General features: G+C 61.8%; 48 protein-coding genes and 1 other RNA gene. 17 read left to right on the top strand and 32 right to left on the bottom strand.

Features of this window, described 5'->3' with window-relative positions; translation table 11 throughout:
* Positions 1-264 precede the first annotated feature (264 nt).
* The 3 genes from H559_RS0102980 to H559_RS18585 are packed head-to-tail and all read left to right on the top strand — an operon-like array spanning position 265 to position 7,830.
* On the top strand, positions 265-1,383 hold the full coding sequence (locus tag H559_RS0102980; RefSeq protein ID WP_051278861.1) for an HD-GYP domain-containing protein: 1,119 nt from the start codon (positions 265-267) through the stop codon (positions 1,381-1,383).
* A 1-nt stretch (position 1,384) separates the two neighbouring features.
* A complete protein-coding gene (locus tag H559_RS21290; protein WP_028451465.1) occupies positions 1,385-3,292 on the top strand; it encodes a PAS domain S-box protein in 1,908 nt (635 codons plus the stop codon).
* Complete coding sequence (locus H559_RS18585; protein WP_051278860.1) at positions 3,289-7,830, top strand: PAS domain S-box protein; 4,542 nt, start codon at positions 3,289-3,291, stop codon at positions 7,828-7,830. Before H559_RS21290 ends, H559_RS18585 begins: the two co-directional genes overlap by 4 nt.
* A gap of 100 nt (positions 7,831-7,930) precedes the next feature.
* Here H559_RS18585 and argH read toward each other — a convergent pair whose 3' ends face one another.
* From argH to H559_RS0102940, 6 genes are all read right to left on the bottom strand, one after another.
* Positions 7,931-9,319, bottom strand: a complete 1,389-nt coding sequence (gene argH / locus H559_RS0102965) for an argininosuccinate lyase (protein ID WP_028451464.1) — start codon at positions 9,317-9,319, stop codon at positions 7,931-7,933.
* 29 nt (positions 9,320-9,348) lie between these two features.
* Entirely contained in the window at positions 9,349-9,672 is a 324-nt protein-coding gene (locus H559_RS18580) for a DUF2218 domain-containing protein (protein WP_051278859.1), read from the bottom strand.
* Between the two features lie 642 nt (positions 9,673-10,314).
* Positions 10,315-11,079 (bottom strand): ABC transporter ATP-binding protein, encoded by a 765-nt coding sequence (locus H559_RS0102955; protein WP_028451463.1) that lies wholly within the window; start codon positions 11,077-11,079, stop codon positions 10,315-10,317.
* A complete protein-coding gene (locus H559_RS0102950) occupies positions 11,076-12,131 on the bottom strand; it encodes a FecCD family ABC transporter permease (protein ID WP_051278858.1) in 1,056 nt (351 codons plus the stop codon). Before H559_RS0102950 ends, H559_RS0102955 begins: the two co-directional genes overlap by 4 nt.
* Positions 12,131-13,234, bottom strand: coding sequence for an ABC transporter substrate-binding protein (locus H559_RS0102945; RefSeq protein ID WP_028451461.1), 1,104 nt, complete (start codon positions 13,232-13,234; stop codon positions 12,131-12,133). The genes H559_RS0102950 and H559_RS0102945 overlap by 1 nt, the downstream gene beginning before the upstream one ends.
* A 116-nt stretch (positions 13,235-13,350) precedes the next feature.
* The gene (locus tag H559_RS0102940; RefSeq protein ID WP_028451460.1) at positions 13,351-15,330 is read right to left on the bottom strand and encodes a TonB-dependent receptor domain-containing protein; all 1,980 of its coding nucleotides are present in this window, start codon (positions 15,328-15,330) and stop codon (positions 13,351-13,353) included.
* 164 nt (positions 15,331-15,494) lie between these two features.
* On the opposite strand from H559_RS0102940, the gene H559_RS21285 reads away from it, so the two are divergent.
* A complete protein-coding gene (locus tag H559_RS21285) occupies positions 15,495-16,433 on the top strand; it encodes a helix-turn-helix transcriptional regulator (RefSeq protein WP_211230885.1) in 939 nt (312 codons plus the stop codon).
* A 229-nt stretch (positions 16,434-16,662) separates the two neighbouring features.
* Here the strand turns inward: H559_RS21285 and H559_RS18570 are convergent, their stop codons facing one another.
* From H559_RS18570 to H559_RS0102915, 4 genes are all read right to left on the bottom strand, one after another.
* Positions 16,663-17,718 (bottom strand): DUF1513 domain-containing protein, encoded by a 1,056-nt coding sequence (locus tag H559_RS18570; RefSeq protein WP_051278857.1) that lies wholly within the window; start codon positions 17,716-17,718, stop codon positions 16,663-16,665.
* 2 nt (positions 17,719-17,720) lie between these two features.
* Positions 17,721-18,719 carry an imelysin family protein gene (locus H559_RS0102925; RefSeq protein WP_028451458.1) on the bottom strand — a complete coding sequence of 333 codons (999 nt, stop codon included), beginning with the start codon at positions 18,717-18,719 and terminating at the stop codon, positions 17,721-17,723.
* A gap of 28 nt (positions 18,720-18,747) precedes the next feature.
* Entirely contained in the window at positions 18,748-20,154 is a 1,407-nt protein-coding gene (locus tag H559_RS0102920; protein WP_028451457.1) for a di-heme oxidoreductase family protein, read from the bottom strand.
* A 71-nt stretch (positions 20,155-20,225) separates the two neighbouring features.
* Positions 20,226-21,383 (bottom strand): imelysin family protein, encoded by a 1,158-nt coding sequence (locus tag H559_RS0102915; protein WP_028451456.1) that lies wholly within the window; start codon positions 21,381-21,383, stop codon positions 20,226-20,228.
* A gap of 196 nt (positions 21,384-21,579) precedes the next feature.
* Here H559_RS0102915 and H559_RS0102910 point away from each other — a divergent pair, with 196 nt between their 5' ends.
* Both H559_RS0102910 and H559_RS0102905 read left to right on the top strand, forming a co-directional pair.
* Positions 21,580-22,230, top strand: a complete 651-nt coding sequence (locus H559_RS0102910) for an SPOR domain-containing protein (RefSeq protein WP_028451455.1) — start codon at positions 21,580-21,582, stop codon at positions 22,228-22,230.
* A gap of 53 nt (positions 22,231-22,283) precedes the next feature.
* Positions 22,284-22,922, top strand: a complete 639-nt coding sequence (locus H559_RS0102905) for a thiol:disulfide interchange protein DsbA/DsbL (RefSeq protein WP_028451454.1) — start codon at positions 22,284-22,286, stop codon at positions 22,920-22,922.
* Positions 22,923-22,951: 29 nt separating this feature from the next.
* Here the strand turns inward: H559_RS0102905 and H559_RS0102900 are convergent, their stop codons facing one another.
* The gene (locus tag H559_RS0102900) at positions 22,952-23,389 is read right to left on the bottom strand and encodes a DciA family protein (protein ID WP_028451453.1); all 438 of its coding nucleotides are present in this window, start codon (positions 23,387-23,389) and stop codon (positions 22,952-22,954) included.
* Between the two features lie 26 nt (positions 23,390-23,415).
* On the opposite strand from H559_RS0102900, the gene H559_RS0102895 reads away from it, so the two are divergent.
* On the top strand, positions 23,416-24,282 hold the full coding sequence (locus tag H559_RS0102895; protein WP_028451452.1) for a M23 family metallopeptidase: 867 nt from the start codon (positions 23,416-23,418) through the stop codon (positions 24,280-24,282).
* 116 nt (positions 24,283-24,398) lie between these two features.
* The gene (secA, locus tag H559_RS0102890) at positions 24,399-27,128 is read left to right on the top strand and encodes a preprotein translocase subunit SecA (protein ID WP_028451451.1); all 2,730 of its coding nucleotides are present in this window, start codon (positions 24,399-24,401) and stop codon (positions 27,126-27,128) included.
* A 66-nt stretch (positions 27,129-27,194) separates the two neighbouring features.
* Here the strand turns inward: secA and H559_RS21280 are convergent, their stop codons facing one another.
* A complete protein-coding gene (locus H559_RS21280) occupies positions 27,195-29,606 on the bottom strand; it encodes an ATP-binding protein (protein ID WP_051278855.1) in 2,412 nt (803 codons plus the stop codon).
* 148 nt (positions 29,607-29,754) lie between these two features.
* On the opposite strand from H559_RS21280, the gene H559_RS0102880 reads away from it, so the two are divergent.
* Positions 29,755-30,921: a benzoate/H(+) symporter BenE family transporter gene (locus tag H559_RS0102880; protein WP_028451450.1), complete on the top strand. Its 1,167-nt coding sequence runs from the start codon at positions 29,755-29,757 to the stop codon at positions 30,919-30,921.
* A 66-nt stretch (positions 30,922-30,987) separates the two neighbouring features.
* Here H559_RS0102880 and thpR read toward each other — a convergent pair whose 3' ends face one another.
* From thpR to H559_RS0102865, 3 genes are all read right to left on the bottom strand, one after another.
* On the bottom strand, positions 30,988-31,512 hold the full coding sequence (gene thpR, locus H559_RS18560; RefSeq protein ID WP_051278854.1) for an RNA 2',3'-cyclic phosphodiesterase: 525 nt from the start codon (positions 31,510-31,512) through the stop codon (positions 30,988-30,990).
* Entirely contained in the window at positions 31,499-32,305 is an 807-nt protein-coding gene (locus H559_RS18555) for an NUDIX hydrolase (RefSeq protein WP_051278853.1), read from the bottom strand. The genes thpR and H559_RS18555 overlap by 14 nt, the downstream gene beginning before the upstream one ends.
* A 93-nt stretch (positions 32,306-32,398) precedes the next feature.
* Positions 32,399-32,869: a hypothetical protein gene (locus H559_RS0102865; RefSeq protein ID WP_028451449.1), complete on the bottom strand. Its 471-nt coding sequence runs from the start codon at positions 32,867-32,869 to the stop codon at positions 32,399-32,401.
* 96 nt (positions 32,870-32,965) lie between these two features.
* On the opposite strand from H559_RS0102865, the gene H559_RS0102860 reads away from it, so the two are divergent.
* Positions 32,966-33,598 (top strand): nucleotide-binding protein, encoded by a 633-nt coding sequence (locus H559_RS0102860; RefSeq protein ID WP_028451448.1) that lies wholly within the window; start codon positions 32,966-32,968, stop codon positions 33,596-33,598.
* Here H559_RS0102860 and H559_RS0102855 read toward each other — a convergent pair.
* From H559_RS0102855 to H559_RS18550, 3 genes are read right to left on the bottom strand one after another with little or no spacing between them, the layout of a single operon-like run.
* Positions 33,588-33,920, bottom strand: a complete 333-nt coding sequence (locus H559_RS0102855) for a hypothetical protein (RefSeq protein ID WP_028451447.1) — start codon at positions 33,918-33,920, stop codon at positions 33,588-33,590. The two genes, H559_RS0102860 and H559_RS0102855, sit on opposite strands and share 11 nt — an antisense overlap.
* Before the next feature lie 8 nt (positions 33,921-33,928).
* Positions 33,929-34,903 (bottom strand): hypothetical protein, encoded by a 975-nt coding sequence (locus H559_RS0102850; protein ID WP_028451446.1) that lies wholly within the window; start codon positions 34,901-34,903, stop codon positions 33,929-33,931.
* Positions 34,904-34,926: 23 nt separating this feature from the next.
* On the bottom strand, positions 34,927-35,508 hold the full coding sequence (locus tag H559_RS18550; RefSeq protein ID WP_051278852.1) for a sugar O-acetyltransferase: 582 nt from the start codon (positions 35,506-35,508) through the stop codon (positions 34,927-34,929).
* A 217-nt stretch (positions 35,509-35,725) separates the two neighbouring features.
* Between H559_RS18550 and H559_RS18545 the strand changes: the two genes are divergently transcribed.
* Positions 35,726-37,351 carry a methyl-accepting chemotaxis protein gene (locus tag H559_RS18545; RefSeq protein WP_051278851.1) on the top strand — a complete coding sequence of 542 codons (1,626 nt, stop codon included), beginning with the start codon at positions 35,726-35,728 and terminating at the stop codon, positions 37,349-37,351.
* Between the two features lie 94 nt (positions 37,352-37,445).
* Here H559_RS18545 and H559_RS0102835 read toward each other — a convergent pair whose 3' ends face one another.
* The 3 genes from H559_RS0102835 to H559_RS0102825 form a co-directional block, all read right to left on the bottom strand.
* Positions 37,446-38,351 (bottom strand): DMT family transporter, encoded by a 906-nt coding sequence (locus tag H559_RS0102835; protein ID WP_028451445.1) that lies wholly within the window; start codon positions 38,349-38,351, stop codon positions 37,446-37,448.
* A 220-nt stretch (positions 38,352-38,571) separates the two neighbouring features.
* Positions 38,572-39,396, bottom strand: coding sequence for an NAD(+) diphosphatase (gene nudC, locus H559_RS0102830; RefSeq protein WP_028451444.1), 825 nt, complete (start codon positions 39,394-39,396; stop codon positions 38,572-38,574).
* 41 nt (positions 39,397-39,437) lie between these two features.
* Entirely contained in the window at positions 39,438-40,196 is a 759-nt protein-coding gene (locus H559_RS0102825) for a sulfite exporter TauE/SafE family protein (protein WP_028451443.1), read from the bottom strand.
* Between the two features lie 192 nt (positions 40,197-40,388).
* On the opposite strand from H559_RS0102825, the gene H559_RS0102820 reads away from it, so the two are divergent.
* Positions 40,389-41,108, top strand: coding sequence for a pseudouridine synthase (locus H559_RS0102820; protein ID WP_028451442.1), 720 nt, complete (start codon positions 40,389-40,391; stop codon positions 41,106-41,108).
* A 63-nt stretch (positions 41,109-41,171) separates the two neighbouring features.
* Here the strand turns inward: H559_RS0102820 and H559_RS0102815 are convergent, their stop codons facing one another.
* From H559_RS0102815 to H559_RS0102785, 7 genes are all read right to left on the bottom strand, one after another.
* On the bottom strand, positions 41,172-41,759 hold the full coding sequence (locus tag H559_RS0102815; protein ID WP_028451441.1) for a CNP1-like family protein: 588 nt from the start codon (positions 41,757-41,759) through the stop codon (positions 41,172-41,174).
* Between the two features lie 98 nt (positions 41,760-41,857).
* Positions 41,858-42,835, bottom strand: a complete 978-nt coding sequence (locus H559_RS0102810) for a cation diffusion facilitator family transporter (protein ID WP_028451440.1) — start codon at positions 42,833-42,835, stop codon at positions 41,858-41,860.
* Complete coding sequence (locus tag H559_RS18540; RefSeq protein WP_051278850.1) at positions 42,810-44,147, bottom strand: ATP-binding protein; 1,338 nt, start codon at positions 44,145-44,147, stop codon at positions 42,810-42,812. The genes H559_RS0102810 and H559_RS18540 overlap by 26 nt, the downstream gene beginning before the upstream one ends.
* Complete coding sequence (locus tag H559_RS0102800; RefSeq protein ID WP_028451439.1) at positions 44,144-44,806, bottom strand: response regulator transcription factor; 663 nt, start codon at positions 44,804-44,806, stop codon at positions 44,144-44,146. The genes H559_RS18540 and H559_RS0102800 overlap by 4 nt, the downstream gene beginning before the upstream one ends.
* A 6-nt stretch (positions 44,807-44,812) precedes the next feature.
* On the bottom strand, positions 44,813-45,352 hold the full coding sequence (locus H559_RS18535; protein WP_034639552.1) for a cytochrome b/b6 domain-containing protein: 540 nt from the start codon (positions 45,350-45,352) through the stop codon (positions 44,813-44,815).
* The gene (locus tag H559_RS18530) at positions 45,270-46,067 is read right to left on the bottom strand and encodes a phosphatase PAP2 family protein (RefSeq protein ID WP_051278849.1); all 798 of its coding nucleotides are present in this window, start codon (positions 46,065-46,067) and stop codon (positions 45,270-45,272) included. Before H559_RS18530 ends, H559_RS18535 begins: the two co-directional genes overlap by 83 nt.
* 17 nt (positions 46,068-46,084) lie before the next feature.
* Positions 46,085-46,351: a PepSY domain-containing protein gene (locus H559_RS0102785; RefSeq protein WP_028451438.1), complete on the bottom strand. Its 267-nt coding sequence runs from the start codon at positions 46,349-46,351 to the stop codon at positions 46,085-46,087.
* 184 nt (positions 46,352-46,535) lie between these two features.
* Between H559_RS0102785 and H559_RS0102780 the strand changes: the two genes are divergently transcribed.
* From H559_RS0102780 to H559_RS0102770, 3 genes are read left to right on the top strand one after another with little or no spacing between them, the layout of a single operon-like run.
* The gene (locus H559_RS0102780; RefSeq protein ID WP_051278948.1) at positions 46,536-46,790 is read left to right on the top strand and encodes a sulfurtransferase TusA family protein; all 255 of its coding nucleotides are present in this window, start codon (positions 46,536-46,538) and stop codon (positions 46,788-46,790) included.
* Positions 46,791-46,809: 19 nt separating this feature from the next.
* Positions 46,810-47,841 carry a dihydroorotase gene (gene pyrC / locus H559_RS0102775; protein ID WP_028451436.1) on the top strand — a complete coding sequence of 344 codons (1,032 nt, stop codon included), beginning with the start codon at positions 46,810-46,812 and terminating at the stop codon, positions 47,839-47,841.
* 19 nt (positions 47,842-47,860) lie between these two features.
* A complete protein-coding gene (locus H559_RS0102770; protein WP_028451435.1) occupies positions 47,861-48,343 on the top strand; it encodes a hypothetical protein in 483 nt (160 codons plus the stop codon).
* Positions 48,344-48,348: 5 nt separating this feature from the next.
* Here the strand turns inward: H559_RS0102770 and H559_RS22515 are convergent, their stop codons facing one another.
* Together H559_RS22515 and H559_RS0102760 are read right to left on the bottom strand one after the other, a co-directional pair.
* Positions 48,349-48,501, bottom strand: coding sequence for a hypothetical protein (locus tag H559_RS22515; RefSeq protein WP_155845269.1), 153 nt, complete (start codon positions 48,499-48,501; stop codon positions 48,349-48,351).
* A 113-nt stretch (positions 48,502-48,614) separates the two neighbouring features.
* Entirely contained in the window at positions 48,615-48,794 is a 180-nt protein-coding gene (locus H559_RS0102760) for a hypothetical protein (protein WP_034639550.1), read from the bottom strand.
* 139 nt (positions 48,795-48,933) lie between these two features.
* On the opposite strand from H559_RS0102760, the gene rnpB reads away from it, so the two are divergent.
* Positions 48,934-49,356: RNase P RNA component class A (rnpB, locus tag H559_RS21470), an RNA gene on the top strand.
* Positions 49,357-49,418: 62 nt separating this feature from the next.
* Here the strand turns inward: rnpB and H559_RS21275 are convergent.
* Positions 49,419-53,036: an EAL domain-containing protein gene (locus H559_RS21275; RefSeq protein WP_051278848.1), complete on the bottom strand. Its 3,618-nt coding sequence runs from the start codon at positions 53,034-53,036 to the stop codon at positions 49,419-49,421.
* 149 nt (positions 53,037-53,185) lie between these two features.
* Positions 53,186-54,457 (bottom strand): O-acetylhomoserine aminocarboxypropyltransferase/cysteine synthase family protein, encoded by a 1,272-nt coding sequence (locus H559_RS0102750; protein WP_028451433.1) that lies wholly within the window; start codon positions 54,455-54,457, stop codon positions 53,186-53,188.
* 210 nt (positions 54,458-54,667) lie between these two features.
* On the opposite strand from H559_RS0102750, the gene H559_RS0102745 reads away from it, so the two are divergent.
* Positions 54,668-56,766: retention module-containing protein (locus tag H559_RS0102745; RefSeq protein WP_028451432.1), on the top strand; the 2,099-nt coding region annotated here is incomplete at its 3' end.

Here is a 56,766-nt window from a genome sequence, read left to right as displayed (position 1 = left end):
TGTGAAATGGCCATCTGCACGGCATGCATGAAGAATGGGCTTTGCGCAGCGGGCAAAGTGCAGGGAAGCCCTGAAACCGGCTGCTTCTTATACACCGATGGGTAATGCCCCCCATCCCAATGGAATTATCGGTCTTGGCACCATACCCTTTCGGTGGTTTTGGCATTGCTGAAATTGCCTATATAGCTGGTTACATTAGCATTTCCTACTGCCGCGTTGGTTGAACTATGCTGAACGGGTATTTGGCTGACGGGTACCTGAATGATGAATGATCCGATTTGCAATACAGCAAATGGCAGTGGTACAGCCACGATCCTGCTGGTGGACGATACGCCCGAAAACCTCATCATTCTTGGCACTTTGCTGCAGGAAGAAGGCTTCCAGGTCAGGGCGGCCACATCCGGTGTACTTGCGCTCGAATATGCACACCAGCCTCCGCTTCCCGATCTGGTTTTGCTGGATGTGATGATGCCGGAAATGGATGGTTACGCCGTCCTCCAGAAGCTGCGCAGTAATCCTGCTACCTGCGATATTCCCGTGATTCTGGTGACTGCACTGAGCGAATTGTCCGCCGAGCTGCGTGGCCTGGCCGAAGGTGCGGTGGATTATGTCCTCAAGCCCGTCATTCCGCCGCTGGTTCTTGCACGGGTGCGTACGCAGCTGGAGTTGAAACAGGCACGCGATCTGCTGAAAGACCAGAATGCCTGGCTGGAAGCCGAAGTTCGTCGCCGCATGCACGACAACGATCTGACCCAGTTGGTGGCGATTCGCGCGCTGGCGCATCTGGCCGAAACGCGTGATCCGGAAACGGGTTACCACATTCTGCGTACCCAGAGCTATGTGCAGCTGCTGGCCAGGCTTTTGCAGGAGCATCCTCGCTTTGCTGCACAGCTGAACGACGGCTATATCGATTTGCTGACCCGTTCGGCACCCTTGCACGATATCGGCAAGGTCGGCATCCCCGATGCGATTCTGCGCAAACCCGGATCGCATACGGCGGAAGAATGGAAAATCATGCAGACGCATGCGCAACTGGGCGAGGAGGCCATTATCATGGCCGAACGCGATGTCGAATTACCCGTTCCCTTTCTCGGGCTGGCCAAGGAAATTGCACGCAGCCATCACGAGAAATGGAATGGTAGCGGCTATCCCGACAAGCTGGCTGGTGACGCGATTCCACTGTCCGCACGCCTCATGGCTCTGGCCGACGTATTTGATGCTCTGATTTCACGACGCGTCTACAAACCGGCGCTGTCTTATGACGAAGCCCGCAGCATCATCACCGCAGGGCGCGGCAGTCACTTCGATCCCGATATTGCGGATGCATTTCTGGCGAATTTTGCCGATTTTGTCGCCATTGCGGAGCAATACCGGGAGGAATGACATGGAAATTCGCTGGTCGGTACACCGGACGATCATCTACATCGTGGCGGCCTATGTCGCTCTGGGCATCAACTGGATATTGTTCTCCGATCTGGCCGTACGCTTTCTGTTCTCCACGCCGGAGGCTCTGACCGTAGCCAGCATTCTCAAAGGCTGGTTTTTCATCGGCGTTACGGCGCTGGTTTTGTATCTGCTGATGAAGCGTTTCGTCTTGCGCAATGCCGAGGCGCTCCTTGCCCAGCTACACGCCAGGCAATTGCTTGAAGCAATCGCAAACAGTTCGGAAGACGCGATTTTTGCCAAGGATCTGGATGGCCGCTACATACTGTTCAACCTGGCAGCCAGCCAGTTTGTCGGTAAACCGCTGAATGAGGTTCTGGGGCTGACGGATGAAGACCTGTTTCCGCCAGAGCAGGCGGCCATGCTGCGCGAGTATGACCGCAAGGCAATCCGGGAAGGGCGAGTATGTTCGTTTGAAGAAACACTGCAGACCAGTTCTGGCACCCTCGTATTCCAGGCCACCAAAGGGCCGCTGCGCGATGGTGACGGACAATTACTGGGCACATTCGGTATTTCGCGCAATGTGACGCAGCAGAAGACTGCAGAAGCACAAAGCCGCTTATGGGTCGAATCATTTGAACGGGCTGAAATAGGCATCGCCATCAGCGATGCATCGCGCAATGTTTTTCTGGCCGTGAACCCCTGTTTTGCCAAGGCGCGGGGTTATTCCCCGGAAGAGCTGGTCGGGCAATATGTAAACATCGTTTTTTCACCGGAGCACCGCGCAGATCTGGGCCGGCTTGCGGATACCCTCGAACGGTCGGGCCATGTTTCCCTCGAATCCGAACACATTCGGCGGGATGGTCGCCGTTTCCCGGTGTTGCTCGACGCAACGCTAGTCCGTGCAGAGGATGGCAGCGGGTCACGACGCATCGTTTACGCTCAGGACATCAGTGAGCGCAAGCGGGCGGATGCCGAATTGCGAGCCAGTGAAAAACGCTTCCATGACATTGTGGAAGCCTCGGCAGACTGGATCTGGGAGGTTGATACCCTTGGCAGGTATATCTTTGCATCCACTGGCGTGAAAGAGGTTCTCGGCTATACGGCAGATGATGTGCTTGGGCGTACCGTATTCGACCTGATGTCGCAGGATGAATCCCATGAAGGCAGGCTTCGCCAGTTGGCGCTGTTCAGGCGCTGCCTGCCATTTCGGGATATCGAGCTCAGTCTGCAGCATAAGAATGGCAGCCTGCGCTACATTCGCAGCAATGGTACGCCCATGTTTGACGGAAACGGCTCATGGTGCGGATATCGCGGACTGGATCGCGACATCACCGTCAGCAAGCTGGCAGAACTTGGGCTGCGCGACAGCGAAGAACGCTACCGGACGCTGTTCGAGAATGCTGCCGTGGCCATCCTCGTGCATGACGGTGAAAGCGGCGCCATTCTTGCTGCCAATCACAAGGCAATTGCACAGTTTGGGTATGAGACGCTGTCAGATCTGCAAAATGGTGATCACTGGCTTGCCCCGCCGTTTTCTGCCGCTGATGCCCTCGCCCTGATTCACAAGGCCAGAGCGGAAGGCCCTCAGCGCTTTGAATGGCAAAGCCAGACATGCCACGGCGTACTTTTCTGGCTGGATGTTCAGCTTCAGCCCATGCGTCTTGGCAATGAAGACCGCGTGCTGGCCATTACCATCGACATCAGCGCTCGCAAGGAAGTGGAGGCTGAATTGCTGGCCCGTCATGTTGAACTGGAGCGTTTCAATCGTGCCAGTGTCGATCGGGAGCTGGACATGATCAGGCTGAAGCAGCAGATCAATGCCCTGTCACTGCAGCTTGGTTCGCCTGCCCCGTTTGCACTGGATTTCATTGCCGCCCAGTCGGCCAGCGGAGAGCATCGCTCATGAACCATCGGCTGCTTCTGGCGCTTGTCCTGCCCTTTCTGGCGGCTGCCGTACAGTGGGCGCTATATCCTTTCATTAGTCCGTATGTCTGGTTCTTTTTCTTTCCGACCGTGTTTTTCTGTGCCTGGCTGGGCGGGTGGAGGGGCGGTATTGGCGCAACCCTGATCAGTGTCGTGCTGGTCTGGTATCTGTTCGTTCCGCCAGCTTTTTCGTTCCACATGGTATCGATGGCAACCGCTTTTTCGATGGCCGGTTTTCTGTTGATGGGAACACTTTTTTCCGTGTTCTTCGAGAAACTGAGCGTTGCCCGGGACAATTCGGAAAACCGTTTTGAAGCTACCTTTGAGCAGGCAGCAGTCGGAATTGCCCATGTGGGGCCTGATGGGCACTGGCTGCGGGTCAATAACAAGCTATGCGAAATCGTCGGTTACTCCCGACAGCAGTTGCTGGAAAAAACCTTCCAGGACATTACCCATCCCGATGACTTGGAGGCTGATCTGGCTCTGATGCGGGAATTGCTGGCGGGCAAGCGTGATTCTTATTCGACTGAAAAGCGCTACTTGCGCGACGATGGTTCCATCGTCTGGATCAATCTGACGGTGTCACTGGTGCGGCGAAAAAACGGTGATCCGGATTACTTCATTTCGGTCATCGAAGATATCCAGTCACGCCGCAGCAATGAAGTTGTGCTGCAGCAAGCCCAGCACCTGGGAAAGATTGGCAGCTGGACATGGGATTTCCGCAATGATCTTACGGTGTGGTCGGAAGAGATGTTCCACCTTTTTGGGCGGGATGTCGTTTTGCCGCCAGCTGATTTTACCGAGGTGCCGAAGTATTTTGCGGAGGACAGCTGGGCGCGCTTGAGTGCGGCTGTCGAGCAGGCAATACACCAGGGTCGGCCATACGAAGTCGAAACGGAGATCATCCGCGATGATGGTGTCCGGCGCTGGCTGCTGGCGCGTGGCGAGGCGATTCGTGATCGTGACGGCAACGTTGTCGAATTGCGTGGCATGCTGCAGGACATCACCGAGAGCCGACTGGCGGAAAGGGCCTTGCGGGCCAGCCAGGAGCGCCTGCAGTTGCTGATCGATCATGCGCCGGCTGCACTGGCGATGTTTGACCGCAACATGCGCTATCTTGCGGTCAGCCACCGCTGGCTGGAGGATTATGGCCTGGCAGGCAGAAATCTGATCGGTGAATCGCATTACGTTGTTTTTCCGGAAATAAGCGTCGAGTGGAGGGAAATTCACCGCAAGGCACTGGCAGGCGAGATATTCAGGCAGGACGAAGATCATTTCGTGCGGGCAGACGGCTCGGAGCAGTGGCTGCGCTGGGAAGTGCGACCATGGCATTTTGGCGATGGCGAGGTCGGAGGCATTGTTGTTTTCTCCGAAGACATCACCCGTCGCAAACTGGCCGAAGAAGCCATCCAGATCGTACAGGCCAATGCAATGGCCGAGCAGCGTCAGGCCAGGCTTGCTGCGCTCAACCTGATGGAAGATGCGCTGGAAGCCAAGAAGAATGCCGAACGGGTCAGCCAGGCGCTGACCCAGAGTGAATTGCGCCTTCTGCTTGCGCAGGAAGGTGCGCATGTCGGCATCTGGGATTGGGATCTGAGTACCGGGCAGATCTACTGGTCGGCCGAGTGCTGGCATCTATATGGTGAAGCGCAGCCCGGAGAACTGACGCCTCAGACCTGGCGCAGCCGGATTCTGCCCGACGATCTGCCCGCCATCGATCGGCAATGGGATGACGCAATCCATCGTGGCCAGCCCTTTGAGGCCGAATTCAGGGTGCGCTGGCCCTCTGGTGAAGTTCGCTGGCTGGTCAGCAGGGGAGGGGTACAGCAGGACGAAGAGGGCCGTCCGGCCCGCCTGTTCGGCGTCAATCTTGACATTAGCGATCGCAAGCAGGCAGAAGAGGTGTTGCGTGAAAGTGAAGCTCGTTACCGCGACATGTTCGAAGCCAACCCGCATCCGATGTGGGTGTTTGACAAGCAGACGCTGGCCTTCCTCGCGGTCAATGACGCGGCTATCGATCACTATGGCTATTCTCGCGACGAGTTTCTCGGGATGACCATTCGCGATATTCGTCCGCAGGAAGACGATGAGCGACTGCAGCAGGCTCTACATGGACTTGCTGGTGCAGCGGGCTGCACGGGAGTGTGGCAGCACCGGCGCAAAGATGGCCGCACCATTCTGGTCGAGGTATCGGCCCACCAGCTCAGTTTTGCCGGGCATGATGCTGTGGTCATCCTGATCAGTGATGTCACCGAGCGGGCACGTATCGAAGCGCAACTGCAGCAGCTTTCACAGGCCGTGGAGCAGAGTCCTGAAAGCATTGCCATCACCAGTCTGGATGGCACCATCGAGTATGTGAATGAAGCCTATCTGCGCTCTTCCGGGTATGCGCGCGACGAACTGCTCGGAATGAACTCGCGCCTGTTGCAGTCAGGCAAAACTGCTGCCGCTGTCTATCACGAACTCTGGGCTACCCTGCAGGCAGGTGAAACCTGGCACGGTGAATTCTACAACCGGCGCAAGAACGGCGAAGAGTACATCGAGCAGGCCATTGTCACCCCGATTCGCCAGCCCGATGGCAGGGTGACGCACTATCTGGCAATCAAGAGCGACATTACCGAGAAAATCCGGATCAATCAGGAGCTGGAAGGTTACCGCCTGCATCTTGAAGAACTGGTTGAGCAGCGTACGATTGAGCTCAACACTGCTCGTGTGGCAGCCGAGGCTGCCAATCAGGCCAAAAGCGAGTTTCTGGCCAACATGAGCCATGAAATCCGCACACCGATGAATGCGATTCTGGGCCTGACGCATCTGCTCAGAAAAGAAATCCGGGAGCCGGGGCAGGCTGGCAGGCTGGACAAGATCAGCGTTGCAGCCAATCACCTGCTCACCGTGATCAATGACATCCTCGATTTCTCCAAAATCGAAGCAGGTAAGCTTGATCTGGAGTTGATTGATTTTTCCCTGCAGGACGTCCTCGGTGATGTGCGGGCCTTGCTGGCCGAGCAGGCGCATGCCAAGGGACTCTCCTTCAGCACCGATTGCCAGTCCGCACCTGTTTGGCTGCATGGTGATCCGACGCGCTTGCGGCAGGCTCTGCTGAATTACCTGAATAACGCCATCAAGTTTACCAGCCGGGGAGGTGTGTCACTGACCGTGCAGGAGCAGGAGCGCCGCGATGACCAGATACTGCTGCGCTTCGAGGTAGAAGATAGCGGCTGCGGCATTGAAGCAGCAAAGCTGCCAGAGTTGTTCAAGGCATTTCGGCAGGCAGACGGCTCGACAACGCGGCGCTATGGTGGCACCGGCCTTGGCCTGGCGATTACCAGCCGGCTTGCCCAGTTGATGGATGGTGCTGCAGGTGTGCGCAGCGAGCCCGGAAAAGGCAGTGTTTTCTGGTTTACCGGCTGGTTTGGCATTGCCAGTGCACGGCAGGAAGCCAGTGGTCACTGGGGATTGGGCGAGGCCGAAAAACGTCTGGCACAGCATTACGCCGGGACGCGTGTCCTGCTGGTCGAGGATGAGCCAGTGAACCAGGAGGTGATGGCCGCTTTGCTGGGCGGGATCAATATGCAGGTTGACTGGGCTCGCGATGGACGGGAAGCCGTCCAGATGGCGCATGCTGCCGATTACGACCTGATCCTCATGGATGTGCAGATGCCGAATATGGATGGTCTGTCGGCCGCCCGGGAAATCCGCTCGCGACCGGCCGGACGCAGCATGCCGATACTGGCACTGACAGCCAGCGTATTCCGTGAAGATTATCTTCGCTGCGTCGATGCCGGCATGAATGATCTGGTTGGCAAACCGGTCAATCCGGACGACCTGTTTGCCACCCTGCTGAAATGGCTGCCAGAACGACAGAGCCTGGCCGCCGCTCCGGCCTACGGGCAGGCTGAACGCGCTGCATCGGGGGCTCCCTCTGCCGAAAACCTGTCAGCGTTGCGAGGCGTTGATTTTGCTGACGGCTTGTTGCGCCTGCGTGGCAAGCGGGTACGCTATCTGCAGATGCTGCTGATGTATTGCGACAATCACCGCGAAGACGCCGAACGGCTTGGCAAGCTGTACCGGCTGGGCGATCTCGATGGCGCCAGAAGTCTGGCGCATGCGCTGAAAGGTGTTTCCGGCATGCTGGGTGTGTCGCAGATACAGCAGCTGGCTGGCGAGCTGGAACGAATGTTCGGTTTGCAGGCCGTACCGGAAGAGGCCGGACAAAAACTGGCCGAGCTGGCGACCAACCTGGCCTGGCTTGAAGAAGACCTTCGGCCGTTCCGCCAGGTGCCGGAACCGGTTGAGACGGAAAATCAGCAAGCGTTGGCCCAGCGTGTAGCCGGGTTGATGAGCTACCTGGAACGCGGCGATTTTCGTGCCGTACAGAGTTTCCATGATCATGCCGCTTCTTTGCAGAAAACGCTGGATGCCGATCTGTTTTCGAGGCTCGAGCAGGCCATGCAGGCTTTTGATTACCCGACCGCGCTTGTGTTGTTGCGGCGCGAGTTGCCTGCAGCGTCTGCTCCCTGAACATGGGAGGGACTACAGTAAAAATCCCCGCATCTGCGGGGGTTTTTACTGGGTATGTGGCTGTAGCCTTTTAATTGAGAAGGCTATGGCTATATACCTGTCAATTCCCAAGCCGTTCGCGCCACTTGGCCACCTGCACCAGCACCTGGAAGGGCGCGGTGCCGCCGATGTGGTCGCGGGCGCTGAGCGAGCCTTCGAAGGTCAGGATGCTGAAGATGTCGTCGGTGATCAGCGCCGAGAAACTGCTCAACTCGACCAGTGACAGCTCGGCCAGATCCTTCTTCTTCTGCTCGGCGTAGCGCACGGCGAGCGCGACCGCTTCGTGCGCGTCGCGGAAGGGCAGGCCCTTTTTCACCAGGTAGTCGGCCAGGTCGGTCGCGGTGGCAAAGCCCTGGCGCACGGCGCGCTCCATGGCTTCCGGCTTCACGGTGATGCCGCGCATCATGTCAGCGTAGATGCGCAGGGTGTCGGTCAGCGTGTCGACGGTGTCGAACAGCGGCTCCTTGTCTTCCTGATTGTCCTTGTTGTACGCCAGCGGCTGGCCCTTCATCAGCGTCAAGAGCGACACCAGATTGCCATTGACGCGGCCGGTCTTGCCGCGCACCAGTTCCGGCACGTCCGGGTTCTTTTTCTGCGGCATGATCGAGCTGCCGGTGCAGAAGCGGTCGGCGATGTCGATGAAGCCGAAGCGCGGGCTCATCCACAGGATCAGCTCTTCCGACAGGCGCGACAGGTGCGTCATCACCAGTGCGGCGGCAGCGGTGAATTCGATGGCGAAGTCACGGTCGGATACGGCATCCAGCGAGTTCTCGCACACACCGTCAAAGCCCAGCAGCTGCGCGGTATACAGGCGGTCGATCGGGTAGGTGGTGCCGGCCAGCGCAGCCGAGCCCAATGGCATGCGGTTGATGCGCTTGCGGGCGTCGACGAAGCGCTCGGCGTCACGGCCCAGCATTTCCACGTAGGCCAGCATGTGGTGGCCGAAGGTCACCGGCTGCGCCACCTGCAGGTGGGTGAAGCCGGGCATGACGGTCGAGGCGTTCTTCTCGGCCAGATCCACCAGGCTCATCTGCACTTCGCGGATCAGCTTGATGGTGGTATCGGTGGCGCCGCGCAGGTAGAGGCGGATGTCGGTGGCAACCTGGTCATTGCGGCTGCGGCCGGTGTGCAGGCGCTTGCCCGCATCGCCCACGCGCTCGGTCAGGCGCTTTTCGATATTCATGTGCACGTCTTCGAGGTCTAGGCTCCACTCGAAGGTGCCGGCGTTGATTTCCCTCAGGATGTCGGCCATGCCGGTCTGGATGGCCTGCAGGTCTTCCAGGCTGAGCACACCAACCTTGTTCAGCATCTGGGCGTGCGCGAGCGAACCCTGGATGTCGACCTCTGCCATGCGCTTGTCGAAATTCACGGAAGCGGTGTAACGCTTGACGAGTTCGGTGACGGGTTCGTTGAAACGACCGGACCAGGTCTTGCTGCCAGTGTCCTGCATGGGGGAAATCCTGAATGGGCAAAATGGCCTCAATTATACGGGGCAGCCGTGTCGCCTGAACAGGGGAGATCAGAAGGCAGCCAGTCCAGCGCGGAATCGGGCGCGCGGCGCATCAGCTGCAGGTGCTCTTCCAGCACGCGCTGCAGGCGTTGCAATTGCTCCGGATCGGGGGCGCTCAGCCGGAATTGCAGCGTGCTGCTGTCGGCCAAAAAACGGCATTCGCCAATCGGAAAGCGCGCGAGGCCTTGGCTGTCGTCGAAGTCGACCGGGATCTTGCGGGCGAAGTGTTTGCAGAGTTTGAAGAGGTATTGCTTGGCAAGCTCGGTATTTATTTGGGTCTGGCTCTGTACCATGGTGTGTATCCTTGAATGGTGGCTTTTTATCTTTTGGGTGAATCGCTTTTTAGCGCCTGCGGCGCGGTGTTTTGCATGCCGGTTCCGCCCGGCGGACGGGAAGGGGGATTTGTCTCGGCAAATCCCCCTTCACCCCAAAGCCGAGCCCGGTCCGCCGGCCGCCTGCGGCGGCTTCCCTGCGATGCTCGCAGGCCACAGCGCGGGTTCGAAACTCGGGCTGCGCCCTCAAACATCTCACCCGCGAAACCCTGTGGCCTGCTGTGCTTCTCGGCAGCTTCAGGGCGGGGCGTGCTAAGCAGCAGCGTTGGTTACTTGTTGGTCGACAAAGCAAAGCGTCTTCCGACGATTTTGTAGTGGGTATATGGCCATAGCCATTTATCTGATTAGACTTTGGTCTTATCTGTGCATGGGTATATGGCAAGCTAGTTAGGACGCGATGCCATCGCAGGGAACCCCGAAGGGGTTGCGGAGCGGGCGCGCCTTGGGGGTGTCGGGGGGCTTGGCAAGCGCGGGGCCCCCGCAAAGTCGCAGACTTTGTGGGGTGCAGTAGAGCCCCCTGACGTGCAGCCGGGCACCCCCGGCATGCAAACACCGCGCCGCAGGCGCTAAAACGGAATAGCCATTGCTTCATCCGGGCCTTCATCAAATCAGTTTGTCCAGCACAAACACCGGTCGCCCCAGCGAGCACTGCTCGATCTGGCCACGGATGCCGTAGACGCCGGCCAGCAGGTCGGGGCTCAGCACCGTCAGCGGCTCGCCGTCGGCGGCGCAGCGGCCGTTTGCCAGCACGATCACTCGCTCGCAGCTGCGCAGTGCCAGATTGATGTCGTGCAGCGCAAGCAGCGCGATGCTCTGGCGTTGCTGCACCTCGCTGCGGATGGCCTCGACCATCGCCAGCTGCCAGTGCAGGTCGAGCGCACTGCTGGGTTCGTCCAGCAACAGCAGGCGGGGCTGGCGTGCCAGCAGCTGGGCCAGTGCGATCATCTGGCGCTGCCCGCCCGACAGCGTGGCCAGCGGCCGTAGTGCCAGCGGGGTCAGGCGCAGCCGCTGCAGCACATCCTCGATGCGGGTTTCGGCTTCGCCGTGCGCGATGCCCAGCGTGCGCAGGCCGCCCAGCAGCAGCTCGTAAACGGTGAGCCCCGCCGCTTGCGGCAGTGTTTGCGGCAGCAGGCCGACGCGGCGACAGCGCTCGTCGCGCGGCAGTGCTGGCAGCGGCTGACCGTCGAGCAGCAGTTCGCCGCTGGCGGGGAGCAGCCCGGCGATGGCGTGGATCAGCGTTGATTTGCCGGCACCATTCGGGCCGATCAGCGCGGTCATGCTGCCCGGCGGCAGCGGTGGCAGGCTCAGCGCGTCGATGATGCGCGCCTTGCCGCGCGTGACGGAAACGTCGGAAAGCTGCAGGCTCATGACGCGCTCCTGCGGGTGAGGATCAGCGTGATCAGCACCGGCACGCCGACAAGTGCGGTGACGATGCCGATGGGAATCAAGAGGCCCGGGATGATGCTCTTGCTGGCAATCGACGCCAGCGACAGCATCAGTGCGCCGCACAGCACGCTGGCGGGCAGGAAATAGCGGTGCTGCTCGCCCACCAGCAGGCGCGCGATATGCGGGCCGACCAGGCCGACAAAGCCGATGGTGCCGACAAAGGCCAGCGCAACGGCAGTCAGCAGGCTGACTTCCACCAGCACCTGCCAGCTCAGGCGCTCGACGCGGATGCCGAGGCTGGCCGCGTGTGCCGCACCGCCGCGCAGCAGTGTCAGCGCCCAGGCACGGCGCATCGCCAGTACGAAACAGACAGCCAGCACGGTGGCGACGAGCGCGACGTGTGTCAGCGTCGCGCGCCCCAGATTGCCCATTGACCAGAACACAATCTGCTCCAGCGCGTTGGCGTCGGCCAGAAATTGCAGCAGCCACACCAGCGCTTCCAGCGCGAACAAGAGCGCAATGCCGAACAGCACCAGTGTGTCGCTGCCGCCGCCGTGCCAGCGGCTGAGCAGCAAAATCAGCCCGGTGACGCCCAGCGCACAGAGGAATGCCCCGGCGGGTACCAGCGCGTTGTGCGGCAGTGCCGGCAAGTGGTGTTCGAACACGATGGTGAGCGACGCGCCCAGTGTCGCTGCGGCGGCTACGCCCAGCGTGAAGGGGCTGGCGAGCGGGTTGTTCAGCACCGTCTGCAGCTGTGCGCCGCCCAACCCGAGCGCACCGCCGACAGCCAGCGCCATCAGCGCGTAGGGCAGGCGCACGTCGAACAGGATCACGCGCATGCCGGCATCGAGGCTGGCCGGATCAGCAAAGCCCGCGAGTACTTCACTCAGCGGGTAGCTGGCGCTGCCGGTCGCCAGATCGGTGGCCAGACTCATGCCGAGCGCCAGCACCAGCAGCACCAGCAGCACGAGTCGCCAGCGGTTCTGCCGCCGGTACTGCACGGCCAGCGGCTGCACTGAGTTGACTGCCGCCATCAGCGCACCTCCGCCCAGAACACGCCGGTGAGCGGCACGGGCTGGAAGCGGCGGTAGAACTCCTGCAGCGTGGCCTGCGGGTCAAGCTGGCGGAACAGCTCCGGATGCAGCCATTTCGCCATCTGCTGCACGGCAACGACATTGGCCGCGCTGTAGGCAAACTGGTGCGAAATCGCGTAGGCGCGCTTGTTGCGCACGGCGTTCAGCTCGGCAATGCCGGGGCGGGACAGCGCTTTTTGCAACGACGCCTGCGCCGTCGCAACGCTGATGCCCTGGCCGAGCGCGATGCGGTTGCTGCCGGTCTGCTGCGCGGTGAGCGGGTTGCCGATGCCGGTGGCGATGAAAAACTCGGGTTGCTTCTGCAGCAGGAATTCGAGGCTGACCGTGCCGGCCACGCCCGGCACCAGCGGGCGGGCGATATTGTCGCCGCCGGCGGCATCAAGGTAGGTGCCCAGCATGCCGTTGGTGAGGGTTTCGCAGCAGCTGTTGGCCAGCCCGACACGGCTTTCGAGGAACACGGTCGGCTTTTGCCGCTTGCTTGCCAGCGCGCCAGTCACTTTGGCGAGTTCCTTGCGATAAAAGGCAAGGTATTCGTCGGCAGCCTTTTCTTTTCCGAGTGCCTGGCCCAATACCCTGATGCTGGCTTCGGTATTCTTCAGCGGGTCCTTGGTGAAGTCGACATAGATGACGGTGATGCCGGCCTTGCTCAGGCGCTCCAGCGTGGCGTGATCGTTCACGTCCGGGCCGTGGCCGCGCAGGCTGAAGATGGCCAGGTCGGGCTTGAGGCGGATGGCTTCCTCGACGCTGAAGCTGTTGCTGCCCTTGCCCAGGCGGGCGATGCCGTCGAGGTTCGGGTAGACCTTGCGATACTGCGCATAGCTGCCGGGGTCGAGCTGCTCGAAGTCGCCCAGCATGCCGACCACGCGCTTGCCCGGCAGCTCGCGGTCGAGAATGGCGAGGCTGGCCAGCATGCGACCTTCGCCGAGGATGATGCGCTCGGCCCTGGGCGGCACGTTGACGCTGCGGCCGGCCAGGTCAGTGAGGGTGATCGCCCCGGCCGTGTGTGCGGCCAGCAGGGCGAAGAGGGCAAAAAGGCGTGGCATGAGAAATGCTCCAGGGCCGCTGGCGACAGGCTGGCGGCGTTCGCTGCAAGGAAAAATACCCGCCAGCGGAAAACTGGCGGGCCAGGGTGTGTCATGGAGAGATAATGCGGAGCCGATCAGAACTTCCAGCTGGCTTCGAGGCGCACGTCGCGGCCCGGCTCGGGGTAGCCGAGCGTCTTGCCCTGCCAGCCGTTCCACGCGTAGGTGGCCTGGTCGTAATACTGCTGGTCGAAGAGGTTGTTCACCGCCAGATTGATGCGCAGCGTGTCGTTTTTCAGCGGCAGCCAGCTGATGTAGATGTTCTGCACGCCGTAGCCGGCCTTGCTGCGGCTTGTCGTGCTGCCGACCGGGATGTAGTCGAGCGATTCGACAAAGCGGCCGAGCCAGCCCATCTGCACGCCATATTCGGGCAATGCGTAATCGAGACGCGTCACCCAGCTGCGGCCGGTGCTGGTGCCCAGCCCCAGATCGCCGTCGCTGAATTTGCGGCCTTCAAGCTCCGGCCGGCTTTCCGCCACGCTCAGGCCTGCGCTCAGGTTGCCCCAGCGGTAGCGGGCGGCCAGCTCGTAGCCGTCGATGACCGCCTTGCCGGCATTGCCTCGGCAGCCGCCACGGCTGGCCGGGCAGCTGAAGGTCGTGATGAAGTTCTCGACGATCTGCCGGTAGGCATTACCTTCCAGCGAGAAACCGCCTTGCCCGAAGCGGAAACCGATTTCGCTGTTGTGTGCTTCTTCTGCCTTGATGTCGGCATTGTTTTTCCACTGGGCGATGTCGAGCATGAAGGCTTCCTTCAGGCCGACACCACGCAGCGCCTGGGCATAACCGGCGCGCAACTCAAGCGATTCCAGCGCCTGCCAGCGGATGCCGGCGCTGGGGCTGACGCCGTCGCTGTCGAATTTCTGGTCGTGGTTGTCGGTGTAGCTGTAGTCATCAAAGCGCAGGCCGCCGGTCAGCGTCACGCTGCCGAAATGTGCCTCGCCTTCGACAAAACCGCCGAATACGCGCATGTCTTCGCGGCCGCTGCCGGTCAGCTTGTAGGGGTTGGCGATGTTGCGGGCGGCAGATTTCTCCTCGCGCCAGTTCAGGCCGTATTTCAAAAGGTGGTCACCGATGGCGTTCTTCAGCATCAGATCGGCGCCGCTGGTGGTCAGCGTTTCGCCCCAGTTGCGGCCTTTTTTGTCGGTACGGTCGCTGTCGACTTCAGTCCGGTACAGCGTGGCATCCACTCCGTCGACGAAGCCCAGCTGGCGGCCGCTGTATTTCAGCGTGGCGGTATCACGCTCAAGGCTTTGCGGGATCGGGTCGTTGGGCAGTACCGGATGCGGGAAGCCGACCATATTGGCGCGCGCGGTGCGCACGCCTTCGTCGGTGCTGCGCTGGAAGCTGGCGGCAAGGCGCTGGGTGTCGGTGAGCTGCACGCCGATTTTCGCCAGATAGTTGCGCTGCTCGGTGGCCGAATTGGCGACGGTCTCGCCATTGCCGTTCTGGTAGTCGCGGGTGTCCATCAACGTGCCGCTGACGAGAGCATCAACCTTGTCGCCAAAGCGTCCGTATGCGCTGCCTGCACTGCGCCAGCCCTCGTTGCTGAACACGCTGCCGGTGAGCGTGCCACCGAACTGCTGGCCGGGGCGCAGCAGGTCGCCGGCGGAAACGGTTTCATAGCGGATCGCACCACCGAGCGCGCCCGGGCCGGCGCTGGCGGCTGCCGTGCCCTTTTCCACTTCGACCTGTTTGATCAGCAGCGGGTCGAGAATCAGCGCGGTCTGGTGGTGGTAGATCTTGCTGTTGACCTGGGCGCCGTCGATGCTCAGGTTCAGCAGCGATTCCTCCATGCCGCGGATATACATCTTTTGCGAAATCGGGTTGCCGCCACCGCCGACGCTGATTTCCGGATCGGAAACGAAGACGTCGTTCAGGTCGTGAGCCTGGCTTTTCAGCAGATCCTCGCGCTGCAGTGTGTCGTCCTGCGTCGGTGTGCTGGCGCTGACCTCGACGGGTGCGAGCTGGACAGCGTCATCGGCCAGTGCGTGGGTGGCGAGGCAGAGTGGCAGCAATACCGCGAGTGCGCGGCAGGGGAAGGGCGGGGTTTGTGTCATGTCAAAGATTCCTGTAATGCCCGCTTCAGGGCCGGTCTGTCACTATTTCAATGAGAATAAATATCATTACAATGATGTCATTTTCGCAGCGCGCCACAGCGACGTCTTTTGCGCGCGGCAATTTCTTCTTTGCGGGACAAACAATGGGCAAACGGGAAGACGGCATGTTCGACAGCGCCGCGCTGCAATGGCGCCGGCAGGGCAGCGAGTGCTCGCTATGGGCCGATGGCCTGTCACGGCCGGTGATGCAGGGGCATTTTGTCGATTGCGAGTTGCGCCCGGGCCTGTCGCTGCACGGCACGAGTGTGGTGTTCGATCGGGCGTTGACCGGGCAGGGAGAAATCCCGGCCGGACTCAAGCTCATCGTGATGCTGGAAGGCGAGGCCTGCGCCTGCATCGGCAAGAATAGCGTGGCGCTGGGCGGGCCGGATGCCGGCTGCGTACTGCTGGCGGCAAGTGCACCCACGCCGTTTCGCCGCATCGTGCCGCAGGCATGTACACAGCGGCAGGTGGTGCTGACTCTGGGAGCCGAGTGGCTGGAGCAGTCCGGGCTGGCTGCGCTGGCAGACGACTTGCCGCTAGCCCGGCTGGCCGACACTGCGCTGGCGTGCCGCAGCAGCCAAGCGCCGGCAGCCCTGCGCCAGCTGGCTGAACGCCTGCTCGCCAGTCACGAGGCGGCATCGCCCTGGCTGCGTCTGCAGCAGGAAAGCTGGGCGCTGGAGCTGTTGCTCGCTGCCTTGCCGGCACTGGCGGGCAAAGTGACAGAAGCACCAGTAGCCGATGCGCGAGCCCGCCAGCGGATCGCCCGCCTGCTCGATTGCCTGCATGCCGGTGACGCCGAGGGCAAGTCGCTGGCTGAACTGGCGCGCGAATTTGGCACCAATCCGACGACGCTGCAGAAACAGTTCCGCAGCCAGACCGGTCGCAGCATTGCAGATTATCTGCGTCACTACCGCCTGGAGATGGCGCGCCGCCAACTGCAGCAGGGCATGCCGGTGACGGCCGTGGCACTGGAGGTTGGCTACAGCTCGCCGGCCAACTTCGCGACGGCCTGCAAGCGTGCCTTCGGTGTCACGCCACGCGAGCTGGCGCGCATGGGCTGATTATTGCCGGGGGGGGCTCTCCGCGCTTGCCTGTCGCTGCAGTTTTGCCGCAGGTCGCACCCGGCCGCTGATTGCACTGGCATGGGTATATCTATGTAGCCTTTTAATTTAAATGGTTGTGGATTTATACGCTGCACTGTATAGGGGCTCTGTGACCAGGGCTGGATTGCCGCAGCGCCCCTGCAGAAGGCCGCTGCGGCATGGCCTCAGCCTTGTACTGGGAAGCACATCAGCGCAGCAGCACGAGATGGTTGTCCCAGCGGCGTGCCGGTAGCCCGCTCAGCTCAAACAGCGCAGCCGTCTCCGGCGTATACCCGTAAAGGCCGCCCGCTTCACTGCTGATCCAGGCCTGCCGGCCATCGCTGGCGATGCCGGCAGGGCGCGGCACGGCGAGCGCCGGCAGCGGTGTGCCGTTGCTGCGCCAGCGTGCGAGCCGGTTGCCGCGCATGGCGCTGACGAGGAATTCGTCCCCCGCTGCGGCTATGCTCGCGCCGTAGCCCATCAGCGCCTCGGGCTGTTCGGCCAGCCGGAACACGCCGTCGCGCAGGGTGGCCAGCAGCGGTGCGTTGCGGTGCGCGGCCGCCTCCGGGTATTCCGCCTGCAGCGCGATACCCAGCGTGCCGTCACGGCATCGCGCCAGATGGCGGATGCTCAGCGCCTTGTCGTCCAGCACATGTTCAGAAAGCAGCTTGCCCGACGGCCATTCCAGCAGTACCAGCGAAGGCAGCATCTGGCCGCGGTTGAGCTTGGTGCGGCCGGTTTCCGGCAGCGTGAGGATGCCGCCGTTGGCAACGGCAAGGATTTTGCCTGGCTCCAGCCACAGCAATTCATGCGGGCCGATACCGAAGGTCGGCAGCTCGTCGATGCGCTGCAGCGTGCGGGCGTCATAGCGGCCGATCATGCCCTGGCTTGTTTCGTCGTTGTTTTCGGTCGTGAGCAGTGTTTTGCCGTCGGGGCTCAGGATGGCGTGGCCGAAGAAATGCCGGTCGAACTCCGCATCAATGCGCTGCAGCAATTGCCCCTGCCGCCAGTCGACGCGCGCGAGCCAGCGGCCCAGCCGGCGGCTGACAATGAAGGCCTCCGTCGTGCCCGGCACGGGAACGATGCCGTGACCGCGCCCGGGCAGTGCGATGCGCTTGCCATCAACGAGGCCGGCCAGTGGTTCGGCCTCGTCCCAGCTTGCGGTCAGCAGGCGCGGGAGGCTGGTGTCATTGCCTGTCGCAGCCAGGGCAGGCAGTGGCAACGCGAGGGCGGACATGCTCAGCAGAAAGCGGCGGCGATCCATGATTAATCGCCATCGCCTTCGGTAAAGCCCAGCGTCAGATCGAGTTCGACTGCGACCTCATCCTGCAGCGTGGTTTTCAGTGCCGCGATGGCCTTGCCGCAGGCCTTGCGGGCGGAATGGCTCCCGGCCCCGCTCGTTTCCAGCCTGTCCGGCAGCGTGCTGCATTGCTGGCGGGCTACGGCAAAGCGTTCCTGCATTTTGCCGGCCAGTGCCGAATCCAGTCGTGTGGCCGGGCCGGGTTTGGCGAAGAAAGCGTTGCCGAATCCGTCGATTTGCGCCAGCAGCTGGGTCTTGCTGCTGCCGCTGCGCCATTCGATGTAGTTGGCCGCTTTGGGTGCTTCATCCTTCGGCAGGCGTTTCTGCAGCCCTTCAAGCGCGGTGATCATCAGGTTGATGTGTTCCGAGAGCAGATTCTGGCGGAAAAAGTCCGATTCGCCGCCAAGCTGCGCGCGGTAGCTTTGCCAGCCGGCATCCAGTGCGTGCACGTCGCTGGCAATCTGGTTGCTGATGGCCTGCAGGGCCTGGCAGCGCGCGGGATCACGCAGGCGCTTGAGTTGCGCCGCTGGCTCCGCGTCGCCCCACAGCAGGTATTCCGCAGCGGCCAGACCGCGGGTGGCGGCATTGTCACGGCGCTCTGCCGCACTGGCGTCGAGACTGGCTTCGATGTCGGCCGGTCGGGTCGGGCGGAAGTCGATCTTGCGCCCCAGTCGTTCCAGCACCATCGGGCCGCCGGAGGCGCCATCGAGCGAGCGCCAGGCGAGGCTCGTCTGTAGCCAGGCCGTGCGCGTTTTCTCCAGTGAGGCCTTGTCGGGGTGGGCGCACAGTGTGTCGCTGGCGCTGGCCAGTGCATCGGCCGCCGTGGCCAGTGCGGCGTGGCGGGGCAGGTAGCCGGCATCCAGCCAGCCGGTGGCCCAGGCCGCGTCGGGCACCTGGGGTTCGGCATGGGCATGTGACAGCAGGCCGGCAAGGACGAATGTGGCGGAGAGGGTGAGTCGTTTCATGGGCGTGTTCTCGGCGTAGCCAGGCGGATTACAGCGATTTCAGAAAGGCGAGCAGTGCATCGCGGTCGGCCTTGGGCAGCGCGAGATACGCCTGTTTGCTGGCTTCAGCCTCGCCGCCATGCCACAGGATGGCTTCGCTGGCATTGCGCGCCCGGCCGTCGTGCAGCAGGCGCGAATGGCCGTTGACCGTCGGAACCAGCCCCAGCCCCCACAGCGGCGGCGTTTTCCACTGCCGCCCATTGGCGCGGCCATCCGGGCGGTGATCGGCCAGTCCCTCGCCCATGTCGTGCAGCAGCAGATCGGTGTAGGGCCAGATTTTCTGGCCAGCCAGCTGCGGGACCGGCTTGAATACCCCTGTGGTGTATGAGGCGGTGTGGCATGAAATGCAAAGGCTATCAGCAAATACCTTCTTGCCACGCAGCGCTTCCGCGCTGTCGGCATCGCGCCGCGCCGGTACGGCCAGCGTGCGTGAATACAGGATCACCTGCGCGAGCTTTGCATCGCTGATTTCGGGTTTGCCGCCGCTGGGGGCGCGCTTGCAATCCTTTTGCGCGGCGGTGCATTCCTCGTGCGGAAAGTGTTTCGAGGTAATGCCGATGTCGCCAAGGAAAGCGCCTGCGGTCTGATGCGCAATGCTGCCGACATTGGCCTTCCAGCCGAAGCGGCCGAGCACTTCGCGCCCGGCAAAGGCGTCGAACACATAATTCGGCTGGCCGGCGATGCCTTTGTTCTCGGCTTTCTGGCGGGCGGCATTGGCGAGAATGTCAGCTTCCGGAATCGCTTCCAGCAGGCCAAGGCCGATCATCTGCGGTGCAATGCGCGGCGACACCTGGATATCGCGATGCAGGGGGCCGTAGTTGAGCTTGCTGAACGAGTAACTGGGCTTTTGCAGGGTATAGGGCTCACCGTCGGCAAACTGCCCGTGCAATTCGGTGTATGCAATGGCGATCTCGCCCTCGGGCTGCACGCCGGGAATCGCGCGATTGTTGAACTGGCCGCCATACACCGGATCGGGCTGCGGGCCATTTTTGCCGGGAACGGACAGGCGCAGCAGCAGCGCCATCGGCTGATCCTGCTGGATGCCGTTTTCGAAATCGGGTGGCGCGCCGCGGCCATCAAGCGCATGGCAGGCGCCACAGGAGTGCGCGATGAAATGCGGCCCGAGCCCATCGCGTGCTGTGGTTGACGAGGGCGCTTCAACCCAGGGTTTCTTGAAAAACGAATTGCCAACGACGAAATCGGTTTTCTGCCGGTCGCTCAGGCCCGGCATCGGCAGCGAAAACGCATTCTTGCCAAAATCGTCCGTCGTGCCTGCTTCGCCGCCAGGCAATTCTTCGCCGGCCTCCAGCATGGCCAGCACGGCATGGGTTTCGTACGCGAGCACCGAGCCGGCCAGCAGCAGTGCAGGGAGCAGCAGTGAAGGTTTCAGACGCATTGCGGTTTTCCTGATGAACGCAAAAGCCCCGCAGCACTGCCGCGGGGCCGGGAATGAGCCGGTTTTACGGCTTAAACGCTGGTATTCAGGCGCTTGATGCCGAGTGCCTGAGCGGCTTCCACCAGTGCCTTGGTCTGCGCCTTCAGTGCGTCGATGACTGCCTGTACGCGCTTGCGGCCCGGTGCGTCCTTCTTGCCGATGATTTCCTGATCGAAGGGCGCCTGGATCTGCCCGGCCAGTGTCACGGTTTCGGCGATCTGCTGCGATACCTTGCCGGCGACGTCGGCGTTTTTCTCGGCAACCAGCGCCTTGAGGCTTGCGCCTTCAAGCGTCTTGCCATCGCGCGTCACATAGCGGCCTTCCCAGACGTTCTGGATGCCCTTGGCATTGGTTACGATGTCGCGATGGGTGTTGTCCGCGAAGCAGCTGTGCTCGTCTTCCTGGTTCTGTGTGTCCATGGCGACTTCGATGCGCTCGCCTGCCAGTTCACCACGGCTGAGCGTACCGATGCCGGTCAGCATTTTCCTGATGCTGGCTTCGCCACCGGCGACAAATTTCGCGCGGTAATTGTCCTTGTTGTCAGGCGCCCATTCTTTTTGCACGGTGGCCAGATCCTCGACGAGCATGGCGGCGACGGTTTGCAGATACAGTCTGCGGCGTTCGGCATTGGGTGCCGTGGTGAAGTCGGTGTAGGGGCGGTTGCCGGCGCTGGATTTGCTGAAATCCTGACCCCACAGCAGGAATTCGATCGCGTGCCAGCCGGTGGCAATGTTTTCCTCGCCCCCGCGCTCGTTCAGCTTGCGCAGGGTGGCGGCATCGATTTTGACCTTGGGGTTGTTGATGATGCCGGCTTTCGGCTTGCCCTTGACGCTGTCGATATAGGCCTCGTCGAGCGGCCAGGCGTTGATCATGCCCTCCGGGCCCGTGTCGCTATCGATCGGGCCGCCGTAAAAGCGGAACGCTTCAGTCTGGCCATACCATTCGCGCGCTTCCAGCCAGGCTTTGCGCGCCTGCAGAAGACTATCTTCGCTCGGCGCAGCCACAAAGGTGTTGATGCTGGCCTGCAGATCGCGGGCGGCGGCGAGGGTGTCGCTGTAGCTGCTGTATACAATGGTGGAGTATTGCTCTACAACCATTTTCTTTTTGATGTTTGCGGCAGATACCTGTGTAGATAAGCTGATGGCGAGCAATGCACCGACAAGCCAGGAGCTGGGGACGAAGGATTTCATGACGGAACGCGCCTTACTGATTTGCTAATGACATCCATTATCAAGTAGGTTTTGCCGGCAATGCAAATGGTTCGCGTTTTCGTGCGGCTTTTCCTGCGTTCGGCGGTGTGTGAGCATGCGCATGGTGGTTCCGGCGCAGGCGAGCGTATAATCCCGCGCACATCCAGCCAAGAAACGCTACGGAGATTTCTTTCGCATGCCAGCTCCTTCCCGCAAGCCCCGCTCATCCGGCCACTCCTCGGGCGGCAGCTCCATGCTCGCCGGCCTCCTGATTGGCCTGTTCATCGGCGTTGCGATTGCTGTGGGCGTAACCATCTATCTGAACCGCAGCGCCAGCCCGTTTGCCAGCAAGGTACCGGCCAGCCAGAGCGCGGCGGCATCGCAGACACCGGAAGCCAAGCCTGAAGTTATGCGCCCCAAGCGCGACAAGGATGAAGTCGCCGCGCCCGAGGTGGGCAGTGCGCCGGCGGAAGCCAGCACCACGCAGTTCGATTTTTACAAAATGCTGCCCGAGACGGAAACCAAACCAGCGCGCCCGGCTCCAACCGCGACGCCGGCTCCCAAGCCGCGGCCGGATGCCAGTGCGGCATCGCGCGCCAGTGCACCTGTTGCCAAAGGTGGCTGGTTGCAGGCCGGGGCTTTCCAGAATGAGGCAGATGCCGATAATCTGAAGGCCAAGCTTGCCCTGATTGGCGTCGAGTCGCGCATCCTGACCAGCGAAGTGCCGGACAAGGGCGTGTGGCATCGTGTGCGCATCGGCCCCTACTCCAGCAATGAAGAGCTGGACAAGGTGCGGGCGCAACTCAAGAGCAATGGTATCGACAGCACCGTGATCCGCGGCAAGTAAGCCAGCGGCATCACTGTTCATTTCACCGATTTAACGCAAACAAGGATTGGAAGATGCGCTGGTTGAGCAAACTGGTAGTGGTTTTCGGCTTGATGGCTGCCGGCACGGCAAGTGCGGCGCTGCAGCAGGGCAAGGATTACAAGCTGATGGACCGGCCGCAGCCGGTTAGCCAGCCGGGCAAACTCGAAGTGATCGAATTTTTCTGGTATGCCTGCCCTCACTGCAATTCCATCAATCCAGCTGTCGAAGCCTGGGCTGGCAAGCTGCCAAAGGACGTGAATTTCCGCCGCGTCCACATCAACTGGGAAGATCCCAGTCGCGAAGGGCATGTGAAACTCTTTCTGACCCTGCAGGCAATGGGGCTTGATACCAAGCTGCAGCCGGCTGTATTCAAGGCGATCTTCCAGGACAAGCTGGAGCTGCGCAAGGAAGACGTGCTCTATGCCTGGTTGAAAACCCAGCAGGTCGATGTCGAGAAATTCAAGGCAATCTATAACGGCTTCAGCATGGGTGTGATGCAGAGCAATCTGGCCAAGATGACGCGCGATTACGGCGTGGATGGCGTGCCGCGTTTTGTTGTCAGTGGCCGCTATATTGCGCTGCCGGCGAATGCGTCGGAAGAAGCGTCAGTATTGCAGACGGTTGATGCGCTGCTGGCTCAAGAGCGTGCGAAGGGCGGTAAAAAGAAATAAGCCATCCCGGCAGTGCAAAACGCAGGCCTTCAGGGCCTGCGTTTTGCATGATGGCTCAGCAGATTCAGGACTGCATCCTTCAGTCCCGGGTCGCTGACCTCATCGGCCAGCGAGCTAAATGCGTCGCATGCCGAGTCCGGCAGTTGCAGCTGCTTCGGCGGCTGCCAGCCTGGCAGTAGTGCACTGCTGATGCGGGGTGTGATGCCGTCGACGGCAACACCAGTTTCGTGCAGGTGCCGGATGACAGAGGGAATGCAGTGCCTGAGGCGCATCGCTGCCGCGCCGCTGCTGACCGCTACGATGAGCTGATTGCCCGACCAGCTTGCTGCAAGGCAGCAGGCAGCGACTTCAGTGGGCAAGCTCTGGCGTACCAGTGCCAGCACGCGCTCCAGCTCGGCAACTTGCTGAAGGATGGGGCGCAGTTGCTGATCCGAATTGAGCGGGTTGCCGCGGCGGATGAATTTCATCGGGTTTTCAGGGCGTGAGGTATGCCATGAATGTTATTGTGGTTTCCAGCCGTTTGGCAAAGGCAGTTTCCCTCGGCCCCTTGCAACTGGCCTTGTTTACGCTGCCGGTACTGGTTTTGCTGCTGGTGGCGGCCTTTTTTGCCGGCAACTGGGTGGCATCGCGTCCGCAAAGTGCCAGGGCGCTGACACCGGCAGACCGCGCGACGATGAACGCGCTGGCCGTGCAGATAGGCGAATTGCAGGCCAGGCTCACCCGGATGGATCAGCTGGCGGTCGAAGTGGGCAAGCGCACCGGACTGGATGTGAAGCCTTTCCTGTCGGAGCAGCCCGTGCCGCGTGGTGGTGTGTTCCGCAGTACCGACCGGCTTACGCTTGCTGAACTGACGGGAGCCCTGCAGCAGAGCAGTGCCCAGTCGCAGGGCTATCTCGATGCCCTGAGTGTTGCGCAGACCCTGCTGTTTCAGCCCAAGACCTCGCAGCTGCCGGTGCATGCCCCGATTGCGACCGGGATGCAGACATCGAGCTTCGGCTGGCGCTCCGATCCTTTCCGTGGCACGCAGGCCTTCCATGAAGGACTCGACTTTTCTGCGCCATCGGGAACCCCCATCCAGGCGGCTGCCGATGGTCAGGTGCGCTTCGCGGGCTGGCATGCCCAGTATGGCAATATGATTGACCTTGATCACGGCAATGGTGTCACCAGCCGTTATGCTCATGCCAGCGAGCTGCTCGTGAAGGAAGGCGACACGGTGAAGGTCGGCCAGGATATTGCCCTGGTGGGCAGCACCGGCCGCTCAACGGGGCCGCATCTTCACTTCGAAATCCGCTTTCTTGGTGTGGCACAGAATCCTCTGCGCTTTGTCGCGCCGGATACGCTGATCGCCAGCGCACCATGATAAAGTCATTTGCGCCGCTTGAAACCGCAGGGCTTGACGCCATATCTTACGGGGTTCATGCTGCGACGCTGCCTGATAATTAAACCCATGCCCGCCTCGGGTGAGTTGATAAAACCATGATTTCTACCCTGTTCAAAAAAGTGTTCGGCAGCCGCAATGACCGGCTGCTCAAGCAGTATCGCGCGATCGTCAAGCAGATCAATGCGCTGGAGCCGCAGATCAAGGCCTTGAGCGATGACGAATTGCGCGCCAAGACTGCCGAGTTCAAGGAACGCTTTGCCAAAGGGGAAACGCTGGACCAGCTCCTGCCCGAAGCCTTTGCGGTTTGTCGCGAAGGTTCGGTGCGCAGTCTGGGCATGCGCCACTTCGATGTGCAACTGATCGGCGGTCTCACGCTGCATCAGGGCAAGATTGCCGAAATGCGTACCGGTGAAGGCAAGACGCTGGTGGCGACGCTGCCGGCCTATCTGAATGCGCTGACCGGCCGTGGCGTGCATGTCATTACCGTCAATGATTATCTGGCAAGCCGCGATGCGGCCACCATGGGCAAGCTGTTCAATTTCCTCGGCCTGAGCTGCGGCGTAAACCTGAACAGCAAGACGCATGATGAAAAGCAGGGTGCATACCAGTGCGACATAACCTACGGCACCAATAACGAATTCGGTTTCGACTACCTGCGCGACAACATGGCCTTCCGGCGTGAAGAGCGCGTGCAGCGCGGTCTGGCCTACGCGATCGTCGATGAGGTGGATTCCATCCTGATCGATGAAGCGCGCACGCCACTGATCATTTCCGGCCCGGCCGATGACAGCACCGAGCTGTACCAGGCCATGAACACCGTTCCCTCACAGCTCACCAAGCAGGAAACCGAAGAAGGCGAAGGCGATTATTATGTCGATGAAAAAGCCAATTCGGTGCTGCTGTCCGAGGCTGGTCACGAAAAGGTCGAAGGTATCCTGACCCGCATGGGCCTGCTGCCGGAAGGTGACAGCCTCTATACCGCCAGCAACATCAGCCTGGTCCATCACCTGAATGCCGCCCTGAAGGCGCATGCGCTCTTTACCCGCGACAAGGATTACGTCGTGCTCGATGGCGAAATCGTCATCGTTGACGAGTTCACCGGGCGCCTGCAGACCGGCCGTCGCTGGTCGGATGGCTTGCACCAGGCCGTCGAGGCCAAGGAAGGCGTCACCGTCAACCAGGAAAACCAGACGCTCGCCAGCATCACCCTGCAGAATTATTTCCGCATGTACGGCAAGCTTGCCGGCATGACTGGTACGGCGGATACCGAGGCCTACGAATTCCAGCAGATTTACGGGCTGGAAACCGTGATCATCCCGACCAACCGCCCAATGATTCGCCAGGACAAGCAGGATCAGGTCTACAAGACGGCCAATGAAAAATACCTGGCCATTATTGCCGACATCAAGGACTGCGTTGAGCGCAAGCAGCCGGTGCTCGTCGGTACGACATCCATCGAGCAGTCCGAACTGCTGTCCGGACTGCTGGATGAGGCCGGCATTGCGCACAATGTCCTGAATGCCAAGCAGCACGCCCGCGAAGCTGAAATTGTTGCCCAGGCCGGCAGCCCCGGTGTGGTAACCATTGCGACCAACATGGCGGGCCGCGGTACCGACATCGTGCTGGGGGGCAGCCTTGAAAGCCAGATTCGCGCGATTGAGAAGAATGCCGAGCTGGATGAAGCCGGCAAGGCGGCAGCCATCGCTGAGGCCAAGGCTGCATGGCAGCCGGTGCATGATGCCGTGGTTGCCGCTGGTGGTCTGCACATTATCGGCACCGAGCGCCACGAATCGCGCCGCATCGACAACCAGCTGCGCGGCCGTTCCGGCCGTCAGGGTGATCCGGGTTCAAGCCGTTTCTACCTGTCGCTGGAAGACCCGCTGCTGCGCATTTTTGGTGGCGAGCGTGTTTCTGCCGTGATGAACATGCTGAAGATTCCGGAAGGCGAAGCGATCGAGTCGCGCATGGTCAGTCGCGCCATCGAATCGTCACAACGCAAGGTAGAGGGCCGCAACTTCGATATCCGCAAGCAGTTGCTGGAATATGATGATGTGGCCAACGAGCAGCGCAAGGCCATCTACTCGCAGCGTAACGAACTGCTCGAAAACGAAGATGTGGCCGAAACCATTGCCGCACTGCGTGATGGCTACTTCGGTGACCTGTTTGACCAGTACATTCCGCCGCAATCGATGGAAGAACTCTGGGATGCCGCTGGTCTTGAGCGCGAGCTGGGCGAAATGGGTCTGGAACTGCCGGTTGCCCGCTGGATCGCCGACGAAACCAGCCTGACCACCGATGCCATGCGCCAGCGTGTCCTCGATGCGGCCCGCGAGCTTTACGAAAGCAAGGTCGAGCAGGCCGGTGTGCAGGGTTTCCGTCATTTCGAGCGCTCTGTCCTGCTGCAATTCCTTGACCAGCACTGGCGCGAACATCTGGGCGCGCTCGATCATCTGCGTCAGGGCATCCATCTGCGCGGCTACGCCCAGAAGAATCCGAAGCAGGAATACAAGCGCGAATCGTTCGAACTCTTCTCCGAACTGCTGGCCAACATCAAGCGCGATACCGTCTCGGTGGTGATGAAGGTGCAGATCCGCAGTCCGGAAGATGTCGAGATGCCGGAGCCGGAAGCCGTGCCGGAAAGCGCGATGCAGTTCCGTCATGACGAAGCACATCCTGCATTTGGTGGTGAAGCCTCGCTGGCCAGCGCGGATAATGATTTTCAGCCGACCCCGGCCAACAATCCTTACGCGAATGTCGGGCGCAATGATCCTTGCCCCTGCGGTTCCGGCAAGAAGTTCAAGCATTGCCATGGCGCATTGAGCTGATCTGCTCTGGTGCCACGCAAAAACAGCGACCTTCGGGTCGCTGTTTTTGCGTGGCCAAGAGGGAATTCAGCTGGCCGGAGTCCGGGCATCCGGATGCCGCAGTGGCAGGGTGATGACGAAGCTGGTGCCTTCCAGAGGCTTGCTGTGCAGCTCGATCTGGCCAGCCAGCCGTCCACAGACCAGGGTATAGACCAGATAGAGCCCCAGCCCGCTGCCGCCCTGCCCGAAGCGGGTGGTGAAAAAGGGCTCGAACACGCGCTTCTGCAGTTCGGGCGGAATGCCATTGCCGTTGTCGCTGAACACCAGTTCGACATTGTCCTTGTCCTTGGCTCGCGCGGTGATCATGATCTGCCCGTTCTTGCGGTCGGCAAAGCCGTGAATGAGCGCATTCATCAGCAGATTGCTCAGCACCTGTTCGAGGGCACCGGGGTAGCTGTCAAATTCAAGGTTGTCGGGAATGTCGGTGCTGATGCGGTGCGTGGTGTGCTTGAAGCGTGGCCCCAGCGCAAACATCATTTCGCTGACAGTTGTGGCCAGATTGAACCGGCGGCGCAGGTCGGACGCCGTGTCGACGGCCACCTGCTTGAAGTTGGCGATCATCTCGGCCGCGCGCCAGCAATTGTGTTCGATCAGCTTCGCTGCTTCATTGGTCTGGTTCAGGAAGTCGTCCAGCTCGCTGCGCTTGATCGGGCCGGCTGCAAGCCGTTTTTGCAGGCTGCGTGCCGAGTCGCCAAAGGTAGTGGCAGTCGTCAGTGAAATGCCCAGCGGCGTGTTCAGTTCGTGCGCCACGCCGGCGACAAGGCTTCCCAGCGCCGCCATTTTTTCGGTCTGCACCAGCTGGTTCATGGCTTGCGCCAGCTCGGCACTGCGTGCCGCCACGCGAGCCTCCAGTTCTTCGTTGGCTTGTGTCAGGCCGGCGTTCAGCTGCTGGATATTCAGCTGGTCAAGCTGGCGCTCGTGATTGATCAGTGCGCGGGCTGCGATGTCGGCAAGCTGGTTGCCGCGGGCGATTTCTTCCGGCGTCCAGTTGCGCTGTTCGCCGGCGGCTTCGCACAGAAGGATGGCAACGACCTTGCGCTCGATGCGCAGCGGGTAACCCAGGAGTGAATGGATGTTATACGGCTGCAGGTATTCGTCGAGCAGCTCCCAGCTCAGCTGGTGATGGCGTGCGTCATGGGCAACCAGTGGTCCGCCGCGCTTGATCCATTCGAACAGTGCCGGGCAGGTGCCGGCGGTCAGAATGGGCAGGGCCGTGTCGCTGTCTTTCCCTTCAATGCTAAGGGTATGTGCTGATAGCCTTTGGTTTTGCTCGTCATAAAGCCATATACCCACTCGGGATACTTCCATGACCAGGCAGCCGCAGCGGGTGATCTGTTTGAAGGCCTCATCCAGCTCACCCAGATCGACCTGGCTGCTGTTGGACAATTCGAGCAGTTGCTGGCCACTGCTGGGGCGCAGTCCGGCCCAGTTTTCCAGCTCGCCCATGCGCTGTGGCGCCGCTTCGCGCACGACACTCAGCTCCATGTGATGCCCCTTGCGGTAGTACTGCAGGGCCAGCTCGCAATTGCCCGCCGCCGCCGCACATTCCGCCGCATCCAGCAGCAGCGCCGCCAGCAGATGCTGGTTGGCGATGGCTTCTGCCTGCACGATGGCCTTTTGCAGCAAGGGCAGGCCTTTTTCCGGATGCCGGTTTTGCACTTCCAGCAGGCCCAGCACGCGCAGCACATTGATTTCGGTCCAGGAGTAACCTGCCTGGCGGGCCGTAGCCAGCGCCGGCTCCAGCAGATCCCGCACCTGGGCGGTCTGACCCTGTGCCAGCCGGGTTTCGGCGAGACGGAACGCTGTCTCGGTTTCGAATTCGGTCAGTCCGTGCGTACGGCACAGTGCCAGGGTCGTGGTGTACTGCTGCTCGGCTTCGGTCAGTTCGCCGATCTGGCGCAGATTGTGGCCGAGGTTAATCCTGGCCTTGGCTTCCAGATAGGGGCTGCGGATATTGTGCTGCTGCATGCGCTGCAGTGCATTGCGCTGGATGACGACGGCGGTGGCCGGGTCTTTCAGCGCATCGTGGATCATCCCCAGCCCGATATAGGCCAGAATCTGCGTATTCCACTCCTGGGCCAGTGTTGCCACTTCAATGCAGCGTGCCCAGAACTGCAGCGCACGGTGGTATTCGCCCTGTACATAATGGCTGCGGCCGATCGATTCGAGCAGGTGTGCTTCGGCAGCAAAGAGATGCAGCGACTGGGCGATCTGCAGTGCTTCGTACATGCGGTCACGCCCGAGCACGGCGCGGCCCAGGTTGTCCATGATGTGGCCGTAATGCTCGGCGATGGCGACAAAGCCGGCGTAATCGCGCAGGAGGCGCGCCTGGGCAAATGCCGCTTCGCACAGCTCGCGCGCTTCTTCCTGCCGGTCGGCGGGGCAGGCTGCAATCTGGCCGAGCAGGCTGGCAATCGTGGTGGTGGCAGGAATGGGCATGGGCGGACTGTTTGGCTCCGGTGATTTCCAGCATAGACTGGCGTGGCGTGGACCGATATGAAAGCCGGCTGGCCAGTGGCGGATTCGCTGCAGTGCGATCGGGCTTTGCAGGCATAATGGCGGGCATTGCACGACATGGATGTGCCCCATGCTCACTCGCCAGGATTTTCCCGCGCTGACGGCCGGTTTTGTGACCGTGCTGGTCGGCTATACCAGTTCGGCCGCCATTGTCTTCGAGGCCGCGCGCAGTGCCGGCGCGACGCCGTCGCAACTGGCGTCGTGGCTGATGGCGCTGGGTATCGGGATGGGGCTGACCTGCATTTTGCTCTCGCTACGCTATCGCGTTCCTGTCGTGACGGCCTGGTCGACGCCGGGCGCGGCGCTGCTGATTACCAGCCTCTCCGGCGTCAGCATGCCGGAGGCCATCGGCGCTTTTGTCTTTTCGGCCGGGCTGATGATGCTGTGCGGCGTCACCGGCCTGTTCGAGCGCATGATGAGTCGCGTGCCCATGCCGCTCGCCGCTGCGCTGCTGGCCGGCATTCTGGTGCGCTTTGGCGGCAACGTGTTCAAGGTCATGCCGCAGCACCTGTGGCTGGTGCTGGCCATGTTTCTGGTCTATCTGGCCGGCAAGCGCCTGCGCACGCGCTACGTGATTCCACTGGTGCTGCTGGCCGGCATGCTGATTGCCGGCATGCAGGGCGAGCTGCACTGGCAGCAGCTCAGCCTGCAGCTGGCTGCACCCGTCTGGACGACGCCGGTATTCACGCCCTCCGTGCTGCTGGGCGTCGGTGTGCCGCTTTTTGCGGTGACGATGGCCTCGCAGAATATTCCGGGCGTGGCAACGCTGCATGCCAACGGTTTCCGACCGCCGATTTCACCCATTCTGGGCGGCACAGGGCTGGTGAACCTGCTGCTGGCACCCTTCGGCTGTTTTGCCCTGAATCTGGCCGCCATAACCGCCGCGCTCTGCATGACACCGCAGGCGCATGAAAACCCGCAGCGCCGCTATCTTGCCAGCGTCGCTGCCGGGGGTTTCTATCTGCTGCTGGGCCTGTCCGGCGCGACTGTGGGTGCGGTATTCGCTGCGTTTCCGCAGGCGCTGGTGATGGCGGTCGCCGGCCTGGCGCTGTTTGGCACGCTGGCGGCGGGACTCACGATGGCCATGCGTGACGAGCCGCTGCGCGAGCCGGCGCTGATCACCTTCCTGATTACCGCCTCGGACATGACGCTGTTCGGAATCGGCTCGGCCTTCTGGGGGCTGGTCGGTGGGGCACTGGCGCTGCTGGCGCTGAATGCCTGGCGCGGCAAGGCATGATCTTGTTGGGTATATTCGTTAAGCCCTTTGCTCTATTTGGCCGCACGACAATACGGTGCCAAGTATTTAGCGTTTTGCTGCGATTGCCGTGTAGATCGGCCCATTCTTGCCCGGTGTCGAGCTGAAGAGCTGCACCGGACCCAGGCTCCATTGCAGTGGCGGGGCAAGCCGGCTTTGCCAGCGCCTGGCATCGCGCAGCAGCGTCAGGTGCGGCTGGTAGGGGCGTGCTTCCACCGGGAAGCCGGCCGCTTGCAGTGCGGAGCGCAGGCGGCTTTCGTGAGCCAGCAGTGCATCCGGCGGCGTGCTGCTACCCAGCCAGACGACCACCTTCTCGCCGGCACCAAAGTGGCCGATCCGGTCGAGCTGCAGGGTGGCATCGGCAGGCGGCTGCAGCGATAACAGCTCCTGCAAGACCGGTATGCGCGCGGGTGGCGTGTCGCCCAGAAAGGCCAGCGTGAGATGCAGGTTCGTATCGGCAACGCAGCGCCCGCCAAGCTGGGTGTGCAGCGTATCGCGAATGCGCGCAACGGGTTCGTGCAGCACTGGCGGCAACGCAATGGCGATGAAGAGGCGCTGATTAGCCTGCGTCATGGTGGCGCAGCAGGAAGTCGGCGGTGACCCAGCCGGCGTCGTGCGTGAATTCGCCCAGGTGGCGGGCGGCTTCTTCCCAGTCCAGCTCCTCAAAGCCGGCGACCTCGCCATCACGATTGCACGGCGTGATGCCACTGGGTAGCAGCAGGTCGTAGCAATAGAGGATTTCGTCGTGCGTGCCATCCGGCTCGTTGCGCGTGCTGCGTACGGCACCGCAGGGTATCAGGGTGGCGGCAATGTCGGCCGGAATGCCGGCTTCCTCATCCAGCTCGCGGATGGCGCAGTCCAGCAGCGCCTCGCCGGCAGCCAGCCCGCCGGCGGCCAGATTGTCGAGGCGGCCGGGGTCGATGGCCTTGCTGGCCGCGCGGCGACCGATCCAGAGCGTCCGCTTCGCCGTGTAGCCATTGATATGGACGGCACGGCTGGTCAGGCCGAAGCGGCGAAAGGCTGCGCGCTCCAGGCGGAACAGCGGCTGCAGCGTGTCTGGCCAGCCGCGCTCGTCCGGTGCGCAGCACAGATATTCTTCGTCGCGCCAGCCGGTGACGAGGCCAGCCGTGCGCAAGGCGCTGGCTGCATCGCGCATGGCCGTCTGGACACTGCGCAGGCTCAAGCCCGCATCCAGCCCGAAGCCTTGTGGCAGCGGAGCGAAACGCGCGTCATGCTGTTGCAGAAATGCGGCGATCTCCGGACTGACCCAGCCGAGTGGCACACCGGCGGCATGAAAGCGCAGCAGACCGTCGGATTTGAAACGTGGAAGCTGGCAGCGGTAATCGGCAAGCAGGGTATGCATCATGGCGTGGCAGGCAAAGAAACAGCGCACAGGAAGGTCTGGTGCGCTGCAGGGTTGGAGGCCATCACCGGGCCGGACATCCGGCCGGGCAGGATGTCATTTGGCTTTGGCAGGGCGGCCGGTCTTGATGCGCTCGACGCGGTCGGCGGCGGCCAGCAGCGCGGCATCGTCAAGCACCGCCAGCAGCTGCAGGCCGGCACGCAGCAGCTCGCTTTTCTTGATCTCGGTGCCGTGTTTCAGCGCACGGGCCTTCAGTGCAGCCAGCAGTGCGTATTCGTCTTCCGGAATGGTGTAGCTGTCGCGGATGAGCTTGACCTTGACTGGCTTTTTCTTCTCCGCCACCTTGCTTTCAGCGACCGGCGCAGCGCTCTTCCCGGTGGCTGGCTTGCTGGCAGGCTGCACGGGGGCGGGCGCCGGAGCGGCTTTTGCGGCCGGTTTGCGTACCGGTGCACTAGTGCTGCTGGCCGTTTTGCGGGCTGCCGGGCGGGCAGTGGCCGGGGTGGCGTTTGCTGGTTTCACGGTGGCGGCGGCAGTGCTTGCCGGTGTCGCTGCAGGTTTGGTGGCCATCGTACGGGCTCCGTCAGTGTCATGAATGATTAACACTGTATACGATATATACCGTATAAACTATTACAGTTCCAAGACAGTTCTGTGTAGCTTTCAATGCGACGTATTCTGGTAGCAAACCCCAAGGGCGGCAGTGGCAAATCGACGCTGGCCGCGCATCTGGCCTGCTGGTTTGCCTGGCAGGAAGACCAGGTTCTCCTTGGCGACACTGATCGCCAGCAATCACTGGCGCACTGGCTGAAAACCCGGCCAAAGGCCTTGCCGCAGATCCGCGGCTGGGAGGTCACGCCGGGCGAGCCGGCCCGGCCGCCACGCGGCACGCAGGTGGCGATTCTGGATACGCCGGCCGGTTTGCACGGCAAATCGCTGAAAGCACTGCTTGGCATGGTCGATCAGGTGATAGTGCCCCTGCAGACCGGCGCCTTCGACTTCTGGGCCAGTGGGGAGTTTTTCGACATTCTGGCCGAAAGCAAGGCGGTACGCCGCGAGCAAATCCGGGTTGCGGCGGTGGGTATGCGCGTGAACCCAAGGACTAGTAACGGTCGTGAGCTAATACCCTTCCTTGCTCGCTATGATATTCCGCTGGTGGCGCAGCTGCGCGATGCCACCTTGTACCGCGATACCATCGCGCGCGGCATGACACTGTTCGATCTGTCGCACGGGCGCACGCAGCTCGATCGCGAACAGTGGCAGCCGCTGCTGGACTGGGTGACCGGGCCTACACGATAAATGCCGCGCAGATGGTCAGCAGGCTGAGGGCCAGAATCAGCCCCACGATGCCATTGACGACGAACAGCCGCCGCCAGAACGTCGATTCAACACGGCGGTACTGCCCGGTGCGGGTGATTGCCCAGATGGTTGCCATATAGGCGCCGACATCGTCCGGATCCACATAGATCGACGTGCGGATCTTGGGCAGCATGTCGTGGTAGTGCTCATCGACATAGTCATACAGCAGTCGCGAGAGCAGCACGTAGAGCAGGAAGCCGCCGAGGCTGCCAATAATGCAGGCGGGCAACAGTACATCGACGAAAATGCCGGAAGGAACCATCGCGAACCTCAGAGCGGAGCTGGTGAAAAACCGGTGGGCGTCGTGTCGCGCGGCGGAACCTGGCTGCGATTGATCAGCACCGGAATCAGGACTCGCGTGATGGGCGGCGTGCGTGCCAGCGTGCACTCGGTCAGCGTGATGGGCTGCGTGTCGCCATCCTCGCTGTCGAGCATGCCCAGTGCGTTGACCATGTAATCGTGCTGACTGAAGCGCAGCAGTTCGGGGGTGGCGGCCAGCTGGGTGACCAGCACGTCGCACAGGGCTTCCGGGTTGAGTGCGGCGTGAGCACGCTCCAGCTCGGCGGTCAGCGTCTGGATGCGCTCCTGCTGGCGGGCCTTGGCGGCAGCCGCTTCGGGGGTGCTGTCGCTGCCCAGGCGCAGCATCACGCGGGCATTGCCGAGTTCTTCTTCCAGCTGGGCTTTTTCTGCTTCGAATCCGGCAATCTCATGGCGTGCCTGGCTCGCTACCAGGTCAAGAATCTGCAGTGGCAGCAGTGCCTGCAGTGCTTCCGGGCTTTCAACCGGGCGGCCGAGCTGGTGGTCGCGGAAAGTCAGCAGGCGTTGCGGCACATCCTGGCGCAACTGCCCGTCCTGCTCGGACAGACCATAGCGGGTTTCTTCGCGGGGCGTCACCATCAGCAGGGTGCAGACGCTGTCGGCCAGTGGCCAGTCATAGAACCAGTCCGGCAGTATGCTGTTCTGGCTGATGATCTCGTTCATTCGCTGGGGCGTCGCGAACAGCAACTGCAGCAGGCGGTGCTGGCGCCAGTTCTCCGCCGTGAGCGCCATCGGGGCGGGCAGGCGTGTTGCGGTCGCGGTAGCGTGTGCCTCGGCCCAGCCGAGGTAGGGAGCCAGTTTTTCCTGGTAACGGCTGGCCAGCCGGATACGCGGGCTGGCCAGTTCGACCAGTTGTTCGATCAGCGCGGTATTCACTCCGGCCAGTGGGTCGGGGCGGTTCCACAGCTGTTTCAGGGTGTCCCACATGGCGCGGTGCTCCTGCCCTGTGCTCAGGGGTTGAGTTCGTAAAGGGTGGCCGGATCGGGTTCGTCCAGCTGGCGGATCACCCGGGCCGGGTTGCCGGCGACCAGCGTGCAGCGCGGTACATCCTTTGTCACCACGCTGCCGGCACCGATGACGCTATGATCGCCGATGGTCACGCCGGAGACGATCAGCGCGTCGGCGCCGACCCATACATTTTCGCCCAGCGTGATCGGTTTTGCCCAGAAAGCCCAGCGTTGCCGCTCGGCCGGATCGACGGGGTGATAGGCGGTCAGAAAGCGCACACCGGGTCCGACCAGCGTATGGTGGCCGATGGTAATCGGGGCTGCGCCATCAAGCACCACGCCGGCATTGATGAAGGCCTTGCGGCCGATGCGGATATTCTTGCCCCGGCCGATATACGTGGGGCTCAGAATGGTGGCGCCGCCGTTTTCGGCCAGCAGCTCATCAAGGATGGCCTTGGCTTCCTGATCCCAGTTATCACTGGTCAGTGCATTGTAGCGTTCGAGCAACGCCCATTCGGCTTCGCGTTCACTGCCATTCTTGCCCAGGTCGCTGAATGCGTAGCGGATCAGTTTGTCATCCTGCATGCGTATCTGTCCTCGATATCCTGCTCATATTATGGCTCTGCTTGTACAGATAAAGGGAGCTGGTAAGTAAAATAAATGTCCGCGTAATAATGCGAACGCTTTGTTTTCCGCACTTGCGCATATGCCGTTGACACGCTGGCGAATGCATAAGCAAACAATTATCCTGTATCGGATTTCAGCCCTTTATTCCCGAATTGCGTTTATGCCGGAGGCAAGCATGATGAACTGGAAACTGCGTACCCGATTACTGGCCGGGTTCGGTGCCGTGCTGGCCCTGTTGCTGGTCGTCGTGGCGGTCGGCTTTTTCAGCCTTGCGAAGGTGCGCTCCCAGCTGGCCGAGCTGGTGGACGACACGTATCCGAAGGTCGCGCTTGCCAGTGAAATCATCCAGATCAATCTGCAGAATGGTCAGCACATCCGCAATGCGCCATTGGCCGACTCGCTGGGTGATATGGACGATGTGCTGGCCAAGGCCGATGCCGGCCGCAAGGTGCTGGCCAGCAAGGAAGCCGCCCTGAAGGCGCAGCTCACCGATTCCAAGTCTGCGCAGTTGTTTGCCGACGTTGAAACGAAAGGCAAGGCGCTGGACGCCGCAACGACGGTGTTGTTCAACCAGCTGCGCATCGATCGCTCGATCGCCGGCAAGCTGATCAACGGGGATTACGCCCAAGCCAGCCTGCAGTACGAAAACAGCCTCAATGCGCTCGCGCAGCAGCTGCGCCAGGACATGGAGCAGGACCGCAACAGTGCCCGCACGGCGACAACGGCGGCGATTTCGCTGATGCTGGGTCTGGGTGCCGTGGCGGTCATCATCGGTTTCTCGGTGGCCTGGGTGATTGCCAGCAAGGTGGCCGCGCAACTGCGTGCTGCCGCAAGCGTGGCCGGCCGCATTGCCGAGGGCGACCTCACGCACGACTGGAGCGGCAGCCGCTATGGCAGCGATGAAATCGGCCAGCTGCTGGGCGCCCTGCAGAAAATGCAGGACAAGCTTACCGACATGATCCGCCAGATTGGCCGCAACGCCGAAAATGTCTCCGGTACCGCGCGACAGCTGACTGCGGTATCGCAGCAGCTTACCGGCAGCTCCGAGCAGCAGTCGGGGGCGGCAAGCGCCATGGCGGCTGCCGTGCAGCAGGTCAGCACCAGCATGGAGCAGGTTGCCGACAACACGCTTGAAGTCGAGCAGAAGGCACGCAGCGCCGGCCAGCAGGCCGCTGCCGGCAACAGCGATGTGCAGGCTGCAAGTTCTGAAATGCGCCTGATTGCCGAAGAAGTGACGACCGTTTCCGCCCGCATCGCCGAGCTGGGCCAGAATATCCGCGACATCGGCAGTATCGTGGTTGTGATCCGCGATGTGGCGGATCAGACCAATCTGCTGGCGCTCAATGCCGCCATCGAGGCGGCGCGGGCCGGCGAGCAGGGCCGGGGCTTTGCGGTCGTTGCCGATGAAGTGCGCAAGCTCGCCGAACGCACCGCGCAGTCGGCCAGCCAGATCACCGCGATGGTCAACAGCATCCAGCAGGGCGCCGAACAGGCCGTCTCCCGCATGGACAACGGCAGCCGGCGTGTGGCCGAGGGCCTGAACCAGGCCAACAAGGCCAGCGACAGCATCGACCGCATCAACCTCAGCAACCAGGATGTGGTGCAGGCCGTTACCGTCATCACCGAGCAGATGCAGGAGCAGCGCGTGGCAACGCGCGACATCGCCGTCAATGTCGAACGCATTGCCAGCATGGCCGAAGATACCTCGGTGGCCTCCCGTTCGATGGCCGAATCGGTTGGTCAGCTCGACCGCATGGCCAGCGAGCTGGCGGCGACGGTACAGCGTTTCCGCGTGCGCTAGGATATTCTGGCGTGAGAAAAGCCCGGCTTGCCGGGCTTTTCTATGGGTATGCGCCTGCAACCATTTAAATGAAATGGCTTCAGGCTGATACCCTCTAATGACTTTTCCGGCTGGCCAGTTGCACGCCGCACAGCACGATGCCCGCCCCCAGCCACTGCAGCGGCGTGAAGTGCTCGCCCAGCAGCGCCATGCTCAGCCCGATCGACAGGATGGGGCCGACGCTGCCGATCAGTGCCGTGCGGCCCACGCCGATGCGGTCCATTGCCATCGTCATCGCGTAGACGGGTAGGATGGTGCAGAACAGCGCCATGATCGCCGTATCCATCCAGACGGCCGGCGGCAGGTCAAGCAGGCGCTGCGGATTCCGTGTCACCAGATAGTGCAGCACCAGCGCGGTGGCCGACACCAGCAGGGCAAGTTCGGTAAAGCGCGTGGCGCCGATCTGGCGGATGACGGGGGCGCTGAAACACATGAAGACGGCGAAGCTGAGCGTGCTGCCCAGAATCAGCAGCATGCCGGCCAGATCGCCATGTGCCTGCCCGCCACCGCTACCGGCTACCAGCAGCGTGCCGGCCAGACTCAGCGGCAGGGCGAGTGCCAGGCGGCCCGGGATGCGCGTGCCAAAGGCCAGCCAGCCCATGATCAGGGTGAAACCGGGGTAGAGCGTGAGGATGAGCCGCTCGAGGCTGGCGCTGACCGTCTGCAGTCCCAGAAAATCGAGCAGGCTGGAGAGGTAATAGCCGCACAGGCCCAGCACCACCAGCCAGCGCCATTGCGCGGCGGTGAGCGCCGGCTTGCCAGAATCACGCCGCCAGACGCGGACAGCCAGAATCAGCGGTACGCAAAACAGCAGGCGCAGCGTGAGCACATCGAGCGCATCGGCGCCGTGCGCGTAGGAAAACTTGATGAAGACGGCCTTGAGCGCGAAACCGGTGGCGGCAAGTACCGCCAGCGCAACGCCGGTCTGGTGCGGGGTAAAACGGGGAAGGGTGGCATTCATCGCAGTGCTCCGTCATGTGGGGCGGCGGGCTGCGGTGTAAGGGGTAGGATGCACCGCAGCGTACTGGCCGCGGTGGTGGGTGCTGTTTACCTTGCTGACGCGCACACACGAACCGCGGGGCCGGGTTTCAGCCACACGATTCGGTTCAGGACGACGGATACGTCGTGTTGGTTTGTGCGTTGCATCATGATTTGACAGTAACAGCCGCTGACGAGTGCGGTCAAGCGCGGGCGGCCAGTTCGTCTGTAACCGATTTGATCAGCCGGTACGCGAGGCTCGCGCCACTCGGGATGTGCGGCAGCGCATCGAAGCGATACCAGCCGGCATCCTCGATTTCGCCGGGCTGGCAGACAATCTCGCCACCGGCATAGTCGGCGATAAAGGCCAGCATCAGCGAATGCGGATAGGGCCAGCTCTGGCTGCCGAACCAGCGCAGATTGGTGATTTCGAGGCCGACCTCTTCACGCACCTCGCGCACGGCCGCTGCTTCCAGCGTCTCTCCGGCATCGACAAAGCCGGCAATCAGCCCGTACACGCCGGGGATGAAATGCGGCGAGCGTGCCAGCAGGATTTCCTCGCCACGGCGGATCAGCACCATCACGGCCGGCGAATGGCGCGGCCAGGCGCGATGGCCGCAGGACGGGCAGATCACGGCGGCTTCATCGTGCTCCAGCGGCGCGGTGGCATGGCCGCACACGCCGCAGAAGCGGTGCTCGTCGAGAAAATGCAGTAGCTCGCGCCCGCGCGCTGCCAGTGCGTAGTGGCCATGCGGCAGCAGCTCCCAGCTCGCTCGCAGGCCATGCGCACTCAGCCCGGCCATGCTGGCGCCCTCCGGCACGCTGAGCAATTGCACCGGCGCGCCCTGCCAGTGGCCGATCAGCCAGCTGCGCGTACCAGAAGGCCAGTCAAGCTTGCCACTGGGCAGCGCCAGGCTGGCGAGGAGCAGCTCGTTGCGGCAGAACACCACCGCCAGCCCGGCCGGATCGGGAGCGGGCAGGATGCGGAAGGCGGGCAGGAAATCGTCGGGCAGTGAAGGAGAGTGCATGGTCGGATTCTGAGAAAGTTGTGTTGGCGCTGGCCGTCTGGCTACCAGAAGGCCTTGATGAAGAGCGAAATGCCGGTCAGCAGGGTTACGACTTCAAAGCAGCGCTTGACCAGCAGATTGCCCTTCACCAGCGCCCAGTGTGCGCCCAGATAGCCGCCCAGAGCGGAGGCCACCAGCAGCACCGGCACCCAGGGCCAGTAAATGCCGGCCTGCATGGCGAGCGCCAGTGCGCCGGTACCGTTCCAGAACAGGCCGACGAGTACCAGCGTGTAGGCAACGGCACGCTTGTACTCAAACCCGAACCAGTACACCAGCCACAGCGTGACAAAGAGGCCGGTGCCCGACGTCAGCGAGCCGTTCAGCACGCCGATCAGAAACAGCACCGTGGCGCCCAGCCAGAGCCGGCATCCGGACCGATTCCGGGGTATGCCTTGCAGGCCCAATTGGGGCGTGGCTAGTGAGTGAATACCTAGTCCGGTAGTGAGAATCGCCAGCGCCAGCAGCGCCCACTGATCCGGAATGTGCAGGATCAGCCGCGCGCCCAGCAGCACGCCGGGCAGGCCGGCGGCGAGGATGATGGCGGAAAAACGCAGATCGAGCGTGCCCGAGCGCAGGTGTTTCAGCGTCGCCCCGACGCCCAGCGCGACACTGGCGAGCTTGTGCGTGGCGAGCGCCACCGGAAACGCCAGCCCCAGAAACAGCAGGATGGGCAGCTGCAGCAGTCCCGCGCCACCGCCGGCGAGTGCCGAGAGCGTATTGGCGACGAGCGAAACAGCAAACAGCAGCAGCGAATCCAGCACGACAGCGATTCCGGGCAAAACACCAGCTTAGCGCGTTCGATGTCAGCTTCGCGTCACGCTTTGTTCGCCGCATGCGGCAGCCCGCCGCCCTGGCGCGGCGTCCCGGATCTGGCCTGCTGCCTGCCGGCGCTGGATTTCACTGCGGCGCGGGCTTACCATGCGCACCTTCTGACACGATTTCCGGATTCCAGCATGGCCAAAGCCCTTACCCTCGACCGTTTCCTGCAAAGCCAGGGCTTTGGCTCGCGCAAGGGCTGTCGCGATCTGGTCGACGACGGCGAGGTAACGATCAATGGCGTGCCGGCCAAGAGCTGGAAGCAGGAAATCCAGCCCGAGGAAGGCTTGCCGTTCACGGTGTTTGGCGAGGACTGGCAATACCGCAGCCAGGTGTATATCGCGCTGAACAAGCCGTCCGGCTACGAGTGCTCGCGCAAGCCCTCGCACCATCCGCCGGTACTGGAATTGCTGCCGGAAAACTTCGAATGGCGGGATGTGCAGCCGGTGGGCCGGCTGGATCATGACACGACCGGCTTGCTGCTGCTGTCGGACGATGGCGCCTTCATTCACGCGCAAAGCCATCCCCGGCGCCATGTCCCCAAGCTCTATGTGGCGACCTGCGCGGAAGCCGTGACGCCGGAGCTGGTGGCGAAATTGCTCGCCGGTGTGCAGCTGATCGACGAGCCCGCGCCGCTGGCGGCCGTGCACTGCGCACAGCTCGACGAATTCCGCATCGAAATCGTGCTGGAGCAGGGCAAATACCATCAGGTGAAGCGCATGCTAGCCGCTGCCGGCAACCACTGCGCGGCGCTGACGCGCACGGCCATCGGCGGGCTGACGCTGACTGACCTTGATCTTGGCGAGGGTGAGTGGCGCTACCTGACGCCGGAGCAGCTGGCGCTGCTCGCCGCCTGATTGGCGTGTATATGCCTACAGCCATTGCTCCCCAATGGCTGTAGGCATATACCCTTGGTTTTGTTACTGGCTGAGCGAGCAGCCGGTGCACTCGCCAGGCATGCGCTTGGTGCGCAGGTTGCTGACGATGTCCGGCAGCTTGTAGGGGCCGGCGGCCCGGCACATCTCGTCCATCAGGTCGGCCTGCCAGGCGTTGTGCGTATTGCGGACGATGTCCTTCCACTCGGTATTTTCGTTTTTCAGCCAGCTGCCATCGGCCTTGCCCCAGCCATAGGTGCGGTACTGGCTGCTGAAGCAGTCAATGCCTTCATAGATGTAGTTGCGCACCTTGCTGCGCTTGGATTCCACGACAAACACATAGCGGACGATTTCATCGTCCGGACCGATGCTGACGCTATCGAGCGCAATGCCGAAATTGTTGTTCTTCACCGGCTGCAGCACGGTAACCGTCGCCCAGTCTTGCAGCTTTGCCAGTTCGGGCAGGGTGAATTCACCTTCCTTGGGCGGGGCTTTCTTGCTGTTGATCCAGCCACGGATCAGGCCGTCTTCGCCGGGCATGGTGCCATCCGGCGCATGATTGCCGAACTCGTCAGCCAGGGCGCTGGTGGTAACGCCGGCCAGGAGCAGGCCGATAAGGAGGGACGCGCGCATGGTGTTTTCCAGAAAGCAATGGTCTGCGATGCTAACAAAGGACGGGGTGGGGCTCAATCGGCTTTGCAGCAATCAGCCCCGTATCAATCCACCCAGCATCAATTGTGCCGTGGCTGGATCGGGATTACCCGGCCGTTGGGCGGCGGGCTGTGCCAGCTTGGCTGCAGGGTAACATGGTCGATGCGGTAGCGCTCCAGCAACAGTTTGTTGAGTCGTGCCATCAGGGCGGGCCACTGCTGGCCATCCGCAATCTGCAGATGTGCCGACAGAGCCACGCGTTTGCCGCCGATGCGCCAGACATGCAGATCGTGCACCTCGCGCACGCCCGGTTCGGCTGCCAGCGCCATGCCGATTTCGTGCAGCTTGAGGTGTGAGGGCACACCTTCCATCAGGTCGTGCGTGGCCTGCTTCAGCAGTTGCCAGGTCGAGCGCATGATGAGCGCGAGCACCAGCACCGACAGGATGGGGTCGATCGGTTTCCAGCCGGTGAAATAGATGATGGCGCCAGCGGCAATCGCCGCCACCGAGCCCAGCAGATCGCCCAGCACATGGATGAGCGCGGCGCGGCTGTTCATGTTGTCGTGGTCGTGCGAGAGCTGCCACGCGGAGAGTACGTTCACGATCAGGCCGATGATGGCGATGATCATCACGCCGCCGCCGTTCACTTCCTGCGGGTGCAGGAGGCGCTGCACTGCTTCGACACCGATCCACACCACCAGCGCGATCATCGCCAGGCTGTTGATCAGCGCGCCGATGACTTCGGCGCGGCCGAAACCGTAGGAGTGATCGTCATTGGCCGGACGCTGTCCGATCAGGTTGGCAATCAGCGCCAGCAGCAGCGAGGCCGAATCGGTAAACATGTGGCCCGCATCCGACATCAGTGCCAGCGAGCCGGTCCACCAGCCGCCCAGCAGTTCGATAACGGCAAAACCGCCGGTGATCAGCAGCGCAAAGACCAGCCGGCGCTGCGACGCCGGCGCAGCGTGATGATGGTGGTGGTGACTGTGGTCGAATTCGTGGTCATGGGCGGCGTGATGGCCGCCATCGCAATCATGCGGATGGTCGTGGTGGTGCATAGTGGCTTGCTTCCTGGGCGAGTTCCGGCCAGCGGACGCTGACCGCAAAGCCGCCTTCCTGGCGATTGGCGAAATCAAGACTGGCCCCGTGCAGCGTACTGATGCGCTGCACGATCGACAAGCCCAGCCCGGCTCCGGTCTGTGCTTGCCCCGGCGGGCGGAAGAAGCGTTCGCCCAGGCGGGCGAGCACGTCCGGCGCGACACCGGGTCCGCTGTCGGTAACGGTAAAACCGCGCGACTGCAGGCTGATCACCACCGGTGCCTTGCCATAACGCAGGCTGTTGTCGATCAGGTTGCGCAGCAAGAGGCGCAGCAGGCCGGCGTCACCGACCGGGCAGAATTCGCTGCTGCCGTCGATGCGGATTTCGTCGCTGGCATCATTGGCGTCCGCTGCCTCGCGCACGAGCTGGTTCAGGTCAACGGCGCAGGTGTCAAGCTGGCCAAGGTGTTCGAGCCGCGCCAGATCCAGCAGCTGGTTGACGAGCTGCGTGGTGCGCTGCACGCCGGTCAGTGCATTCTGCAGCGCGCGCTCGCGCGCGTCGGGGCGCGGGCTCTGGCTGGCGACTTCCAGCTGGATCTGCAGTGCAGCCAGCGGTGTACGCAGTTCGTGCGCGGCATCGGCCGTGAAGCGCTTTTCACGCGCCATGGCATTGCTCACAGCAGCAAAAAGCTGATTGAGCTGCTGCGTCAGTGGTTTGATCTCGGCGGGAACCGGGCTGGTGAGTGGGGTCAGGTCTGCCGGAGAGCGTGCAGCCAGTTCGTGCTGCAATTCGCGCAAGGGGCCGAGTGCGCGGCGCACGGCCAGATAGAGTGCCCCCAGCAGCAGCAGGGCGGAAATGGCTGCCGGCCAGCCCAGGTGCTCGAGCATTTCTTCCAGCAGCTCGTCCTGCCAGTCGCTGAGTTCGCCAACGACGACGGTGCGCTCCTCGTCATGCGCCATCGCGATGTGCCAGCGTTCGCCCTGATAATCGATCAGCCGGCGCGAACGACGGTCTTCCTCCGGCGGCAGCAGTGGCAGCGGTGGCTGGCGCTTGCTGGCCAGCAGGCGGCCATCTTTGTCATAAATCGCGAAATTGAAGGTGCGGTCTTTCTTGTGCCGAGCGAGTTGCGTTGTGCCCGGGGCGTCGAAGTCCAGCAGCATGCGCGCGACGTGCTGCAGGCGATGATCGAGCATTTCACCGAATTCATCGCGCAGGACGATGAGCGTGCTGATGCTGAGAATGGCCCACACCAGCAGGGTGGCCAGGCCGGTGAACCACGCCAGCCGGGTGGTGAGCGAGCGGTTGAGCCAGTGTCGCAGCGTGCGTGTCATTCGGCATCCATGCGCCAGCCCAGGCCGCGCTGGTTGCGAATGGCATCAACCCCCAGTTTCTTGCGCAGGTGCGAGAGGTGGACGTCGAGCGAATTGCTTTCGAGTTCGCTCTGCCAGCCGAACAGTTTTTCTTCCAGCTGCGTGCGCGACAGATAGTGCGGAGCATTCATCATCAGCAGATACAGCAGACGGTATTCGGTCGCAGTCAGCTCCAGTGTTTGGTTATCAAGCAATACCTGCTGTTTTGATGGAATGAGGCGGATATTGCGCCAGCTCAGCGTTTCACTGGCATGGCCGTGGCTGCGCCGCAGCAGCGCTTGCAGGCGGGCGGTCAGCTCGCCCAGCGCGAAGGGCTTGGGCAGGTAGTCGTCGGCGCCGCTGTTGAGCCCCTCGATGCGCTGGTCGATCTGGCTGCGGGCGGTGAGCAGCAGCACCGGAATGGCATCGGGTTTGGCGCGCAGTTGCTTCAGGATGGTGAGGCCATCCATGTGCGGCAGGTTGATGTCGAGCACGACCGCGTCGAACTGGTGCGGCACCGAAAGGGCATGCCAGGCGGCCAGCCCGTCGGTGAGCCATTCGACGGTAAAGCCCGCATCGAGCAGGCCTTCCTTGATGCCGTCGCCCAGCAGGGCATCGTCTTCGACCAGCAGCAGTTGCATTGAGAGTTATTGATCCTGTTCGTGAGAAGCCGAGTCTAGCCGTTTGTAGCCGTGCACCATGGCCAGCGGCAGGTTTTCGCGGTGGCGGATGCTTTCCACGATGGCTGCCAGTACATGCAGGCCGACGCAGGCGATCAGCGTGTTGGCGAAGCCTTCGTGCAGCTCCTCCAGCCATTCCTCGCCCCAGAAGGCATCCAGCCCCATCATATATCCGGTGGCGCCCAGCGTCAGCACCAGTGTCATCAGCAGCAGCATCATGAGTGCTCCGGCAGGATTGTGCCCGAGCACGCGTGGCGGCTGTCCGCGCAGCAGCGCTTTCAGATAGGGAAACAGGCGTCCGGGGGTCGGAAACCAGTCGGAAAAGCGGGCGTGGCGTGTGCCGATCAGCCCCCAGAGCAGGCGGGTGAGCACGATGGCGCTGGCGATGTAGCCTGCCCAGCGGTGCCAGGTTTCACCGGATTCGTTAATGAAATTGCCCAGCACGCAGAGGACCAGCCCCCAGTGCAGGATGCGGACCAGCGGATCCCAGACCTTGACGCGTTGCATCGTGATTCTCCTCGGTTTGCAGTGCGGGAAACAGCAGCCATGCCGACAGCGCGGCGACAATCGCCCAGCTCAGCCAGACCGACCACAGCGTGTGCGACAGCAGGTGCGCGCCGCGCATCTGCTGCAGCCAGCCAAGCAGCAGGCCTGGTGCCAGCAGCAGGGGAGTCATCCGTAGCGCCCGGCGCGGCTGATCGGGCAGCCAGCAGGCAATCAGCCCCAGCAGCCAGAGCGCACTGGTGGCATGGCCGGCAGGGAAGCACTGACCTCCAGCGACACCGGCAGGCAGCGCGTCAAGCAGGCGCAGGAAGGGCGCATGGCCGCCCCAGCGGTCGATGTCCCACGGGCAGTGCAGGCTGCTGAAATGCTTGAGAGTGGCGATGATACTGGGTACCAGTATGATGCTGAGACCAATTACCAGTGAGCGTCTTAGGGCGATACCCTGAATTTTTTTGGTTTGCCATTGTCGCAGCATGCCAAGGAGCAGCGCGCCGCCGAGCAACTGGAAAGCCAGCTTGAGCCAGTGATGCCCCAGCTCGGCCGTCAACCAGGCGTCGCGCCAGGGAAAGCGTTGCTGGATCGTGTCGTAATAGTAGTCGGTCAGCCGGATGTCCCAGTCCGTGAACTGGTTGATCGCCAGCAGAAGCAGTGCCACCAGCAGCAAGCCAGTGGCATTGACCGCGATGAACTGCCGGCGGGCAGGATGACTGCGGGCCATGGGCATCCGGCTCCGGCTTACTTGCCGATTTCGGACTTGACGATGCTCAGGTCCTTGGTGTCGAAGTAGACTTCGGCCTTCTTGCCTTCCTTGTTCCAGCCGTAGATTTCATAGCATTCGCCGGACACCTTGAACTTCTTGATCTTGTAGCCCATTTCGGTGATCTTGGCCTGGGCCTGTGCTTCCGGCATCCATTCAGCCTTCGGGTGTTTGGTGCAGTCGGCGGAAGCCAGGGCGGAGCCGGCGATCAGAGTGGCGGACACGGCAGCGATGAGTTTCAGCATGGTCAATCTCCAGTAGGTGCGGTGGTTTTGCAGAATCTGCAGGTGTATTTGAACCGGCGTGCATGAAGCGGAACTTAAGCCTTGCTGCGGATTTTTACCGCCCGTCGGGCATGCCGGCCTTGCGCAGCGCTGCCGCTGGCGACGGAAACACCGTAAAATCATGTTTTTGCCGCTTGCCACTGCCATGTCCGATTCTTCTGCCCGCCCGACTGCCGACCTGAGCGCCGATCTGTCCGGCCTGAATTGCCCCCTGCCCATCCTGCGCACCAAGAAGGCGCTGGCAACGCTGGCTGGTGGCCAGCTGCTGCAGGTCACCTGCACCGACCCGGCCACGCCGACCGATTTTGCTGCGTTCTGCAAACAAACCGGCAATGTGTTGGTCGAGCACTGGGTCGAGGACGGCAAATTCCTGTTTCTGATCCAGAAGCGCCCCGACTGATTTCACCGAGACTTTCGCCATGCAAACCCTGACCATTACCCGCCCAGATGACTGGCACCTGCACCTGCGTGACGGTGAGTTCCTGAAATCGGTCGTGCCGCACACCGCCCGCGAATTCGGTCGCGCCATCGTGATGCCGAATCTGCGTCCGCCGGTAACGACGGTGGCTGAGGCTGCCGCCTACCGCGAGCGCATTCTGGCTGCCGTGCCAGAGGGTATGTCCTTCGAGCCCTTGATGACGCTGTATCTGACCGACAATACCTCGCCGGATGAAATTGTTCGCGCCAGGGAATCCGGTTTCGTGCATGGCGTGAAGCTGTATCCGGCGGGTGCTACCACCAACTCCGACAGCGGTGTCACCGACCTTGATCGCCGAATGGCTGTGCTGGAAAAAATGGCCGAAGTCGGGCTGAATTTCCTGGTGCACGGCGAAGTCACCGATGCGGAAATCGACATTTTTGATCGCGAAGCCGTGTTCATCGACCGGGTAATGCAGCCGCTGCTCAAGCGTCTGCCCGAGCTGAAAGTGGTGTTCGAGCACATCACCACCAAGGACGCTGCCGACTTTGTTGCCAGCGCGCCCGCCAATGTGGCCGCGACCATCACCGCGCACCATCTGCTCTATAACCGCAATGCCATGCTGGCCGGCGGCATTCGCCCGCACTACTACTGCCTGCCGATCCTCAAGCGCGAGGTGCATCGCCAGGCGCTGGTGCGCGCGGCGACCAGCGGTTCGGCCAAGTTCTTCCTTGGTACCGACAGCGCTCCGCACGCCAGGGGCGCCAAGGAAACGTCCTGCGGCTGTGCCGGCGCCTATACCGCGCACGCTGCCGTACCGCTGTATGCCGAAGCCTTCGATGCGGTGGGCAAACTTGACCAGCTCGAAGCCTTTGCCAGCCTGAACGGCCCGGCCTTCTATGGCCTGAAACCCAATGCGGACCAGATCACGCTGGTGAAGGAAAGCTGGACGGTGCCGGACGAATACGCCTTCGGTGACAGTGTCGTGGTGCCGCTGCGTGCCGGCAGCAGCATTGCCTGGAAGCTGTTGTGATGCGCGGGGCTGACTGCTGATGGCCAATTCCGATCGCATGGTCATCCGTCGCGGCACGGACAATCTGGCCTGGTGGCTCTTTGGCGCTGGTCTGCTGACGGCCGGTGCGTGGGGCCTGCCGCTGATCGAGGGCGGGCTGGAGCACAATTTCTACGGCGTGTTCTGGTACACGATGCTGGCGGCAGGTGCGTTCTTCTGGGCGCTGCCGACCGAGCAACTGTGCGATGGCGAGCATCTCATCCGGCGCACCCGCCTGTTCGGGCTGTTCGCGCTGTGGCAGCGCAGCCTGCCGCTGGTGCAGTTCACGGCGATCCGGCTGGAGCAGGAGCCCAATCTGTTCCGGCGCGACAGCGTCTGGGTGATGGTGGTCGGGGATGAAGAGGGCGCACCGCGCTTTGCGTTTGCACAGTTTCCTGCATCGAAAGCCGGCATCGCCAAAGCCGCCGCGCTGGCGGAAGCACTGGCTGCGCTTGCTCGCTTGCCGGTACGCAGCGGCGACTGAAGCGCTCAGCCGGCACGCTGCTGCAGGTATTCCTGCAGCAACTCATAAGCGGTGCGGGCCGGCAGGTGGAATTCGTGGCTGATGCCGCGCACGATGTCCATGGCTGAGGCGTTGGCAGCGAGATGCTGGTCGATAAACTGGCGAATCTGGTTTGGCATGATTTTCTCCTTTTTTATCATGCCTTTATCATCTCGCCTGCGGCCCCCGCGTGTTGTTGCAGTAATGCTGGTGGCATGGCTGCAATATTACCCTTGCCCGCCCGCCTGCACGATCAAGTAGCCGGGGCCTGATCGAGCAGCTCCCGCGCTTTCAGCGATTCCTTGTCGCCTGCCCGGATGAAGGCGCAGGAAGTGCTGAATGGAATGTCCAGTATTTCGCGCAAACTGCGGCGGCGCGAAGCGGAGAGTCCCTGACTGCTTTCCTGGTCCGGCTTTGTGTGCTGGTGCTCCATGATGCACTCCTTGTTTGGCATGAGTGCTCATTTTCCTGCCCTCACTGGGGCGAGTGCGCGGCAGTATTCCCGCATTCCGCCGTAATAAATGCCAGCCGGGTTTGCCCCGCCGGCGTTTGTGCCGGATAATCGGCCGCGCAAAGCAGGCCAGACTGTCGCCGCCCCGGTAACGGGGGGGAGGAAAGTCCGGGCTCCACAGGGCAGGATGCCGGCTAACGGCCGGGCGTCGCGAGGCGACGGAAAGTGCAACAGAGAGCTGAACCGCCGATGATCCGGGTTGAAAGCCACACTGAAGGTGGCAGGACCGGGTACAGGTAAGGGTGAAAAGGTGGCTGCGTCGGCAGCGTCCGCAAGGATCGGTAAGAGCGCACCGCCGGGGTGGCAACATTCCCGGGCAGGGTAAACCCCATCCGGAGCAAGACCAAGCAGCAGACGTCGAGGCGGCCCGCCGAGTCTGCGGGTAGGTTGCTTGAGCCGTCCAGCAATGGCCGGCCTAGAGGAATGACAGTTGCCCGCCTTTCGGGGAGGGAGACAGAACCCGGCTTACCGGCCTGCTTTGCCTTTCCTTTTCAAATACCCGCTTATCTATAAAGCGGCAGCCCTTTCTTGCAAAGGGTTGTCGGGCTATACCTGGCTTACCCAGCGCGGGTTGGCTTCGTAATCGATTACCCATTGCGGGAACAGGTCTGCCGGCATCGGGCGGGCAATGCCGTAACCCTGCACATGCGCACAACCCAGGCTGAGCAGCAGGCTGCCGTGTTCGGCGGTTTCCACGCCCTCGGCAATCACCTTGCGCTCGAAGGCTTCGGCCAGGCTGATGACCGCACGCACGATGGCTTCATCATTGGGGTCGGACAGCATGTTGCGTACGAAGGACTGGTCGATTTTCAGCACTTCGGCCGGCAGGCGCTTGAAATAGGTCAGCGAGGAATAGCCGGTGCCGAAGTCGTCCAGCGCAAAACGTACACCCATGCCGCGGCAGATGTTGAGGATGCGGATGGCCCGGCCGATGTCTTCCAGTGCGGCCGACTCGACGATTTCGATTTCCAGCAATGCCGGGTCCACTGCGTCGTGGCGGGCCAGCGCCTTGGCCAGCAGCAGCGGGAAGTCGGCATTGGCCAGCTGGCGTGGCGAGACATTCACGCTGATGGGCACATGCAGGCCGACGGCCTGCCAGCTCTGCATCTGCGCGAGTACCGTGCCGATGATCCAGTAGCCAACGTCGCTGACCAGTGTCGAGCTTTCGAGCACCGGCAGGAATTCGCCGGGCATCACCATGCCGCGCTCGGGGTGCTCCCAGCGCAGCAGGGCTTCGGCGCCGATCACGCGACCGGTAAGCATGTCGATCTTGGGTTGGTAATACAGCCGCAGCTCGTTGTCGGCCTGTGCGCGCGCGATGCGGTCGAGCAGCTGGCGCTGGCTGCGCACCTGCAGATCCTGGGCCGCGTCGAAGAAATGGAAGCGGTTGGCGCCCGATTGCTTGGCGGTATACATCGCCTGGTCGGCGTGGCGCATCAGCCCTTCGGCGTCGGCACCGTCCTGCGGATAGAGCGTCACGCCGAGGCTGGCCGACACGTTCAGCACATCGCCCTCGTGCAGATAGGGTACGGCGATGACATGCAGGATGCGCTGCAGCGCCTGCTCGCATTCCTCGGTGGAAGTGTGGTTGCCCAGCAGCAGCACGAATTCGTCGCCACCCAGCCGCGCGACGGTATCGCCACCGCGCACATTGTCGATGAGCCGCCGGCTGATTTCGACCAGCAGGTCGTCGCCGACTTCATGGCCGTAACGGTCATTGATCGGCTTGAAATCGTCCAGATCCAGATAGCACACCGCCAGGAGGAGGCCGCTGCGCCGCGCCAGTGCCAGCGCCTGCTCGAGCCGGTCGGCGAGCAGCACGCGGTTGGGCAGGCCGGTCAGCGCGTCGTAGTGAGCCAGCAATTCGAGCTTCTGTTCCTGCTGCTTGAGCTGCGTGATGTCGGCGTAGACGCCGACATAGTGGCTGATGGCCTGGTCGGCATTGCGTACGGCGGAGATGGTCAGCAGGTCGACGCACAGCTCACCACTCTTGCGGCGGTTCCAGATTTCACCCCGCCAGAAGCCGTTGCGGGTGATCTGCTCCCACATCGCGTTGAAGTAGTCGCGGTTGTGGCGCCCGGAGCGCAGCATGGTCGGTTTTTGGCCGATCAGGTCGTCGCGGCTGAAGCCGGTCAGCTCGTTGAAGGTCTGATTCATGTCGATGATGCGGTTGCTTGCATCGGTGATCAGAATGCCCTCGTGCGCATATTGAAAAACACTGGCAGCCAGCCGCAGCTGTTCCTCAGTTTGCCTGCGGGCAGTGATGTCGATAATCAGCCCGCGCAGTTGCAGTACGCCAGCTTCATTGCGCTGCAAGGATGCCCGGTCATGTAGCCACAACCAGCGACCATCTGCAGTCTGCAGGCGGTATTCGAGTTCATAATCCTTGCCAGCGGCGACATTTTCCTGGGCTATGCGCAGCACATTCGTACGGTCATCGGGGTGGATGCGGGACAGCCAGAATCCCTCCTGCATCCAGTTGTGCAGTGAATAGCCCAGCAGGCGCTCGCATTGGCCGCTGACAAACGTCGTATTGTGCGTTTTCGGGTCGGCCTCCCAGACGATGCCGTCCACATTGTGCAGCAGCTCTTCGTAGCGGCTTTTGGTGTCGTTGATGGCCTGGCTGATGAGTTTCTGCTGCGTGATGTCCTCATGCGCCAGCAGAATCTGCCCGCCGAGCTGGTGCACGCGCTGCATGCGACACAGGAACCACTGGATTTCCTGCTCGCAGGGCGCGGGAATTTCCATTTCGAAATAGTCGAGTTCGCCGCGCAGGACAGTATTCAGGCCTGCCTGGTAGGCATCGTGCAGCTCGGCATACTGGTAGCGTGCGGCGCTGTCATGGCGCTGGCCGATACGCAGGCATTCATTGGGGGCGATGCCATAGCGGTTTTCGAAACGCTGCCATGATTCGTTGGCGGTAACGACATTGCCGCGCTCGTCCAGGATGGCGATGCAGGCCGACAGCGCATCAAGCATCGCACGGGCCTTGGTTTCCGAGCGGATCAGCTCACCCAGCGATTCCTGCTGGGCGCTGAGGTCGATGATGGTGCCCGTCATCCGGATCGGGCTGCCATCCTCCGCCCACTCAATCACCTTGCCGCGCGACACGCACCAGTGCCAGCTGCCGTCGGCCTGCTGCAGGCGCCACTTGCCTTCGAATTCCGGCGTTTTGCCTTCCAGGTGCGCGAGCAGTGCCGCGTCGGCATTGGCTTCGTCGAGCGGATGACGGATCTTGCGCCAGTCGTCGATGTGCGTATCCAGCGTCGCAAATACATGGCCGTAATTGCGGTGGAACTGCTCGTTGACATGGATGATGCCGCTGACGATGTCGTAATCCCAGGCGCCGATCTGCGCGTCGCGCAGTACCATGTTCATGTGCTGGGTGAGGGCGGCGATTTCCTGGCGCGCGTGGTGGGAGGGCGTGATGTCGGTCCAGAGCGTTGCCAGCATTGCCTCGCCCTGCACCAGTACCGGCCGGCTGCTGATGCGGACGTTGATGCGCGAGCCGCCCTTGGAATTAAGCAGTGTATCGTGGATGGTGCATTGTCCGTCCTTGGCTTTACGCGTATACCCTAGCCATGTATTGATTTCATCGCCGCTGCCGAGCTGGCTCAGGGACAGCCTGCCGAACTCGGCCGGCGTATAACCGAGCATGTCGGCTGCCGCCGGGTTGAATTCGATGATGCTGGCTTCGTTCGGATTGATCAGCACGATGGCGTCGCGTGCCTGGGTGACGAGCGCGGTATACAGCTCGCGGCGCATCTGTACCTCATCGCGCAGCGCCGACAATTCGCGCTGATCGAAGAGCAGGCCGATCTGGTGCAGCTCATCCAATGACCAGATCACCCACTGCACGCGCATTTCGTCGAGTGAGCGGTCGAGTACCCAGCCTTCCAGCATCAGCGGAGGCTGCTCCGGTTGCAATTGCTGCAGGCGGCTGCTCAGGCGGAAGTGTTCGCTGACTGGCAGCAATTCATTCAGGAAGTGCCCCTGCAGGAGTTCCTCATCGCGTCCCAGCAACTCGGTCGCCGCAGGCGAGGCCTGCAGCAGGCTCAGCTGCCTGTCCCAGACCAGTACCGCTAACCGGCTTTGCTCGATGAATTGCCATGCCCCCGGCATGGTCAGGTTCGGAGCCGGTTCGGCAGGAAAGGTGGGAGTCAAAACGCAATCGCCTGAAAGGTTGGTGACAACATAATGCTAGCGAATATCGCCATGTTTGCCAGTTACTTGCCGTCCTTCAGGTCAGGGCAGGTGCCGGGCGGTATCAGGATTATTGTGTATTGCACCCGATACCGCACCATTATTGCACGTTATGCCGCATCAAGCGCCTGAGCGAGGTCGGCCAGGATGTCATCAATGTGCTCGATCCCGATCGACAGGCGCACCATGTCCTCGCTGACGCCCGCCTTCTTGAGTTCTTCCGGCGAGAGCTGGCGGTGCGTGGTACTGGCCGGATGGGTGGCCAGACTCTTGGCGTCGCCAATGTTGACCAGCCGGGTGACAAGTTGCAGCGCATCCTGGAAGCGTGCGCCAGCATCGCGGCCGCCCTGCACGCCAAAGGTCAGCAGGCCGGAAGCCTTGCCGCCGAAGTACTTGTCAACCAGCGGACGGCTCGGGTGATCCGGCAGACCGGCGTAATTGACCCAGTTCACCTTCGGGTGAGTCTTGAGGAATTCGGCGACCTTCAGCGCGTTTTCCACATGCCGATCCATGCGCAGCGCCAGGGTTTCCAGCCCCTGCAGAATCAGGAAGGCGTTGAACGGCGAAATGCACGCGCCCATATTGCGCAGCGGCACGGTACGCGCACGGCCGATGAAGGCGGCCGGGCCGAGTGCCTCGGTATAAACCACACCGTGGTAGCTCACTTCCGGCTCGTTCAGACGCTTGAAGCGCGCCTTGTGTTCGGCCCACGGGAATTTGCCGGAATCGACGATGATGCCGCCGATGCTGGTGCCATGGCCGCCGATGTATTTGGTCAGCGAATGCACGACGATGTCCGCACCGTGCTCGATCGGGCGGGTCAGGTACGGCGTCGGCACGGTGTTGTCGACGATCAGCGGTACGCCGCCAGCGTGTGCCACTTCGGCGAACGCGGCGAAATCGACGACATTGCCCAGCGGGTTGCCGATCGATTCGCAATAAATTGCCTTCGTGCGTCCATCGATCAGCGCTGCCGCCGCTTGTGGATCATTGGCATCGACAAATTTCACCGCAATGCCGTACTGCGGCAGTGTGTGGGCGAACAGATTGTAGGTGCCGCCATACAGCGCGCTGGTGGCGATGATGTTGTCGCCCGCTTCGGCAATGGTCAGGATCGCATAGGTGATCGCCGCCTGGCCGGAGGCAAGCGCCAGCGCACCGATGCCGCCTTCCAGCGCCGCGACACGCTGTTCGAGCACGTCGGTGGTTGGATTCATGATGCGCGTGTAAATATTGCCCTTCACTTTCAGGTCGAACAGGTCGGCGCCATGCTGGGTGTCGTCGAAGGCGTAGCTGGTGGTCTGGTAAATGGGTACGGCCACTGACTTGGTAGTCGGGTCGATTTCATAACCGGCATGGATGGCAAGCGTGTCGAACTTCATGCAGAACTCCCTGTTGCGCTAAAGGTTGAGTGGGCCAGAGCTGACTCTAGCATGTCTGGTTATTGCCAAATTGCACTTTTTGATCTGACTTTAGATTGAATCAAGATATGGGGCCGCCATCCGGGCCGGGGACTGTACTTCAGTACAATCGAGTTTGCGCTTGTCATGCCTTATCGTGCACATCAGAAAAATCTAATTCTGGAGTACACCATGGCTGAGCAAACCTCCCAAGCTGGCAAGTCCGCACAAAACCTGATGGTCATCGAAGGTCGCGCCTTCCTGCGCCAGCCCGATGGCTCGCTGCTGCCAGTCAATAATGGAGAGGCGCTGCAGCAAGGGCAAGTGCTGGTAACCGGCACCGACGGCAGCGTCACGCTGCTGTTGCCCAACGGTCAGCTGCTCGAACTCGGTCCCAACCGGAATGTACTCATTGATGGCGATCTGAGCGGCCTGCAGCCGACCGACGCCAGCGAAGCCATGGTGGCCAATGCCGACCAGAGCGTTGAGCAGATTCTCGCCGCGCTGGATCAGGGCAAGGATCTATCCACTGAACTGGAAGCCACCGCCGCCGGTTTGAATGCCGGCGGCCAGGATAGTGGGCACGGCTTTGTACAGCTGCTGCGCATTTCCGAGGCCGTTGATCCGATCCGTTTTGGTCAGACAACAGAGGGCGGTAGTCCGGCTCAGGAAATTCAAACGCAGGTTGTTGATTCCAATAGTGCACCAGTAACAAGTCCGACGTTTGCTTTAGCCACCGAGGGAGGCGAGATCGTTGCAGGGAAGGTGCTTGCGACAGATCCCAACGGTGATTTTCTGACTTACCGTGTCATCGGTTCTTTGCCAGATGGACTGACTTTCAATGATGATGGCACTTACTTGTTTGACCCTAGGCACCCCAGTTACGACCAGTTGGCAAGCGGGGACAAGCAAGATGTTGTTCTTACATATCAAGTCAGCGATGGTAAAGGAGGCTCTGAAACTGGTTCATTGACAATCACTGTGACAGGCGTGAATGACAGCGCAGAGATTGGTAAAGAGCTTGGTGACACTGATTCCGGCTTTGTGAAAGAGGATATTGCAGATCAGAGCGTGGCCTCAGGTCGTTTGACTGTCCGGGATGTCGATCATGACCAGAGCGTTATGCAAACCCAGCAGGTGCGCAACAACTATGGCACTTTCTCGATTGATGCAAAAGGAAATTGGACCTTTGCCATCGATAATTCCAGTCCCGACGTGCAGGCATTGGCCGAAGGAGAGATTGTCCGGCAGGAATTCCAAGTGTACAGCGTCGATGGCACACCGGCCTTGGTTACTATCACCATCATTGGCACCAATGATCTGCCCATCTTTTCCGTAGGCGATGGTCAGGATGCGGGCACCGTTACGGAGGATCAGGGGGTCGTCGATGGCCTGCTTCGAACAGCGGGCGTCCTGACCATCGTCGATGCAGATCGCGGGCAGTCAGGCCTTGATATCAGCAAGGTGCCACAATCGAGCAAAGATGCGCTTGGCACATTGACCATCGATGCCGATGGGAAATGGCAATACGCGGTCGACAATAGCAAGATCCAGTATCTGGCAGCTGGTGAAACAAAGGTCGAAGTGTTCACGGTGACGGCAAAGGATGGAACTACCCATCCGATCACGATCACGATTATTGGCACCGCCGAACAAATCACAGGTGATGACCTTGGCGCGGTCAAGGAAGACACTGTTCTGGCTGACAGTGGTCAGCTGGCAGTGACGGGAGGGCTGACTTTCGAGGCTGATGCAAAGCAAGGCACCTATGGGTCGCTAAGTATTGATAAGAATGGGGCTTGGACTTATACACTTGATAATGGTTCTGCGAAGGTACAATCCCTGAATACAGGGGATGTTCGACAGGACATCTTTACAGTCAAGTTGAGCGACGGCTCCACAAAACAACTCACCATCAATATTGCAGGTCTTGATGAAACGCAGACCGGCGGCAATCACAAGCCTGAGGTTGGGAACTACAGCCACACGGTGAAGGAAGATACCAAGGTGGATGGCCGCGTAGTGGCCACGGATGTGGACAAGGACACGCTGACCTACAGCCTCAAGGATCAGCCGGCTCACGGCACGGTCACGGTGGATGCGGATGGCCAGTACCACTACACCCCGAATACCGACTATGTTGGCACGGACCGCTTCACGGTCCTGGTGGATGACGGGAAGGGCGGCACGACGGTTGCCACGGTCGACCTGACCTTCACGGCCGGCGATGCACCGCAGGCCAATCCGGACACCTTCAAGACGGACGAAGACCGCGCCATCACACTCAAGGC

This window comes from Chitinilyticum aquatile DSM 21506 (assembly GCF_000430805.1).
Lineage (GTDB): Bacteria > Pseudomonadota > Gammaproteobacteria > Burkholderiales > Chitinibacteraceae > Chitinilyticum > Chitinilyticum aquatile.
Note: the sequence above shows the minus strand (reverse complement) of the source record. Positions and strands in the feature narration are given on the sequence as shown.

Excerpts from the sequence above, each read along its gene's own strand:
- H559_RS0102945 (WP_028451461.1), bottom strand. The coding sequence starts at position 13,234 with ATGCCACGCCTTTTTGCCCTCTTCGCCCTGCTGGCCGCACACACGGCC.
- H559_RS0102880 (WP_028451450.1), top strand. The coding sequence starts at position 29,755 with ATGCTCACTCGCCAGGATTTTCCCGCGCTGACGGCCGGTTTTGTGACC.
- H559_RS0102850 (WP_028451446.1), bottom strand. The coding sequence starts at position 34,903 with ATGTGGGACACCCTGAAACAGCTGTGGAACCGCCCCGACCCACTGGCC.
- H559_RS0102810 (WP_028451440.1), bottom strand. The coding sequence starts at position 42,835 with ATGCACCACCACGACCATCCGCATGATTGCGATGGCGGCCATCACGCC.
- H559_RS18555 (WP_051278853.1), bottom strand. The coding sequence starts at position 32,305 with ATGATGCATACCCTGCTTGCCGATTACCGCTGCCAGCTTCCACGTTTC.
- H559_RS0102915 (WP_028451456.1), bottom strand. The coding sequence starts at position 21,383 with ATGAAATCCTTCGTCCCCAGCTCCTGGCTTGTCGGTGCATTGCTCGCC.
- H559_RS0102760 (WP_034639550.1), bottom strand. The coding sequence starts at position 48,794 with ATGGAGCACCAGCACACAAAGCCGGACCAGGAAAGCAGTCAGGGACTC.
- H559_RS0102950 (WP_051278858.1), bottom strand. The coding sequence starts at position 12,131 with ATGGCGGCAGTCAACTCAGTGCAGCCGCTGGCCGTGCAGTACCGGCGG.
- H559_RS22515 (WP_155845269.1), bottom strand. The coding sequence starts at position 48,501 with ATGCCAAACCAGATTCGCCAGTTTATCGACCAGCATCTCGCTGCCAAC.
- H559_RS0102900 (WP_028451453.1), bottom strand. The coding sequence starts at position 23,389 with ATGAAATTCATCCGCCGCGGCAACCCGCTCAATTCGGATCAGCAACTG.
- H559_RS0102785 (WP_028451438.1), bottom strand. The coding sequence starts at position 46,351 with ATGCTGAAACTCATCGCTGCCGTGTCCGCCACTCTGATCGCCGGCTCC.
- H559_RS18580 (WP_051278859.1), bottom strand. The coding sequence starts at position 9,672 with ATGGTACAGAGCCAGACCCAAATAAATACCGAGCTTGCCAAGCAATAC.
- H559_RS18530 (WP_051278849.1), bottom strand. The coding sequence starts at position 46,067 with ATGGCCCGCAGTCATCCTGCCCGCCGGCAGTTCATCGCGGTCAATGCC.
- pyrC (WP_028451436.1), top strand. The coding sequence starts at position 46,810 with ATGCAAACCCTGACCATTACCCGCCCAGATGACTGGCACCTGCACCTG.
- H559_RS0102865 (WP_028451449.1), bottom strand. The coding sequence starts at position 32,869 with ATGGCCACCAAACCTGCAGCGACACCGGCAAGCACTGCCGCCGCCACC.
- H559_RS18535 (WP_034639552.1), bottom strand. The coding sequence starts at position 45,352 with ATGCAACGCGTCAAGGTCTGGGATCCGCTGGTCCGCATCCTGCACTGG.
- H559_RS0102820 (WP_028451442.1), top strand. The coding sequence starts at position 40,389 with ATGGCCAAAGCCCTTACCCTCGACCGTTTCCTGCAAAGCCAGGGCTTT.
- H559_RS0102980 (WP_051278861.1), top strand. The coding sequence starts at position 265 with ATGAATGATCCGATTTGCAATACAGCAAATGGCAGTGGTACAGCCACG.
- nudC (WP_028451444.1), bottom strand. The coding sequence starts at position 39,396 with ATGCACTCTCCTTCACTGCCCGACGATTTCCTGCCCGCCTTCCGCATC.
- H559_RS21280 (WP_051278855.1), bottom strand. The coding sequence starts at position 29,606 with ATGCCCATTCCTGCCACCACCACGATTGCCAGCCTGCTCGGCCAGATT.
- H559_RS0102835 (WP_028451445.1), bottom strand. The coding sequence starts at position 38,351 with ATGAATGCCACCCTTCCCCGTTTTACCCCGCACCAGACCGGCGTTGCG.
- H559_RS0102895 (WP_028451452.1), top strand. The coding sequence starts at position 23,416 with ATGAATGTTATTGTGGTTTCCAGCCGTTTGGCAAAGGCAGTTTCCCTC.
- H559_RS0102770 (WP_028451435.1), top strand. The coding sequence starts at position 47,861 with ATGGCCAATTCCGATCGCATGGTCATCCGTCGCGGCACGGACAATCTG.
- H559_RS0102815 (WP_028451441.1), bottom strand. The coding sequence starts at position 41,759 with ATGCGCGCGTCCCTCCTTATCGGCCTGCTCCTGGCCGGCGTTACCACC.
- H559_RS0102860 (WP_028451448.1), top strand. The coding sequence starts at position 32,966 with ATGCGACGTATTCTGGTAGCAAACCCCAAGGGCGGCAGTGGCAAATCG.
- H559_RS0102925 (WP_028451458.1), bottom strand. The coding sequence starts at position 18,719 with ATGAAACGACTCACCCTCTCCGCCACATTCGTCCTTGCCGGCCTGCTG.
- H559_RS0102920 (WP_028451457.1), bottom strand. The coding sequence starts at position 20,154 with ATGCGTCTGAAACCTTCACTGCTGCTCCCTGCACTGCTGCTGGCCGGC.
- H559_RS21290 (WP_028451465.1), top strand. The coding sequence starts at position 1,385 with ATGGAAATTCGCTGGTCGGTACACCGGACGATCATCTACATCGTGGCG.
- H559_RS0102940 (WP_028451460.1), bottom strand. The coding sequence starts at position 15,330 with ATGACACAAACCCCGCCCTTCCCCTGCCGCGCACTCGCGGTATTGCTG.
- H559_RS0102750 (WP_028451433.1), bottom strand. The coding sequence starts at position 54,457 with ATGAAGTTCGACACGCTTGCCATCCATGCCGGTTATGAAATCGACCCG.
- thpR (WP_051278854.1), bottom strand. The coding sequence starts at position 31,512 with ATGACGCAGGCTAATCAGCGCCTCTTCATCGCCATTGCGTTGCCGCCA.
- H559_RS0102905 (WP_028451454.1), top strand. The coding sequence starts at position 22,284 with ATGCGCTGGTTGAGCAAACTGGTAGTGGTTTTCGGCTTGATGGCTGCC.
- H559_RS0102910 (WP_028451455.1), top strand. The coding sequence starts at position 21,580 with ATGCCAGCTCCTTCCCGCAAGCCCCGCTCATCCGGCCACTCCTCGGGC.
- argH (WP_028451464.1), bottom strand. The coding sequence starts at position 9,319 with ATGCAGGACACTGGCAGCAAGACCTGGTCCGGTCGTTTCAACGAACCC.
- secA (WP_028451451.1), top strand. The coding sequence starts at position 24,399 with ATGATTTCTACCCTGTTCAAAAAAGTGTTCGGCAGCCGCAATGACCGG.
- H559_RS0102855 (WP_028451447.1), bottom strand. The coding sequence starts at position 33,920 with ATGGTTCCTTCCGGCATTTTCGTCGATGTACTGTTGCCCGCCTGCATT.
- H559_RS0102780 (WP_051278948.1), top strand. The coding sequence starts at position 46,536 with ATGTCCGATTCTTCTGCCCGCCCGACTGCCGACCTGAGCGCCGATCTG.
- H559_RS18545 (WP_051278851.1), top strand. The coding sequence starts at position 35,726 with ATGATGAACTGGAAACTGCGTACCCGATTACTGGCCGGGTTCGGTGCC.
- H559_RS18550 (WP_051278852.1), bottom strand. The coding sequence starts at position 35,508 with ATGCAGGATGACAAACTGATCCGCTACGCATTCAGCGACCTGGGCAAG.
- H559_RS21285 (WP_211230885.1), top strand. The coding sequence starts at position 15,495 with ATGTTCGACAGCGCCGCGCTGCAATGGCGCCGGCAGGGCAGCGAGTGC.
- H559_RS0102955 (WP_028451463.1), bottom strand. The coding sequence starts at position 11,079 with ATGAGCCTGCAGCTTTCCGACGTTTCCGTCACGCGCGGCAAGGCGCGC.
- H559_RS18585 (WP_051278860.1), top strand. The coding sequence starts at position 3,289 with ATGAACCATCGGCTGCTTCTGGCGCTTGTCCTGCCCTTTCTGGCGGCT.
- H559_RS18570 (WP_051278857.1), bottom strand. The coding sequence starts at position 17,718 with ATGGATCGCCGCCGCTTTCTGCTGAGCATGTCCGCCCTCGCGTTGCCA.
- H559_RS0102800 (WP_028451439.1), bottom strand. The coding sequence starts at position 44,806 with ATGCAACTGCTGCTGGTCGAAGACGATGCCCTGCTGGGCGACGGCATC.
- H559_RS18540 (WP_051278850.1), bottom strand. The coding sequence starts at position 44,147 with ATGACACGCACGCTGCGACACTGGCTCAACCGCTCGCTCACCACCCGG.